The sequence below is a fragment of the Streptomyces caatingaensis genome, from assembly GCF_001187435.1.
GTDB classification, from domain to species: domain Bacteria; phylum Actinomycetota; class Actinomycetes; order Streptomycetales; family Streptomycetaceae; genus Streptomyces; species Streptomyces caatingaensis.
In genome coordinates this window covers 622,292-678,936 of record NZ_LFXA01000018.1, presented here as the reverse complement: position 1 = coordinate 678,936, position 56,645 = coordinate 622,292, and the positions used below count along the sequence as shown (strand labels likewise).

At 74.1% G+C, this 56,645-nt stretch carries 47 protein-coding genes, 1 tRNA gene and 1 pseudogene (2 of these 49 running past the window's edge); 27 read left to right on the top strand and 22 right to left on the bottom strand.

Going from position 1 to position 56,645, the window contains the following annotated elements:
- Window positions 1–441: the 5' end (the start) of an endonuclease NucS domain-containing protein gene (locus AC230_RS29755; protein WP_049719417.1), read on the bottom strand. It extends 450 nt beyond the left edge of the window; only the first 441 of its 891 coding nucleotides appear in the window; the start codon lies at window positions 439–441; the stop codon falls past the left edge of the window.
- A gap of 209 nt (window positions 442–650) precedes the next feature.
- Between AC230_RS29755 and AC230_RS29750 the strand changes: the two genes are divergently transcribed.
- A tRNA-Arg gene (locus AC230_RS29750) sits at window positions 651–723 on the top strand.
- A gap of 139 nt (window positions 724–862) precedes the next feature.
- A pseudogene (locus tag AC230_RS29745) lies at window positions 863–1,407 on the top strand (phosphorothioated DNA-binding restriction endonuclease family protein); the annotation flags it as partial.
- A gap of 24 nt (window positions 1,408–1,431) precedes the next feature.
- Here the strand turns inward: AC230_RS29745 and AC230_RS29740 are convergent.
- A complete protein-coding gene (locus AC230_RS29740; RefSeq protein ID WP_049719416.1) occupies window positions 1,432–3,051 on the bottom strand; it encodes a serine/threonine-protein kinase in 1,620 nt (539 codons plus the stop codon).
- Between the two features lie 200 nt (window positions 3,052–3,251).
- Between AC230_RS29740 and AC230_RS29735 the strand changes: the two genes are divergently transcribed.
- The 3 genes from AC230_RS29735 to AC230_RS30485 all read left to right on the top strand — a co-directional run bounded on the left by AC230_RS29735 (window position 3,252) and on the right by AC230_RS30485 (window position 5,967).
- Entirely contained in the window at window positions 3,252–4,118 is an 867-nt protein-coding gene (locus tag AC230_RS29735; protein ID WP_049719415.1) for a metallophosphoesterase family protein, read from the top strand.
- A gap of 40 nt (window positions 4,119–4,158) precedes the next feature.
- Entirely contained in the window at window positions 4,159–4,884 is a 726-nt protein-coding gene (locus tag AC230_RS29730) for a 4'-phosphopantetheinyl transferase family protein (protein ID WP_049719414.1), read from the top strand.
- A gap of 333 nt (window positions 4,885–5,217) precedes the next feature.
- Window positions 5,218–5,967 (top strand): helix-turn-helix transcriptional regulator, encoded by a 750-nt coding sequence (locus tag AC230_RS30485; protein ID WP_157868687.1) that lies wholly within the window; start codon window positions 5,218–5,220, stop codon window positions 5,965–5,967.
- Window positions 5,968–6,081: 114 nt separating this feature from the next.
- On the opposite strand, the gene AC230_RS29720 is transcribed toward AC230_RS30485, so the two are convergent.
- Window positions 6,082–6,321 carry a chaplin gene (locus tag AC230_RS29720; protein ID WP_049719413.1) on the bottom strand — a complete coding sequence of 80 codons (240 nt, stop codon included), beginning with the start codon at window positions 6,319–6,321 and terminating at the stop codon, window positions 6,082–6,084.
- A 220-nt stretch (window positions 6,322–6,541) separates the two neighbouring features.
- On the opposite strand from AC230_RS29720, the gene AC230_RS29715 reads away from it, so the two are divergent.
- Entirely contained in the window at window positions 6,542–7,774 is a 1,233-nt protein-coding gene (locus AC230_RS29715; RefSeq protein WP_049719412.1) for a styrene monooxygenase/indole monooxygenase family protein, read from the top strand.
- 11 nt (window positions 7,775–7,785) lie between these two features.
- Here the strand turns inward: AC230_RS29715 and AC230_RS29710 are convergent, their stop codons facing one another.
- Complete coding sequence (locus AC230_RS29710) at window positions 7,786–8,667, bottom strand: LysR family transcriptional regulator (RefSeq protein ID WP_049719411.1); 882 nt, start codon at window positions 8,665–8,667, stop codon at window positions 7,786–7,788.
- Window positions 8,668–8,764: 97 nt separating this feature from the next.
- Here AC230_RS29710 and AC230_RS29705 point away from each other — a divergent pair, with 97 nt between their 5' ends.
- The 5 genes from AC230_RS29705 to AC230_RS29685 all read left to right on the top strand — a co-directional run bounded on the left by AC230_RS29705 (window position 8,765) and on the right by AC230_RS29685 (window position 13,155).
- Window positions 8,765–9,469 (top strand): succinate dehydrogenase cytochrome b subunit, encoded by a 705-nt coding sequence (locus tag AC230_RS29705; protein ID WP_049719410.1) that lies wholly within the window; start codon window positions 8,765–8,767, stop codon window positions 9,467–9,469.
- A 2-nt stretch (window positions 9,470–9,471) separates the two neighbouring features.
- Window positions 9,472–11,418 carry a fumarate reductase/succinate dehydrogenase flavoprotein subunit gene (locus AC230_RS29700; RefSeq protein ID WP_049719409.1) on the top strand — a complete coding sequence of 649 codons (1,947 nt, stop codon included), beginning with the start codon at window positions 9,472–9,474 and terminating at the stop codon, window positions 11,416–11,418.
- The gene (locus AC230_RS29695) at window positions 11,415–12,158 is read left to right on the top strand and encodes a succinate dehydrogenase/fumarate reductase iron-sulfur subunit (RefSeq protein WP_049719408.1); all 744 of its coding nucleotides are present in this window, start codon (window positions 11,415–11,417) and stop codon (window positions 12,156–12,158) included. Before AC230_RS29700 ends, AC230_RS29695 begins: the two co-directional genes overlap by 4 nt.
- An 89-nt stretch (window positions 12,159–12,247) precedes the next feature.
- A complete protein-coding gene (locus AC230_RS29690; protein ID WP_107082269.1) occupies window positions 12,248–12,688 on the top strand; it encodes a DUF1648 domain-containing protein in 441 nt (146 codons plus the stop codon).
- Complete coding sequence (locus AC230_RS29685) at window positions 12,685–13,155, top strand: hypothetical protein (protein ID WP_049719406.1); 471 nt, start codon at window positions 12,685–12,687, stop codon at window positions 13,153–13,155. Before AC230_RS29690 ends, AC230_RS29685 begins: the two co-directional genes overlap by 4 nt.
- 149 nt (window positions 13,156–13,304) lie before the next feature.
- Here AC230_RS29685 and AC230_RS29680 read toward each other — a convergent pair whose 3' ends face one another.
- The 5 genes from AC230_RS29680 to AC230_RS29660 form a co-directional block, all read right to left on the bottom strand.
- The gene (locus tag AC230_RS29680) at window positions 13,305–13,880 is read right to left on the bottom strand and encodes a nucleosidase (RefSeq protein WP_241833403.1); all 576 of its coding nucleotides are present in this window, start codon (window positions 13,878–13,880) and stop codon (window positions 13,305–13,307) included.
- 156 nt (window positions 13,881–14,036) lie between these two features.
- Window positions 14,037–14,819, bottom strand: coding sequence for an alpha/beta fold hydrolase (locus tag AC230_RS29675; RefSeq protein WP_049719405.1), 783 nt, complete (start codon window positions 14,817–14,819; stop codon window positions 14,037–14,039).
- Window positions 14,820–14,863: 44 nt separating this feature from the next.
- A complete protein-coding gene (locus AC230_RS29670; RefSeq protein WP_049719404.1) occupies window positions 14,864–15,190 on the bottom strand; it encodes a hypothetical protein in 327 nt (108 codons plus the stop codon).
- A complete protein-coding gene (locus AC230_RS29665; protein ID WP_049719403.1) occupies window positions 15,088–17,034 on the bottom strand; it encodes an FUSC family protein in 1,947 nt (648 codons plus the stop codon). The genes AC230_RS29670 and AC230_RS29665 overlap by 103 nt, the downstream gene beginning before the upstream one ends.
- A 136-nt stretch (window positions 17,035–17,170) precedes the next feature.
- Window positions 17,171–18,841 (bottom strand): sigma-70 family RNA polymerase sigma factor, encoded by a 1,671-nt coding sequence (locus tag AC230_RS29660; RefSeq protein ID WP_049719402.1) that lies wholly within the window; start codon window positions 18,839–18,841, stop codon window positions 17,171–17,173.
- Between the two features lie 193 nt (window positions 18,842–19,034).
- Here AC230_RS29660 and AC230_RS29655 point away from each other — a divergent pair, with 193 nt between their 5' ends.
- Window positions 19,035–21,125: an FUSC family protein gene (locus tag AC230_RS29655; protein ID WP_049719401.1), complete on the top strand. Its 2,091-nt coding sequence runs from the start codon at window positions 19,035–19,037 to the stop codon at window positions 21,123–21,125.
- A 45-nt stretch (window positions 21,126–21,170) separates the two neighbouring features.
- On the opposite strand, the gene AC230_RS29650 is transcribed toward AC230_RS29655, so the two are convergent.
- Window positions 21,171–21,770: a TetR/AcrR family transcriptional regulator gene (locus AC230_RS29650; protein WP_049719400.1), complete on the bottom strand. Its 600-nt coding sequence runs from the start codon at window positions 21,768–21,770 to the stop codon at window positions 21,171–21,173.
- Window positions 21,771–21,871: 101 nt separating this feature from the next.
- Here AC230_RS29650 and AC230_RS29645 point away from each other — a divergent pair, with 101 nt between their 5' ends.
- Both AC230_RS29645 and AC230_RS29640 read left to right on the top strand, forming a co-directional pair.
- Window positions 21,872–22,387: a PH domain-containing protein gene (locus tag AC230_RS29645; protein ID WP_049719399.1), complete on the top strand. Its 516-nt coding sequence runs from the start codon at window positions 21,872–21,874 to the stop codon at window positions 22,385–22,387.
- Window positions 22,384–23,874: a PH domain-containing protein gene (locus tag AC230_RS29640; RefSeq protein WP_049719398.1), complete on the top strand. Its 1,491-nt coding sequence runs from the start codon at window positions 22,384–22,386 to the stop codon at window positions 23,872–23,874. Before AC230_RS29645 ends, AC230_RS29640 begins: the two co-directional genes overlap by 4 nt.
- A 38-nt stretch (window positions 23,875–23,912) precedes the next feature.
- Here AC230_RS29640 and AC230_RS29635 read toward each other — a convergent pair whose 3' ends face one another.
- Complete coding sequence (locus AC230_RS29635; RefSeq protein ID WP_049719397.1) at window positions 23,913–25,409, bottom strand: CoA-acylating methylmalonate-semialdehyde dehydrogenase; 1,497 nt, start codon at window positions 25,407–25,409, stop codon at window positions 23,913–23,915.
- A gap of 354 nt (window positions 25,410–25,763) precedes the next feature.
- Between AC230_RS29635 and AC230_RS29630 the strand changes: the two genes are divergently transcribed.
- Entirely contained in the window at window positions 25,764–25,970 is a 207-nt protein-coding gene (locus AC230_RS29630) for a helix-turn-helix transcriptional regulator (protein WP_049719396.1), read from the top strand.
- Between the two features lie 494 nt (window positions 25,971–26,464).
- Here AC230_RS29630 and AC230_RS29625 read toward each other — a convergent pair whose 3' ends face one another.
- Window positions 26,465–27,754, bottom strand: a complete 1,290-nt coding sequence (locus AC230_RS29625) for a citrate synthase (protein WP_049719395.1) — start codon at window positions 27,752–27,754, stop codon at window positions 26,465–26,467.
- A 168-nt stretch (window positions 27,755–27,922) separates the two neighbouring features.
- On the bottom strand, window positions 27,923–30,145 hold the full coding sequence (gene recD2, locus AC230_RS29620; protein ID WP_049719394.1) for an SF1B family DNA helicase RecD2: 2,223 nt from the start codon (window positions 30,143–30,145) through the stop codon (window positions 27,923–27,925).
- Window positions 30,146–30,402: 257 nt separating this feature from the next.
- Here recD2 and AC230_RS29615 point away from each other — a divergent pair, with 257 nt between their 5' ends.
- On the top strand, window positions 30,403–31,176 hold the full coding sequence (locus AC230_RS29615) for a sugar phosphate isomerase/epimerase family protein (protein ID WP_049719393.1): 774 nt from the start codon (window positions 30,403–30,405) through the stop codon (window positions 31,174–31,176).
- Window positions 31,177–31,193: 17 nt separating this feature from the next.
- Here AC230_RS29615 and AC230_RS29610 read toward each other — a convergent pair whose 3' ends face one another.
- Entirely contained in the window at window positions 31,194–31,817 is a 624-nt protein-coding gene (locus tag AC230_RS29610; RefSeq protein ID WP_049719569.1) for a LysE family translocator, read from the bottom strand.
- Window positions 31,818–31,918: 101 nt separating this feature from the next.
- Between AC230_RS29610 and AC230_RS29605 the strand changes: the two genes are divergently transcribed.
- A complete protein-coding gene (locus AC230_RS29605) occupies window positions 31,919–32,824 on the top strand; it encodes a LysR family transcriptional regulator (protein WP_049719392.1) in 906 nt (301 codons plus the stop codon).
- Window positions 32,825–33,146: 322 nt separating this feature from the next.
- Window positions 33,147–33,779, top strand: coding sequence for a hypothetical protein (locus AC230_RS29600; RefSeq protein ID WP_078871668.1), 633 nt, complete (start codon window positions 33,147–33,149; stop codon window positions 33,777–33,779).
- A 17-nt stretch (window positions 33,780–33,796) separates the two neighbouring features.
- On the opposite strand, the gene AC230_RS29595 is transcribed toward AC230_RS29600, so the two are convergent.
- On the bottom strand, window positions 33,797–35,245 hold the full coding sequence (locus tag AC230_RS29595) for a S28 family serine protease (RefSeq protein ID WP_049719391.1): 1,449 nt from the start codon (window positions 35,243–35,245) through the stop codon (window positions 33,797–33,799).
- A 217-nt stretch (window positions 35,246–35,462) separates the two neighbouring features.
- Between AC230_RS29595 and AC230_RS29590 the strand changes: the two genes are divergently transcribed.
- Window positions 35,463–36,089 carry a hypothetical protein gene (locus AC230_RS29590; protein WP_049719390.1) on the top strand — a complete coding sequence of 209 codons (627 nt, stop codon included), beginning with the start codon at window positions 35,463–35,465 and terminating at the stop codon, window positions 36,087–36,089.
- A 40-nt stretch (window positions 36,090–36,129) separates the two neighbouring features.
- Here the strand turns inward: AC230_RS29590 and AC230_RS29585 are convergent, their stop codons facing one another.
- The 3 genes from AC230_RS29585 to speB form a co-directional block, all read right to left on the bottom strand.
- Entirely contained in the window at window positions 36,130–39,792 is a 3,663-nt protein-coding gene (locus AC230_RS29585) for an ABC transporter ATP-binding protein (RefSeq protein WP_241833402.1), read from the bottom strand.
- A 157-nt stretch (window positions 39,793–39,949) separates the two neighbouring features.
- Window positions 39,950–42,094: a potassium-transporting ATPase subunit KdpB gene (gene kdpB, locus AC230_RS29580; RefSeq protein ID WP_422125653.1), complete on the bottom strand. Its 2,145-nt coding sequence runs from the start codon at window positions 42,092–42,094 to the stop codon at window positions 39,950–39,952.
- Between the two features lie 132 nt (window positions 42,095–42,226).
- Window positions 42,227–43,201: an agmatinase gene (gene speB / locus AC230_RS29575; RefSeq protein ID WP_049719388.1), complete on the bottom strand. Its 975-nt coding sequence runs from the start codon at window positions 43,199–43,201 to the stop codon at window positions 42,227–42,229.
- 194 nt (window positions 43,202–43,395) lie between these two features.
- Here speB and AC230_RS29570 point away from each other — a divergent pair, with 194 nt between their 5' ends.
- Window positions 43,396–44,193, top strand: a complete 798-nt coding sequence (locus AC230_RS29570; RefSeq protein WP_049719387.1) for a phosphatase — start codon at window positions 43,396–43,398, stop codon at window positions 44,191–44,193.
- Window positions 44,194–44,217: 24 nt separating this feature from the next.
- Here AC230_RS29570 and AC230_RS29565 read toward each other — a convergent pair whose 3' ends face one another.
- From AC230_RS29565 to AC230_RS29550, 4 genes are all read right to left on the bottom strand, one after another.
- Window positions 44,218–44,421, bottom strand: a complete 204-nt coding sequence (locus AC230_RS29565; protein WP_157868686.1) for a hypothetical protein — start codon at window positions 44,419–44,421, stop codon at window positions 44,218–44,220.
- A gap of 62 nt (window positions 44,422–44,483) precedes the next feature.
- Window positions 44,484–45,362: an acyl-CoA thioesterase II gene (gene tesB / locus AC230_RS29560; RefSeq protein WP_049719566.1), complete on the bottom strand. Its 879-nt coding sequence runs from the start codon at window positions 45,360–45,362 to the stop codon at window positions 44,484–44,486.
- A 25-nt stretch (window positions 45,363–45,387) separates the two neighbouring features.
- Window positions 45,388–46,545 (bottom strand): acyl-CoA dehydrogenase family protein, encoded by a 1,158-nt coding sequence (locus AC230_RS29555; protein ID WP_049719385.1) that lies wholly within the window; start codon window positions 46,543–46,545, stop codon window positions 45,388–45,390.
- A gap of 205 nt (window positions 46,546–46,750) precedes the next feature.
- Entirely contained in the window at window positions 46,751–47,347 is a 597-nt protein-coding gene (locus tag AC230_RS29550; protein WP_049719565.1) for an SACE_7040 family transcriptional regulator, read from the bottom strand.
- Window positions 47,348–47,605: 258 nt separating this feature from the next.
- On the opposite strand from AC230_RS29550, the gene AC230_RS29545 reads away from it, so the two are divergent.
- The 7 genes from AC230_RS29545 to glmS form a co-directional block, all read left to right on the top strand.
- Entirely contained in the window at window positions 47,606–49,237 is a 1,632-nt protein-coding gene (locus AC230_RS29545) for a carboxyl transferase domain-containing protein (RefSeq protein WP_049719384.1), read from the top strand.
- 14 nt (window positions 49,238–49,251) lie between these two features.
- Window positions 49,252–51,363: an acetyl/propionyl/methylcrotonyl-CoA carboxylase subunit alpha gene (locus AC230_RS29540; protein WP_049719383.1), complete on the top strand. Its 2,112-nt coding sequence runs from the start codon at window positions 49,252–49,254 to the stop codon at window positions 51,361–51,363.
- Window positions 51,360–52,304, top strand: coding sequence for a hydroxymethylglutaryl-CoA lyase (locus AC230_RS29535; protein ID WP_049719382.1), 945 nt, complete (start codon window positions 51,360–51,362; stop codon window positions 52,302–52,304). The genes AC230_RS29540 and AC230_RS29535 overlap by 4 nt, the downstream gene beginning before the upstream one ends.
- A 9-nt stretch (window positions 52,305–52,313) precedes the next feature.
- Complete coding sequence (locus AC230_RS29530) at window positions 52,314–53,474, top strand: acyl-CoA dehydrogenase family protein (protein ID WP_049719564.1); 1,161 nt, start codon at window positions 52,314–52,316, stop codon at window positions 53,472–53,474.
- A 66-nt stretch (window positions 53,475–53,540) separates the two neighbouring features.
- Window positions 53,541–54,443: a DUF4429 domain-containing protein gene (locus AC230_RS29525; protein WP_049719381.1), complete on the top strand. Its 903-nt coding sequence runs from the start codon at window positions 53,541–53,543 to the stop codon at window positions 54,441–54,443.
- Between the two features lie 85 nt (window positions 54,444–54,528).
- Window positions 54,529–54,804 carry a hypothetical protein gene (locus tag AC230_RS29520; RefSeq protein ID WP_049719380.1) on the top strand — a complete coding sequence of 92 codons (276 nt, stop codon included), beginning with the start codon at window positions 54,529–54,531 and terminating at the stop codon, window positions 54,802–54,804.
- An 88-nt stretch (window positions 54,805–54,892) separates the two neighbouring features.
- Window positions 54,893–56,645: the 5' portion of a glutamine--fructose-6-phosphate transaminase (isomerizing) gene (glmS, locus tag AC230_RS29515; RefSeq protein WP_049719379.1), read on the top strand. 68 nt of this gene lie beyond the right edge of the window; 1,753 of the gene's 1,821 nt are visible here — the first part of the coding sequence; the start codon lies at window positions 54,893–54,895; the stop codon falls past the right edge of the window.

Here is a 56,645-nt window from a genome sequence, read left to right as displayed (position 1 = left end):
GTCGATGCTGCGCCGGTGCTCGCGCACGGCGTGGGCGTCGTAGCGGGTGAAGTCGCCGGCGATGCAGATCAGCCGGGGTGCGCTCCACAGGACCTGGGACGCGACCGCAGCCCCGAGCCGGTCGCGGACCAGGTTCCGGAAGGCGTCCTTGTGCGCCATGAGCCACGCCATGTAGTACAGGCCCTGGTTGATCACACCCGCGTCGGTGCCGCGCTTGTACTCGACGATGACCGGTGCGTTGTTCTCGTCGAGCCCCAGCGAGTCGATCCGCCCGCCGTCAACGCAGTCGATGACGTACTCGCTCGCCAGGAACCGCACCCCTAGCATCGTCTGCATGTGCGCCTCGATGAGGTCCTGTACATCCGCCTCGACCTCAGCAAGATGCGGCGTGACCTCAGTCACACCGCTCTTCGTCGTGTGGAACAGCTTCAGCCCCGACACCTTCCCCTCCTCGGTTGCAGGACCTGCAACGCCCGGGGAGGGGAAGATTGTTTCCGCCCGCTCCTTAGAAGTGTGAAGGATGTGTGAGAAGCTGCGTCCTGTATCCGGGGGGACGCCCGTACCCCCGGAGCCACGGGGGATCTACGATTCCCCCATGCGTCCCCCGCGACCCGGGGGACAGCGCTAGGAAGCTGCGTTTACGCAGGTCAGCCCCCGTAGCTCAGTGGATAGAGCACGTGCCTTCTAAGCGCTTGGCCGCAGGTTCGAGTCCTGCCGGGGGCGCTCCGCTTTCTTCACGCCTCTCCCCGTCCGGGGAGGGGCGTTTTTCGCTGGTCGAGGGGGTGCCAAGGGTGGGGTTCGTCGAGGTCCCGGAGGTGGGCGGCGGCTCGGGGACGATCGGGTCGCACGGGGGACGGACTGGGTGACGCGCGTCGGGGCGTTGCGGCAGTGGGCGAAGGGCGGGGAACGGGCGCCGCACAAGCCGCTGTTGTTGCTGTACGCGCTGGGGCGGTTCCAGCGGGACGGGGGCGGGGGGCTGCCGTACTCCGAGGTCGAGGCGGATCCGAAGCGGCTGTCGGCGGATTTCGGGCCGAACCGGAGGACCACGCCCGCCTATCCGTTCCACCACCTCGTCGGCAACGGGGTGTGGGAGGTGCGCACCGACGCCGGCCCCGGCGGTCCGGGGGCGGCCGTCGGGGCGTTGCGCGGCAGCGGGGCGGTCGGGCGGCTCGCGCCGGGGCTGCGGGAGGCCCTGCGCAGGGAGCCCGAGCTGCTCGGGCGGCCGGCGCGGGTGCGCTGACCGCGGACCGCCGGATCGTGGTCTCGGGGCGGTTCGCGGGGCGTGGTGAGGCCGCCCGGCGGCAGGTGCTGGATCTGCGGGGGCGGGCGCTGCTCGGGCCGCGGGCGGGGGAGGCCGTGGTGGCCGGGGAGCACATCGGGTGGCATGCGCGGCAGGTGTTCCGGGGGGGAGTGAGCGCCCCCGGGCCGCCCCTAGCCCTGGAGTTTCAGGTAGCGCAGGACCTCGTCGAAGAGTTTCTCGCCCTGGGTGCGGGCCTTGCCCTTCTCGGGCATCACGACCTCCATCAACCACGCCCTGTTCCTGGACTTGTTGACGATGACGCGGGTGTGGCGGAAGGCCTTCGGGTCGTCGGTGCCGGCGAAGGGTTTGCGGTGGACGGTGGTGACGTCGGCGGTGTCGAGGCCCTGGAAGGACTTGGCGTCGGTGACGGTCACGGCCGGGTCGTCGACGCCGGAGACCGAGCCCTTCTCCAGGCGGGCCTTCAGCCTGCGGGCCTCCTCGTGGGCGGAGCCGACGGTGACGTGCTTCTCCTTGTCCTCCTCCTTGCGGGTCAGGGAGACGGTGTAGACGCCGCCCGGGTCCTTGAAGGAGACGACGCGGCCGTCGGGGTCGATGCTCTTGACGTAGTCCTCGGGGACGGTGATGGACGCGCGGACGACCTCCGGTTCGTCGCGGACCTTCCAGTGGAGCGGGGTCGCCGGGCCGTAGCCGAAGGGGTTGACGACGAGGAGGGAGACGGCGGCGGCCACGACGACGAGGCCGACGCCGAGGCTCCACTGCGCCTTGCGGTTGCGGTGCAGGACCGGGGGGAGCCAGCGGTTGCCCTGGGGGGCGGGGGCGGCCGGCGGGGGCGTGCGGAGGGTGAGGGACTCCAGGGTCGCGCGGATCTCGGACGGGGCCGGGCGGGCCGCCGGGTCCTTGCTCAGGAGCCGGGTCAGGAGGTTCGTGAACGGCTCGGGGCCGCGCGTCGGACGCGGGGGTTCCGCGGAGAGGATCGCCTGCATCGTCGCCTGGGCGTTGGTGCGGCGGAACGGGGACATGCCCTCGACGGCCGCGTAGAGGACGACGCCCAGCGACCAGAGGTCGGAGGCGGGGCCGGGGTGCTGGCCCAGCGCCCGCTCCGGGGCCACGTACTCCGGCGAGCCGACGAAGCCGCCCGTCTCCGTCAGGCCCTGCTCGCCCTCGATGCGCGCGATGCCGAAGTCGGTGAGGACGACCCGGTCCTCCGTGCCGAGCAGGATGTTGTCCGGCTTGACGTCCCGGTGCAGCACGCCCGCCGCGTGCGCCGCGGTGAGCGCGCCCAGCACCGCGAGGCCGATCCGGGCCGCCTCGCGGACGTCCAGGGTCCCCCCGTCGAGGACGTCGGCCAGCGACCGGCCGCGCACCAGCTCCATGACGATCCAGGGCCGGCCGTCCTCGAACACCACGTCGTGGACGGCCACGACGGACGGGTGGGCGACCCGGGCCGCCGCCCGCGCCTCCTGCCGCATCCGCTGGTGGACGTTGTGCCGCACGGACTCCGGCAGATGCTCCGGGACGCGCGGCTCCTTGACGGCGACCTCCCGGTCGACGACCTCGTCGTGCGCCTTCCAGACCGTGCCCATCCCGCCGTGGCCCAGCCGGGAGTCCAGCCGGTAGCGCCCGCCCACCCGGCGGCCCGCGCCGGGCTCCGCGCCCGGGGCCCCGTCCCCGGCGGCCGTCATGAAGGACGCGTCCTGCGTCCCCCCGCCCGCCCCGCGGGCCGCCGGCCACTCCGGCGCCGCCGGCCGCAGTCCGTAGCTCGTGGGCTCCCGTCCCCCGTTGTTCGTCATGCTCCCATCATCGCCTGACAGGCCGCCAGGAGCCGTCGGGGGTTCCGCAGGGGCGCACCGCCGTATTAGCGTGGGCAACCGGGCGCGGGACACGGACCCGAACGCGGCTCCGGCGGGAACGAGTTGGATTCCGCCGGGATTCCGCCGGGTTGTCCGTGGCGAGCGCGACGCACGAGAGAGAGACGGGACAGGACGTTCACGTGCCCCAAGGGAAGCCCCAGCCACGGCTGCTCGCCGTCAGCGACCTGCACATCGCCTACGCCGAGAACCGCGAGGTCACCGAGCGCCTGCGCCCCTCCTCCGACGGCGACTGGCTGATCGTCGCCGGTGACGTCGCCGAGCAGTACGCCGACGTCGAGTGGGCCCTGCGGCTGCTCGCCGGCCGCTTCGCGAAGGTGATCTGGGCGCCCGGGAACCACGAGTTGTGGACGCCGCCCAAGGACCCCTGCGACCTGCGGGGCGAGAAGCGCTACCTGCGCCTGGTGGAGCTGTGCCGGGAGCTGGGCGTCGCGACGCCCGAGGACCCCTACCCCGTCTGGGAGGGCGAGGGCGGGCCGGTGGCCGTCGCCCCGCTGTTCGTCCTCTACGACTACTCGTTCCGGGTGCCCGGCGCGGACACCAAGGAGGAGTCCCTGCGCCGCGCCTACGAGTCCGGCGTCGTCTGCACCGACGAGCACTTCCTCCACCCCGACCCGTACCCCACCCGCGAGGACTGGTGCCGGGCCCGCGTCGAGTACACCGAGCGCCGCCTCGCCGAACTCCCGCCGGAGCTGCGGCCCGTGCTCGTCAACCACTGGCCGCTGCTGCGCGAGCCCACCCGCGTCCTGCGCTACCCCGACTTCGCCCAGTGGTGCGGCACCACGCTCACCGCCGACTGGCACGTGCGCTTCCGCGCCGCCGCGGCCGTCTACGGCCACCTCCACATCCCCCGCGTCACCTGGCACGACGGGGTGCGCTTCGAGGAGGTCTCGGTGGGCTACCCGCGCGAGTGGCGCAAGCGGCCGCCGCGCGAGCCGCTGCGCCAGATCCTCCCCCGGCCGGTGGACCGCCCCGGCGACGTGTGGTGACCAGCGACCTGTGGGACTGGGGACAAGGAACGAACGACGCATGATCGAGGAACTGCTGCCCTCCGGCGCCGTCGCCGAGGACACCTTCACCGACGCCACCGACGACCCCGCGAGCGTCCTCTTCCCCGAGGAGGCGGCGCGCATCGCCCGGGCCGTGCCGCGCCGGCAGCGCGAGTACGCCACCGTGCGCGTGTGCGCGCGCAAAGCGCTGGGCCGGCTCGGGTACGCGCCCGTCCCCCTGCTCTCCAGCAAGCGCGGGGCGCCGCGGTGGCCGGACGGCGTGGTCGGGTCCATGACGCACTGTCAGGGCTACCGGGCCGCCGTCGTGGCGCGCGCGGACGACCTGGCGTCCATCGGCATAGACGCCGAGCCCAACGGTCCGCTGCCGGACGGGGTGCTGGACACCGTCGCGCTGGACGCCGAGAAGGAGTGGATCGCCGCGCTCTCGGCCGCCCACCCCGCGGTGCACTGGGACCGGCTGCTGTTCAGCGCCAAGGAGAGCGTGTTCAAGACCTGGTACCCGCTGACCGGTCTGGAGCTGGACTTCGACGAGGCGGAGCTGTCCGTCGACCCGGTCGCGGGGACCTTCACGGCCCGGCTGCTGGTGCCCGGCCCGGTCGTCGGCGGCCGCCGGCTCGGCGGCTTCGCCGGCCGCTGGACGGTGGGCAACGGCCTGGTGGTGACGGCGATAGCGCTGCCGCTCGGGCCCGCGCCGGACGAGGAGCGGGACGAAGCGGCGTACGCCCACAGCCCGTCCGGGGCCTGACCGGACGGCCGGCGGTGGCGGCCGGCCGCGCAGCGGAACGATTCACCACCATCCCGTGAACTGTTCCGTGATCCGGCCGTCCCCTCCTAAGCTGGGCCGCACTGTGGTTCGAGACTGTGGTTCGAGCAGCTACACAAGCACGGGGGGTGCTGCGTGTCTCACCTTCGGACACGTGACGAATTATCGACCCGGCCGTTCCCGCCGGAACCGGCCACCGGGGTCACCGGGCAGGGCCCGGCGCGGGTTGCCGCCCGCGGCTCCGTCCGCGACCGCGTACGCGGGCCCAGGAGCGAGCCCCTGAGCGGACCCGTGGGCGGATCCATGGGCGGCCCCATGAGCGGGACCGCCGGCGGATCCGGCGGCGGGACCGTCGCCGCCGACCCGTACGCGAAAGGTTTCGCCGCCCAGGAGGCCGCCCCGGGCGGGGGGTTCACCGGCATCGACCCGGACGGCCCCGCCTTCCTCGCCTCGCTCGGCGGCCTCGTCGGCAAGTCCGGGGCCGCGGTGGACGTCGTCCTGCCGGGGCGCCCGGCCGAGGCGCGGCAGATGTGTGCGGCCCTGCTGCGGCTCCTGCGCGCGGACCGGATCGCCGAGCTGCGGCTGCTGCGCACCACCGCCGCCCCGGCGGGCGGGACGGCGCGCGATCTGGCGCCCGACCCCGAGTGCACCGCGCGGTTACGGGTGACCGACACCCCGATACCCGAGGTCGTCATCGTCAACGGCCGGTCCGCGCTGGTGCGTTCGGGCGGCCCGAGCGGCCGGCGGGCCTCGCTGGTGCACGCCCCCGACGTGGTCGGGACGCTCCAGGCGCTGTTCTCGGGGGTGTGGCGGACGGCCGTGCCCGCCGACGGGCCGCGCGGCGACCCCGCCTTCGAGCTCTCCGAGGGCGCCTACCGGGTGCTGCGGCAGATGTGCACCGGCGACACCGACACGGCCGCCGCCCGCGAACTGTCCATCTCCGTACGGACCTACCGGCGCCACGCGGCCGAGATCCTCCGCGTCCTGGGCGTCACCTCGCGCTTCCAGGCCGGGGTGCGGGCGATGGAGCTGGGGCTGCTGAGCAGCTGCGGCCCCCTCCGCTGACCCGGCCGGTGCCCTCGGCGCACCGGGCGCGGGGGACACGGAGGGCACACAGCACTGCGGGGCCGCCCGGGAGGGACGGCCCCGCAGTGGCTTCCGGCCTCGGAAGCGAACGGGTCACTTGCTGATGCAGACGTTTCCGCTCGCCGCGTTCAGCAGGCCGACGATGTCGATGGTGTTGCCGCAGAGGTTGATCGGGAGGTGGACCGGGATCTGGATCACGTTCCCGGAGACGACACCCGGGGAGCCGACCGCGGCCCCCTTCGCGTCGGCGTCGGCGAGAGCGGTGCCAGTGACGCCGGCAAGAGTGGCGCCCACGGTGGCGGTGAGGACGGCTGCCTTGGCGATTCGTGACATGGGGGGTGACACCTTTGTTCGGTCTGACAGGGTCGAACTCACGGCCGTAGGAGGCCGGAGCCCGGATCAACGCCCGATGCCCCATAAGGTTTCCGTCCGTGCGGCGGACGGGTGACGGAGCACGGTCACCGGGCCCGCCGGGGCATCCGGATGCCGTCTGTACAGCCGCCGCGCCGCACCGCTACAAGGGACGTGGGACCGATCGGTGCGGGAGGCAACGATGCGCATGATCGCGATCGTCGGCGCGGGCCAGGCGGGTCTGCACCTGGCCCTCGGGCTCCGCCGGGCCGCGCCCGGGGAGTACGACGTGCTGCTGGTCTCCGACCGCCGCCCGGAGGAGATCCGCTCCGGCCGGGTGCTCTCCATGCAGCAGATGTTCGGCCCGGCCCGCGCCCTGGAGCGGGCCGCCGGGCTGAACCTGTGGGACGCCGACGCCCCCTCGATCGAGGGCATGCGGCTGACCACCGCCGACCCGCCGGGGACGGCCGCCCGGACCATCGCCGCCGACCTGGAGGAACCGGCCCAGTCGGTGGACCTGCGGCTGAAGACGGCCCGCTGGCTGGAGCTGTTCGAGGAGGAGGGCGGCCGGACCGAGTACCGCGCGGTGACGGCGGACGGCCTGCCGGCGCTGGCCGCGGCCCACGACCTGACGCTGATCGCCTCCGGGCGCGGCGACCTCGGCACGGTCTTCGGCCGCGACGAGCGGCACAGCCCCCTCACCGCCCCGCAGCGCGCCCTCGCCGTCGTCTGCCTGCACGGCGTGGCGCCGCACCCCGAACGGCCCCGGCACATGCGGATGACCGGCTGCCCCGGGGTGGGCGAGCTGATGCTCGTGCCCGGTCTGACCCTCTCCGGGCCCTGCACGATGCTGCTCTGGGAGGCCGTCCCAGGCGGCCCCTTCGACCGGTGGCGCGACCGGCCCGGCCCGGCGGCGGCCCTGGAGCGCTCGCTGGAGCTGATGCGCGACTGGGCGCCGTGGGAGTACGAGCGGTGCGCGGCGGCCGTGCCGACGGACGACGGGGCCGTACTGACCGGGGCCTTCGCCCCCGTCGTGCGCCACCCGGTCGCCGAGGTGGCGCCGGATTCGTACGTCCTGGGCATGGCGGACGCCGTCGTCCTCAACGACCCGCTCACGGGGCAGGGCTCCAACAACGCGGCGCACTGCGCCGACCGCTACCTGCGGGCCGTGCTCGCGCGCGGGGACGGGCCGTTCGACCGGGCGTGGATGCACGAGGCGTTCGCGCACTGGTGGGAGCGGGCGCGGCACTCGGTGGCCTTCACCAACACCGTGCTGCGGCCGTTGCCGCCGCACGTCCGGGCGGTGCTCGACGCGGCGGCCCGCCGGCCCGACCTCGCGCACCGCTACGTCAACGGCTTCGCCGAGCCCGGCAGTTACCGGGAGTGGCTGCTGGACGCGGACAGGGCGGCGGCGTGCCTGGCCGCGCTGGGGTAGGGGCGCGGCCCTCACTCACCCCCCAAGTGCTCCAGCAGCACCCCCCACAACTCCCGCGCCGCCCGCGGCGGGGGCGCGTCCTTGCGGTGCGCCACCGCGATCGAGCGCCGCATGCGGTCGCCCTCGAACGGCGTCACCCGCAGGCCGGAGCGGGCCGCGACCATTCCCGGCACGACGGCCACGCCGAGTCCCGCCCGGACGAAGCCGAGGACCGCGTCCATCTCCCCGCCCTCGACGGTGAAGGACAGCTCGAAGCCGGCCGCGCGGCAGGCGGCGATCGTCATCTCACGGAGGTCGTAGCCGCGGCGGAACATGACCATCGGGAGGCCGCGGAGGTCCTCGACGCGCATCCGGCGGCGGCGCGTCGGCACCGCGGGGGACGAGACGACGACCAGGTCCTCCCTGAGCAGCTCGGTGGTGGTCAGGGCCGGCGCGCCCACGCCCAGCGGCGTGATGATCAGGGCGAGGTCCAGGTCCCCGGCCGCCAGACTGCGGACGAGGTCCTGGGAGCCGCCCTCGTCGACGAAGAGCTCGATCCCGGGGAACCGGGCGTGGTACGCGCGCAGCACGTCCGGCACGAGGCTCGCGCACAGACTCGGCGGCGCCCCCAGCCGCACCCGCCCCCGGCGCAGCTGGGCCACCTCCTGCACCTCGCGCCGCGCGGTCTCCGTGTCGGCGAGGATCCGCCGGGCCAGCGGGAGCAGCGCCTCCCCGGCGTCGGTCAGCGTGATGTTGCCGCGCGCCCGGTGGAAGAGGTCGGCGCCCAGCTCGCGTTCGAGGGCGCGGATCTGCTGGGAGAGCGAGGGCTGGGCGACGTGCAGCGCCTCGGCGGCGCGGGTGAAGTGCCGCAGGCCGGCGACGGTCGCGAAGTAGCGGAGCTGCTGTAGTTGCACTCCGTCCAGGGTACGCAGCGGCGATAGGCGCACGCTATGGAAACCAGCGGCTTCATGTCTTGGACGCATCGAACCGCCCCGTCCTAGCGTCGTCCGCATGGCACTGGCGACCCGGACGGAGCGCTCCCCGTCCCTCATCGGCTTCGTGTGGCACTCGACCGTCGGCAAGAAGGCGGTCATGGCGGTCACCGGTCTGGTCATGCTGGCGTACCTGGTCGCCCACATGCTGGGCAATCTGAAGATCTTCTTCGGGGCCGGGGAGTTCAACGCGTACGCGCACTGGCTGCGCACGCTCGGCGGACCGGTCCTGCACCACGAGTGGTTCCTGTGGATCGTGCGCGCCGTCCTCGCCGCCTCCGTCGTGCTGCACGGCGTCGCCGCGTACCAGCTCAGCCGCCGCGACCTGGCCGCGCGCCCCGCCCGGTACGAGCGCCGGCGCGCCCGTACGAGCTATGCGACGCGCACCATGCGGTGGGGCGGGGTCGTCCTCGGGCTGTTCCTCGTCTGGCACCTCCTCGACCTCACCACCCTCACCGTGAACCCCAACGCGCAGCAGGGGCACCCGTACGAGAACCTCGTCGCGTCCTTCGGCCGCTGGTACGTGAACGTCGTCTACATCGTCGCGATGCTCGCCCTCGGGCTGCACATCCGCCACGGCTTCTGGAGCGCCGCGCAGACGCTGGGCGCCAACTCCCCGCGCCGCGACCGGGCGTTCAAGGCCACCGCCGACGGGCTCGCCGCGCTGCTGACCCTCGGCTTCGTCGCCGTCCCGATCGGCGTCATGACAGGAATCGTGAGCTGACCATGACCGAGTACACGCGTTACCGGACCGGCGACCCGGTCGCCGACACCAAGGCCCCCGACGGCCCGATCGCCGAGCGCTGGGACCGCCGCCGCTTCGAGGCGAAGCTCGTCAACCCCGCCAACCGCCGCAAGCACACGGTCATCGTCGTGGGCACGGGCCTGGCCGGCGGCTCGGCCGGGGCCACGCTCGCCGAACAGGGCTACCGCGTCGTCCAGTTCTGCTACCAGGACTCACCGCGCCGCGCGCACTCCATCGCCGCGCAGGGCGGCATCAACGCCGCGAAGAACTACCGCAACGACGGCGACTCGATCCAGCGGCTCTTCTACGACACCGTCAAGGGCGGCGACTTCCGCGCCCGCGAGTCCAACGTGCACCGGCTCGCCCAGGTCTCCGTCGAGATCATCGACCAGTGCGTGGCGCAGGGCGTGCCGTTCGCCCGCGAGTACGGCGGCCTGCTGGACACCCGGTCGTTCGGCGGCGTCCAGGTCTCGCGGACGTTCTACGCGCGCGGCCAGACGGGACAGCAGCTGCTGCTCGGCGCGTACCAGGCGCTGTCGCGGCAGATCGCCGCCGGCACCGTCGAGATGCACCCGCGCACCGAGATGCTCGACCTGATCGTCGTCGACGGGCGGGCGCGCGGGATCGTCGCCCGCGACCTGGTCACGGGCGCCGTCGGCACCTACTTCGCCGACGCCGTGGTCCTGGCGAGCGGTGGCTACGGCAACGTCTTCCACCTGTCGACGAACGCCAAGAACTCCAACGCCACGGCCGTCTGGCGGGCCCACCGGCGCGGCGCGTACTTCGCCAACCCCTGTTTCACCCAGATCCACCCCACCTGCATCCCGCGCTCCGGCGACCACCAGTCGAAGCTGACGCTGATGAGCGAGTCGCTGCGGAACGACGGCCGCATCTGGGTGCCGAAGGCGAAGGGCGACACCCGTGCGCCGGCGGACATCCCGGAGGACGAGCGGGACTACTACCTGGAGCGGATCTATCCGTCCTTCGGCAACCTCGTCCCCCGCGACATCGCCTCGCGCGCCGCGAAGAACGTCTGCGACGAGGGACGCGGCGTCGGCCCCGGCGGCCAGGGCGTCTACCTCGACTTCGCGGACGCGATCCGGCGGATGGGGCGCGCGGCCGTCGAGGCCAAGTACGGCAACCTCTTCGAGATGTACGAGCGGATCACCGCAGAGGACCCGTACGAGGTGCCGATGCGGATCTATCCGGCGATCCACTACACGATGGGCGGGCTGTGGGTCGACTACGACCTCCAGACGACGATTCCGGGCCTGTTCGCGATCGGCGAGGCCAACTTCTCCGACCACGGCGCCAACCGGCTGGGCGCCTCCGCCCTGATGCAGGGCCTGGCCGACGGCTACTTCGTCCTCCCCTCCACCATCAACGACTACCTCGCCCGGCACCCGCACGACGAGGTCCCGGCCGGCCACCCCGCCGTCGCCGAGGCCGTCGCCGAGGTCACCGGCCGGCTGGAGCGCCTCCTCGCCGTCGACGGCGACCGCACGCCGGACTCCTTCCACCGCGAACTCGGCGAACTCCTGTGGGACGAATGCGGGATGGCGCGCTCGGACGCCGGGCTGCGCAAGGCCCTCGGCCGCATCCCCGAGCTGCGCGCGGAGTTCTGGCGCCGGGTGAAGGTGCCGGGCTCCGGCGAGGAGCTCAACCAGTCCCTGGAGAAGGCCAACCGCATCGTCGACTACCTCGAACTCGCCGAGCTGATGTGCCTCGACGCCCTGCACCGCACCGAGTCCTGCGGCGGCCACTTCCGCGAGGAGAGCCAGACGCCGGACGGCGAGGCCGCGCGCAGGGACGAGGAGTTCGCGTACGCGGCGGCCTGGGAGTTCACGGGGACGGGCACCGCGCCCGTCCTCCACAAGGAAGACCTGCGCTTCGAGTACGTCCACCCCACACAGCGGAGCTACGCGTGAAACTCACCCTGCGCATCTGGCGCCAGCGCGACGCGGATTCGGCCGGCGCCATGACCACCTACGAGGTGGACGGCATCAGCGAGGACATGTCGTTCCTGGAGATGCTGGACCACCTGAACGAGGAGCTCATCCTCGCCGGTGACGAACCCGTCGCCTTCGACCACGACTGCCGGGAGGGGATCTGCGGCGCGTGCGGCATGGTCATCAACGGGCAGGCGCACGGCCCCGAGCGGACGACGACCTGTCAGTTGCACATGCGGCACTTCCGGGACGGCGACGTGATCGACGTCGAGCCGTGGCGGGCCGCGGCGTTCCCGGTGGTGAAGGACCTGGTCGTCGACCGGTCGGCGTTCGACCGGATCATCGGTGCGGGGGGCTACGTCTCCGTCCCCACCGGGGCGGCGCCCGAGGCGCACGCGACGCCCGTGCCCAAGGAGGCGGCGGACCTGGCCTTCGAGCACGCGGAGTGCATCGGGTGCGGGGCGTGTGTGGCGGCGTGCCCCAACGGGTCGGCGATGCTGTTCACTTCGGCCAAGGTGGTGCACCTGAACGTGCTGCCGCAGGGGGCGCCGGAGCGGGAGTCCCGGGTGCTGGGGATGGTGTCGGCGATGGACGAGCAGGGTTTCGGCGGGTGCACGAACACGGGTGAGTGCGCGGTGGCCTGCCCGAAGGGGATCCCGCTGTCGGCGATAGGGACGATGAACCGGGAGTACCTGCGGGCCTCGGTGAAACGGCGGTGACGCCCCGCCCTGTGGCGCAGATCCTTGGCCGGTACCCCCGTCTGCTCTAGATTGACGCGACCAGATCAATAGGGGGTGGGGGTACGCGCATGCGTACAGCAGACAGAACCGAGTTGAGCCCCGCACGTCTCGCCGCTCTGACCGTCGTGCCCTTCTTCGCCGGGCTGGCCGTCACCGTCGTCGTGTACTTCGTCGTCCGGGACGACCTCCCGAGCCGGGTGCCGACCCACTTCGGCACGGGCGGCGCGGACGGCTACGGGTCCCCGGGGCGGGCGACGGCGGGCAACCTGGTGGTGTACGCGATCGAGGGGGTGCTGTTCCTGATCGCGTCGCTGGCCCGCGAGGAGCAGCGGACCGTACGGCCCACGCTCGTCGCGGCGTGGGCGGTCTCCGTGACCACGACGTACTTCCTGTGCGCCCTGCTGCTCGCCGGCGACGGGTCCGTACCGGCCTACCAGTACGCCGCCGCCCCGGCCGCCGGGGGCGCGGTCGTGCTCGGCAGCCGGCTCCTGTCGAGGAGGAAGGCGTGAGTGCGATCAAGTCGGTGTGGCGGCGCTGCCAGTTCTGCGGGTGGATGCTCGCGGTCGGCGCCGTCCTCGCGCTCGCGCTGACCGCCGACGCCGCGCTGGACGCGGAGCACCGGCAGGTCGCCCTGTGGCTGCTGCTCGGCGCGGCGGCGTTCCTGGCCACGGGCGCGGTCCGGGTGACCGTCTCCCCGCGCGGTGTGACGGTCGCCTCGGTGCTGGCCCCGTTCCTCCGCCGGAACTTCGCCTTCCGCAGCATCCGTTACGCGTCCGCGCGCTGGACGAAGCCGGCGGAGATCGGGGGCTGGGGCTACCGCTGGAGGCCGGGGCTGCGCGCCGTGTCGCTGCGCGAAGGGCAGGCGCTGTGGCTGGAGTTCACCAGCGGGGCGCAGTTCGTGGTGACGGTGGACGACGCCGGGACGGGTGCGGACCTCATCGGGCACTACCTGCGGACGGCCCGCCCGGTGCACTGAGCGCGCGGCGGAGCCGGTGCCCCGGCTGCCGCCGGTTCGCCTCCGAGACCGTGCCCGTCCCGGAGACCGTGCCCGTCCCGGAGACCCTGCCCGTCCCGGAAACCCTGCCCGTCCCGGAGACCCTGCCCGTCCCGGGGCCTCCGCCCGTCTCAGAGGCCCTGGTCGCGCACCCACTCCGCCAGCACCTTCGCGCAGCCGTCCACCGACTCCTGCCAGGTCTGCCCGGCGCCGGCCCCGGCCTCGTCGCTGACGTGCTTGATCAGGCGGATCGGGACGTCCGCGCGGCGGGCGACCGACACGAGGGCGTAGCCCTCCATGTCCACCAGCTGCGCGTGCGCGGCCAGCCGGGCCCGGGCCGCCTCGTCGGCGACGAAGAGGTCGCCCGTGGCGAGCGTCGGGCCGGCGCCGTCGCGCACGACCAGCGCGTCGCCGTACGAACGGCCGGTGAGGGCCTTCAGCACGGGGGTGTCGATGTCGTGCTGGATGACCTGGGCGACCTCGTGCGTGCCCGTCCAGCCGGGGGCCAGGGCGCCCGCCGTGCCGAGGTTGAGGATCGCGGAGGGACGGTCGCCGCGCGCCAGGACCGTCGCCAGCGACGCCGCCGCGTTGACCTTGCCTATGCCGGTGAGGAGGACGGGCAGGCCGGTGTCGAGGTGGGCGGCCTCCTCCTCGACGGCCAGGACGAGCAGCGGGCGGTCGGGGGTGATGGTTCCGGTGAGACGCATGCGGTCCATCATCGCAGGGGCGCGATCACGCCCCGAGCGGCCTGGTCACGGACGCCGGGCGGACGACCGGCCGGCCTCGTCGGTCCACGGTCGAAGTCCGTCCGCTCCCGCCCCTCGGCCCGGGAGGCACGCGCGGACGGTGTGCCGCACCGTCGCTCAACGCACCCGGTCGAGAAAGCCGTTGATCAGCTCCAGCCACTCCCCCGGCCGCTCCGCGAACGGCAGGTGCCCGCTCTCCAGCCCGGCCCACCGCGCGCCCGGGATGCCGTCCGCCAGCTCCCGGTGCAGGTGCGGCGTGACGAGCGTGTCGTACGCGGTGGAGATCACCAGCGTGGGCACCCGGATCCCGGCCAGGTCGGCCGTGACGTCCACCCGCTCGCACAGGTCCACGTGGTCGTCCGTCCCCGGCGGTACGGTCGCCGCCGTCTCGCGGAGGGCCGCGTCGAAGGCGTCCTGTGGCAGCGCGTCCAGCGCCGGCGCCCCCGTCCCGAGCAGGGAGACGAACGCGGCGAGCCTCGCGTGCCCGTCGTCCTCGGCGAGCAGGTCGCGCCACAGCCGCGCCGCGAGGCGGAAGCGCGGGTTGGGGCGGGCGAAGCCGGCGGTGAGGACGAGGCCGGTGACGCGCTCGGGGTGCCGGGCGGCGATCCGTACGGCGACGGCCGCGCCCAGGGAGTAGCCGCTGACGGCGAACGTCCCGAGGCCCTCCTCGTCGGCGGCGGCCACGAGTCCGTCCGCCAGTCCGTCCAGGGTGAGGGGCGCGGTGGCGCGCGGGGTGCGGCCGGTGCCGGGGTAGTCGGGGCCGACGACGGTGCGGCGGGCGGCCAGACCGTCCAGGAGGGGGCCGTAGTTGGCGTCGGTGCCGCCGCCCGCGCCGTGCGCGAGCAGGAGGCCGGGGCCGGTGCCGCGGACGACCCGGCCGAAGGAAGCGGAAGAAGTCATGACCGGACGCTAAAGCCTGACACCGGTGTCAGGGTCAAGCGGCGTCAGCCCGCGCCGCGCGCCCGCACGGCGTCCCGCGCCACCGCCGTCAGCCACGCCTCCGCGTCGGCGATGAGCAGGAGGTCGGCGGTGGAGGTGCGTTCGGCGACGCGGAGGGGGCCGGAGGCGTGCGCGGGGTTGGGGTCGGCGAGGGGGCCGGGCGCCCGGGGACGGTCGAGGGCCCTGGCGGAGCGGACGCACTCGCCGGCCACCCGCTCGGCGAGCGCGGTCAGTTCGGCGGCCGCGTCCGGCGGGGGCGGGTCGTGGGCGTCGGCCCGGTGGCGGCCGAGGAGGAGGGTGCCGCCGGTGACGACGGCGTACCCGGCGAGCATGTACGCGCCCCAGGGCGGGTCGGTGGAGCGGTGCCGCCGCGCGGCGCCTCGCCGCTGTACTCCAGGTGCGTCGCCTGGGCGAGGAGCATGGCGCGGCGGGCGGGGAGCAGCACGTCCGCCGCACCGTCGTGGCCGGTGTGGCACAGCCGTCCGGCGACGGCCCGGCAGCCGGCGGCGGAGCGGACGAGGAACTCGCCGATGTCGTCGCGGAGTTGCCCGTACGCGCCGCGCGGCCAGGCGAGCAGCGCGGCGGCGGCGCCGATGAGGCCGCCGACGACGACGTTGACGAAGCGGAGGGCGGGCAGGTCCCAGCCGGGGTAGGCGACCTGTCCGAAGAGGACCATGAAGGTGAGGGTCATGACCGCCTGCGTCCACATCGGCCCGGCGACGGGCGCGAAGCCGAAGCCGAGCAGGAAGACGACGGGCGTCAGCAGGGCGTAGACGAGCGGGCGTTGGCCGACGGCCTCCAGCAGGCCGACGGAGACCAGGGCGCCGAGGGCGGTGCCGGCGAAGGCGGGCAGCAGGGCGGCGCGGGTGTCGGCGGCGGAGGTGCGCATCAGGCTGAGGGTGGCGAGCAGCACCCAGAAGCCGTGCGGCAGGCTCAGCGCGCCCGCGACCAGGCGGGCGCAGGCGAGGGCGACGGCGATGCGCAGGGCGTTGCGCAGGAGGACGGAGCGCGGGGTGAGGTGGACGGACAGCCGGCGCCACCACCAGACGGCGGAGGGGACGGTGGCGTAGGCGAACGGGCCGGCGGTGCGGCGCCACCGGGCGTCGAGGCGGTCGCCGAGGGCGATGCGGGCGGCCTGCCGGGCGACGAGGACGCCCTCGGCGACGGCGCGGACGGCGGCGTCCTGGCGCAGCCGCTCGGGGGCGGGTGCCCCGGTGAGGCGCCGCGCGCGGTCGGTGTCGAACGCGACGAGGGCGTCGGCGAGTTCGTCGTCGGCGCGGGTGAGGGCCGGGGAGCCGGAGCGGAGGGCCTCGGCGGTGTGCCGGAGGCCGGCGGCGGAGACGCGGAGGAGGCGGGCGGCGTCCGCGTCGGGTTCGTGGGCGTCGACGGCGACGCCGTCGAGCCGGGTGCGGACGTGGCCGACGGCGGCGCGGGTGTGGTTGAGGCCGCGGTCGCGCAGGGAGACGGAGGCGGGGCGGGAGTCGGGCGGGACGCGGGAGAGGAGGGTGGCCTCCAGGGCGTGGTCGGTGGCCAGTCCGGCCTCGCGGACGGCGGCCGGGGCGTCGTCGCCCGGGCCGCCCGCGCCGCCCTCGCCGTCGAGGAGGCGCGCGGTGGCGGCGCAGTACTCCGCCGTCGCGGCCGTCGCGTCGGCGAGGAAGGTGCGGTAGGGGACGGGGGGCGGGTCGCGCCACAGCAGGAGGTCCGCGGTGCCGGTCAGCAGGAAGCCGAGGGTGAGGCCGGCCAGCCGGTCGCCGAGCTGGCCGGGGACGTAGGGCGGGAAGCAGGGCAGCACGTAGTAGAGCTGGAGCGCGGCGGCCACGGCGGCGGGGCGGGGGCCGCCGGCGCCCAGGAAGGAGACGGCGAAGCCGACGGCGAACAGGCCGAGGGCGGCGGTCCAGTCGTGGGCGGCGAGGAGGGTGCCGGCGGTGACGGCGAGGAGGCCGGCGGGGAGGGTGAGGAGCAGGACGCGGACCCGCGAGCGCGGCGGGCCGGGAAGCGTGCAGAACAGGACGAGCGGCAGGGCGCCGAAGACGGCGAACATCGCCATGGTCTGCCGGTGCAGGGCGTAGTTCAGGACGGAGAAGCCGGGGCATCCGGCCAGGACCACCCACACGGCACGGCGCGCGGCCTGCGGCCCGCCGGGCTGCCGCAGCAGCCACGCGACGGGCCGGATCACGGGGTGCCGGCGGGGCGGTGACGGCTCACACCGTCACCCTGAACGCTCCCGTTCACCCCCGCAACCCGGGCGGCCGGCCGGTTCGGCCGGCCGGGCCGGGGCCGGGGCGCGGCGGCGTTCGCGCGGGATCGTTTCCTCAGCGGGCTCCGAAGACCTGGGTCCAGCGGGGGCCGCCCGGGGCCTGGTTGACGCCGACGCCGATCTCCTCGAAGGAGCAGTTGAGGATGTTGGCGCGGTGGCCGGAGCTGTGCATCCAGCTGTCCATGACGGCGGCGGGGGTCCGCTGTCCGTAGGCGATGTTCTCGCCGTACGTCGTCCACCGGTAGCCGGCGGCCGTGATGCGGTCGCCGGGGCCCTTGCCGTCGGGGTTGGTGTGGTCGAAGAAGCCGCGGGCCGCCATGTCGTCGGAGTGCCCCCGGGCGGCGCGCGCGAGCTGCGCGTTGGTGGTGAGGGGTGAGCAACCGGCCTTGGCGCGCTCGGCGTTGACGAGGTCGGCGACCTGCTGCTCCAGCGAGCCGCCGGCCCCGTCGGGGCGGGGGGCGGTCCGCACGGTGGGGCGGGCGGTCGGTCGGGCGGGCGAGGGGGTGGGGCCGGCCGTGGCGGGGGCGGGGCGCGAACGCTCCGCCCTGACGGTGTCCTGCGCGGCCGGGGTGCGGGTCCTCTCCCCCTTGTCCCCGTCCTTGTCCTTGCCCTTCTCCTTCCCCTTCCCCTTGTCCTCCCCGCCCGGGGAGGCGGAGGGGGTGCTGCCCGGCGAGGCGGAGAGGGTCGCCGTGCGGTCGCCCAGCGGCATCACCCGGCCCGCCTCGCTCGCCGCCCGGGTGCTCGGCTCGGTCACCGCGCGGTCGTCGCCGAAGAGGTCCGATCCGCCGATCACGGCCGCGCCGGCCACGACGGCGAGGACGGCGGCGCCGGCCGCCACCCGCTTGCCCTTCGCGGGCCGGCGGCGCGCCCCCCGGCGGCCGCCGGTGCGGACGGGCGCGGGCGCGGGCCGCGCGGTGGCGGCCGCGGACTCCGTGCGCAGCACCGCCCCGCGGCCCCACCAGCCGAGGAGCGCGCCGGTGACGGGGACGAGGCCGAGGCCGACGAGGAGGCCCTCGGCGGGGACGAGCTGTGACCACGCGCCGCCGCAGGCCGCGCAGGTCCGCGCGTGGCGGGCGACGCGCTTGCGCCACAGGGCGGAGGGGACGCCGTCCCAGGGGGCGACGAGGGCGGTGAGTTCGGGGCAGCGCGGGGAGGCGGCGAGGGCGCGGACGACCCCGCGGGCGGTGTCGAGCCGCTCCTTGATGCGCTGGACGCGGACGGCGGTGTGCTGCGGGGTGAGGCCGAGCGCGGTGGCGACCTCGGCGCGGGTCAGCTCGCCGGCGGCCTCCAGCCACCACAGCGAGAGGACCTCGCGCTCCCCGTCGTCGAGCCAGCGGGTCGCCTCGGCGACCTCGCGGCGCTGGCCCTCCAGGCCGAGCCGGACGATGGTCACGGCGACGAAGTCGGAAGCGGGGTCGGGCACTTCGGCCGGCCGGGCGCCGTCCGGGGTCTCGGGGAGCCGCTCGCGCCAGTGCGCGCGTATCTGGTTGGTGGTGATGGCGACCAGCCAGGAGCGGAAGCCCGCGGGGTCGCGGAGGCCGTCCAGGCCGTTGACGACGCGGAGCATCGTCTCCTGGACGACGTCGTCCACGTCCGCGTGCCCGCCCAGGGCCCGGCCGACGATGTTGTAGACGAGCGGCAGGCAGGCGGCGACGAGCTCGTCCTGCGCCGCCGTGTCCCCGGCCCGCGCCGCCTCGATCCGGGCGGCGTCGATCTCGGTCCTCACGCCTTGTGCACCTCTCTTCGTTCGGCTGCCGGCCTCGGTGGGCCGGCACCTAGGAGATGGAAGGGCATGGGGCCGGATAACAGAAATTCAGAAAATTTGGGGCCGGGCGGGGCGGGGGTACGCTCCGGCCCCGCCCCTCCCCCACCGGAACCGGACCGTCCGGATTGCCGGGCGGGACCGTAAGCTCGGACGCATGCCCTGGTTGAGCGCGCTCAAGGAGACCGCCCGCGCCGGGCTGACCGTCGAGCGGGCCAGGCTCGAACCCCTCGTCACCCTCCGCGCCGCCGCCGGCGTCGCCCTCGTCGTGGCGCTGCTCCTCGCCTTCGGCTCGCCCGCCCTCGCCGTGTCGTCCGCCTTCGGCGCGTTCGCCGCGGGGCTCGCGACCTTCCAGCAGAGCTGGCGGCCGCGGCCGGTGCTGGCCCTGGGGGTGGCCGCCGGACTGGGCGTCAGCACCTTCCTCGGCTACCTCGCCGCCTACAGCCACGTCCTGTTCGTCCTGCTGCTGGCCGTGTGGACGCTGCTGTCCGGCATGGCGTGGGCGGTCGGCCCGGTCTCCGGGCTGGTGGCCACGCAGACCGTGGCGGTCATGCTGGTCACGGTCACCCTGCCGACCTCCGTCGCGGGCGCGGCCGAGCACGCCGCCCTGATCTCCGTCGGCGGCGTCGTCCAGGCGCTGCTCATCGTCCTGTTCCCCATCAGACCCTGGGGCCGGCAGCGGGACGCGCTCGCCGACGCGCTGGCCGCCGAGGCCGACTACGCGCGCCGGCTGCGCCACGACCCGGTGGCCCGCTTCGACCCGCAGCCGCTGATGGAGGCCCGCAGCGCGGCCGAGCTCACGCCGCGCCAGGCCCGCAACCGCCCGCGCGAACTGGGCGGTCCGCGCGGGCTCGCCGAGCGGCTGCGGCCCGTGCTGGCGGCGCTGGCCGACCCCGTGGTCGGGGCGCCCCCCGAGGGGCCCGAGCGCGACCGGGTCCGCGACCTGCTGGGCGCGGCGGCGGCCGTGCTGGACGCCGTCGCGCGGGCCGTCCGCTGGGGCCGCCCGGTGCGGCTGCCGCCCGAGGCGCTGGCCGTCCTCCAGGTGCCCGAGGAGGGCCCGATGCTCACCGGGGCGGCGCGCCGCTCCGCGTACCGGCTGATCGCGCTGCTGGGCGACGTGGTCGAGGAGGGCGACGAACCGCCGGGCACCGCCCGCCGTTCCGGCGAGCGCCGGCCCCTGCTGCGGCCCACCGTCCCCCGGCTGATCCCGGTCGCCCTGCGGGCGGTCCGCCGCGAGGCCACCTGGTCGTCGCCCGTGGCCCGGCACGCCGTACGGGTCGCGGCGGTCGCGTCCGTGGGCTACGTGCTGGGCGCCGCGCTGCCGCTCGGCCACGGCTACTGGGCACCCATGGCCTCGGTGATGATCATGCGGCCGGACTTCGCGCGGACCTTCTCGCGCGGGGTGGCCCGGTTCGCCGGCACGGTCGTCGGGGTGCTCCTGGCCGCGGCCCTCGCGACGCTGCTGCACCCGGGGGTGTACGTGTCGGCGGCGCTCGCGGTGGCCTGCGTCGGGCTGCTGTACCTGCTCATGGGCACCGGCTACGTCGTGGCCTCGGCGTGCATCGGCGCGTACGTCGTCTTCCTGCTCGGCATGGTCGGCGAGGGCTGGTCGCAGACCGTGCAGGCCCGGGTGGCGCTCACGCTGCTGGGCGGGCTGCTGGCGATGGCCGCCTACGCGCTGTTCCCGGTGTGGGAGACCCGGCGGCTGCGCGACCGGCTCGCCGACTGGCTGGCCGCCAACGGCGCGTACTGCCTGGCCGTCCTCGACGCGTACGCGCGTCCCGGCGGGCACCGCGCGCGCCGGGTGCGCGACGCCCTGCTCGACTCCCGGGCGGCACGCACCGGGTGGGAGGAGACGGCGGAACGCGCCCTCAAGGAGCCCGTGCGGCACCGGGGCCTCTCCCGTACCGCGGAGCGCGCGGCGGACGCGGCGCTGGCCACCATGGGCCGGGTGACGATGCTCATGGAGGCGCACATTCCGGAGCGTGACGCCCCACCCTCCCCCTACGCCGGGGAGTTCGCCGGGGCGCTGCGCGCCGCCCTGCCCGCCGCGGTGGCCGCGGTGCGGGAGCGGCGGGCCCTGGACTGGGCGGGCCCGCGCGCCGTGCTGACCGCCTGGTGCGCGGCCGAGGGCGACCGGGGCGTCGCGATACGCGGCGCGGAGCTGCTGGTGGACGCGCTCGACGAGCTGGCGGCGGCGCTGTCGCCGGGGCCGGGCGGACGCAACCGTGCGGCGCGGCGGGCGTGAGGCCCCCGCGGGCCGGGCGGCTCCGGGATGCCGTCCCGGTCCGTCTCAGGCCACGAAGAGCCGGTCCAGATGGCGGTCGAGAAGCTCCAGCGCCTCCTCCGGCGTGATCACCTCCAGCAGCGCGGAGCTGGTCAGCCCGTCCGTGAGCGCGATGAGCAGCATCGCCTCGGTGTCGGGGTCGAGCCCGGGCACCGTCTCGCCGCTCTCGGCGGCCTGCCGGAACTGGCCGGCGAGGAAGCCGCGCAGCGCGGGCTGCCCCTCCTGCGCGTGGCGGCGCAGCCGCTCGTCGCCCAGGGCGCGGATGAAGTAGGCGATCCCGACGAGGAGTCCGGTGCGGCTCTCGTCGTCCAGCGGCAGCATCCCGGCCGCGCACTCGCGCAGGACGGTGCGCGGGGCGGGGTCCTCGGTGATCGCGGCGATGCGGCGGCGGATGCGCTCCTCGCCCAGGCCGCTGATGTGCTCCAGGGCGAAGACGATCAGCTCGTCCTTGGTGGCGAAGTAGTGCTGGAGCTGCCCGAGCGAGACGCCGGCCTCGGCGGCCACGTCCCGCATGCTCGCGCCCTCCAGCCCCCTGGTGCTGGCGATGCGCCACAGCGCCTCGGCGATGCGGCGGCGTCTCTCCTCGTGGTCGACGCGCTTGGGCATGGGGCGTCCACCTCTCCGTTTTCCAAGTCGAGCGTATTGCCATACCCTACCGAGCACAGGAACCAATACGATCGACTTGGAAAGATCGGGGGCACCACGCGATGACCGGTACCCGGATACGACTGCGGCCGCCGCGCCACCGCGTCGATCCCCGCGCCCGCCGCTGGTGGGCCCTCCAGGCGCTGCTCACCGTCTCCGGCCCGCTGCTGCTCACGGCCGCCGCCCTGCTGGTCCTCTCCGCGCTGTTCTTCCCCGGCGCCCTGCCCTGGCTCGGCCCCCTGGTGGCGGCCGTGCTGGTCGCGCCCGCGCTCTTCTACCAACTGGCCATGCCCGCCTGGCGCTTCCGCGTCCACGCCTGGGAGGTCGGCGCATCGGCCGTCTACACCGCGAGCGGCTGGTTCTTCCAGCGGCGCCGCATCGCGCCGCTGTCGCGGGTGCAGACGGTGGACACCGGGATCGGCCCGCTCCAGCGGCGCTACGGGCTCGCCACCGTCACCGTCACCACCGCCTCCACGGCCGGCGCCGTGAAGATCGCCGGACTGGCGGAGGAGGACGCCCGGGCCATGGCCGAGCGCGTCGCCGAGGCCGTGCGCGCCGTACGGGAGGACGCCGCGTGAACGCCCCCCGGCACGCGGGCGGCTGGCGCCGCCTCGACCCGCGCACCCCGCTCGCCCACTGCGCCTGGCTCGGCGCCCCGCTCGGCTCGCTCGCGCTCACCGCGCTGGCCACCGGCGGGCGCCTCGGCACCCGCGCCTGGATCACCCTCGCGGTCATCGGCGCCGTCTTCGCCGCCATCACCGGTGCGGGGGCGCTGAGTTGGCGCCTCACCCGGTACCGCGTCACGGCCGACGCCGTCGAGGTGCGCTCCGGCCTGCTCACCCGGCGGGTCCGCGCCGTCCCCCTGCACCGGATCCGCAACGTCGACCTCACCGCCAGCCCCGTCCAGCGCCTCCTCGGCCTGGTCGTCCTGCGGGCCGGCACCGGCGGGCACAGCGGCGAGCTGAAGCTCGAGGCCCTCGGCCGGGCGGGCGCCGAGCGCCTCCGCGGCGAACTCCTCGCCCGCGCCGGGTCCGTGGACGCCACCGAGCCCGTCCTCTCCACCGCCGACCCGCGCCGGCTGCGCTACGCGCCGCTCACCTTCTGGGTGTTCGGCGGCGTCCTCGCCGCCGGCGGGGCGGTGTGGCGGGTGCTGGACGGCATCGGCGTCCAGCCCTGGCGGATCGGCGTCGTGCGGCGGGCCTTCGACGCGTTCGGACGGAGCGCCCTCTGGCTCACCGTCCCCGCCGGACTGCTGGCCGTCACGGCCCTCGGCGTCGTGGGCGCGGTCGCCCTCTACGCCGAGAACTGGTGGGGCTACCGCCTGGAGTGGACGGACGACGCGACCCTCCGCGTCCGCCACGGCCTGTTCACCACCCGCTCCGTGTCGATCGAACGATCCCGGCTGCGCGGCGTCGTCCTGCGCGAGCCGCTGCTGCTGCGCTCCGGCGGCGGCGCGGCGGTACGGGCCGTCGCGAGCGGCCTCGGCGACCGCGAGGAGAACCGCAAGCGCAGCACGCTCCTGCCCCCGGCCCCGCGCTCCGAGGCGGTACGCGTCTGCGCCGGCGTCCTGGGCGAGCCCGTCGGGACGGACGGGCTCCTGCCCCACCCCCGCGTGGCGCGCCGCCGCCGCTTCGTCCGCCTCCTGACGTGGGCGGTCGCCCCGGTGGCGGTGGCCCTGGGGGTGCTGGGGGCGCTGCTGGCCCCCGTCCTCCTGTGGTGCGCCGCGGCCTGGCTCCTCCTCGCCGTCCCCCTCGCCCGCCTCCTCGCCGGGGCCGCGTACCGCGCCCTCGGCCACGCGGTGCGCGGCCGCTGGCTGCTCGTCCGCTCGGGCGCCCTGAGCGGCGAAACGGTCGTCCTCGACCGGGCGTCCGTACTGGCCTGGACGTTCACGGACACCCCGTTCTCCCGGCGCGCCGGCGTCGTCACCGCCACCCCCGCCGTCGCGGGCGGCGAGGACGCCTACCCCATACGGGACATGGCGGCCGATTCCGCCGTCGCCTTCGCCGACGCGGCGACCCCCGGCTGGCTGCGGGAGTTCACGGAACCGGTGCCGTCCGGCGGTTGAGCGCGGTGGGGGCGGCGGCGCCCCCACCCGCCGGCCGCCTAGCGGTGGCTCGGGAAGCCCAGGTCCACGCCGCCGTCGGCCGGGTCCGGCCAGCGTGTCGTGACGACCTTGCCGCGCGTGTAGAAGCGGACGCCGTCGTTGCCGTAGACGTGGTGGTCGCCGAAGAGGGAGTCCTTCCAGCCGCCGAAGGAGTGGTGGGCGACGGGCACGGGGATGGGCACGTTCACGCCCACCATGCCCGCCTGCACCTCCAGTTGGAAGCGGCGGGCCGCGCCGCCGTCGCGTGTGAAGACGGCCGCGCCGTTGCCCCAGGGCGAGGCGTTGATGAGCGCGACGCCCTCCTCGTAGGTCTCCGCGCGGAGCACGCACAGCACCGGGCCGAAGATCTCGTCGCGGTAGGCGTCCGCGGTCACCGGCACCTTGTCGAGCAGGGACAGCCCGATCCAGTGGCCGTTCTCGTAGCCCTCGACCGTGAACCCCGTCCCGTCGAGCACGACGTCGGCCCCCTGCGCCGCGGCCCCCGCCACGTAGGAGGCGACCCGGTCGCGGTGCTCGGCGGTGATCAGCGGGCCCATCTCGGACGCCGCGTCGTCGCCGGGCCCGATCCTGACCTTCTCCGCCCGGTCCCGGATCCGCGCGACGAGGTCGTCGCCGATGCCGCCGACGGCGACGACCGCCGACACGGCCATGCAGCGCTCGCCCGCCGACCCGTACGCCGCCGACACCGCCGCGTCGGCCGCCGCGTCGAGGTCCGCGTCGGGCAGGACGAGCATGTGGTTCTTGGCGCCGCCGAGCGCCTGGACGCGCTTGCCGTGCGCGGAGGCGGTCCCGTGCACGTACCGGGCGACGGGCGTCGAGCCCACGAAGGAGACGGCCGCGACGTCCGGATGCTCCAGCAGCCGGTCCACGGCCGCCTTGTCGCCGTGGACGACGTTGAGGACCCCGTCCGGGAGCCCCGCCTCCGCGGCCAGCTCCGCGAGCAGCACCGAGGCGGACGGATCCTTCTCGCTCGGCTTCAGCACAAACGTGTTGCCGCACGCGACGGCCAGCGGGAACATCCACAGCGGCACCATCGCCGGGAAGTTGAACGGCGTGATGCCCGCCACGACGCCCAGCGGCTGCCGGATCGCGGCCACGTCCACCCGGTGGGAGACCTGGGTGGACAGCTCGCCCTTGAGCTTCTCCGGGATGCCGCAGGCGAGTTCGACGATCTCCAGGCCGCGCGCGACCTCCCCGAGGGCGTCGGCGCGCACCTTGCCGTGCTCGGCGGTGATCAGCCGGGCGATCTCCTCGCGGTGCGCGTCCAGCAGCGCGCGGTAGGCGAAGAGGACGCCCGTACGCGTGGCGAGCGAGGACGTGCCCCAGGAGGCGAAGGCGTCCTTGGCGGCTGCCACGGCCGCGTCCACCTCGGCCGGCGAGGCCAGGGCGACGCGGGTGGTGACCTCGCCGGTCGCGGGGTCGGTGACGGGCGCGTGGGCGCCGGAGGCACCCTCGGCGGTACGGCCGCCGATCCAGTGGCTGACGGTCTTGGTCATCGGCTCAGCACCTCTCGCGTCGGGAAGCGGCGGGCACATCCCACCACGCGGGGGCGGGGCGCGCCCCCGGCACACTGTCGGCCGTCGGGGCCGCCGCATGGACACTTCCCCGCCCCGCGCCCGAACCCCCCTCCCCGGCCCGCCGCCCCCGCCCGCCGTCGAACACCACGTCGCCCCCCCGTCACAACCGTCACCACTCCGTCCGCCTTCCGCGACAGCCGTCCCACAAGCCCGCGCCGCCGCCCGTCGCCCGCCGACCGTCACGTCAGGCTCACCGACCACGAACGAAGGCAGCGCCGCGGTCCCCCCGACGGAGCCCCCTCCGCCCCGCGGCGCCGCGGAGAGGTGCGAGAGATGACCGACCGCCGGCTCTGGTCCTACAAGGAGATCGCCGCACACCTCGGAGTGCAGACCGACACCGTGCGCTCGTACCGCAAGCACGGCCTGATGCCGGCTCCGGATCTCAACGAGGGCGGCAGACCGTACTGGTTCGCCGACACGATCCGGCTGTGGGTCGCCTCCCGGCCGGGCAACCGGGCCCGCCGCGGCCGGGGCGACTGACAGCGGGCGAGGACCCTGATTTACGCAGGGTCCTTGCCTATTTATGTCCGCGTTTGCCGGCGAGAACGAGAGACCTAGATCACAGCGATTCGGGGGTAACCATTCCGGGGGTGGATTGGTCTAACCAGGCAGTGCTGGATCGTCTTGGGGGACGGGCCGGCCACGCGTGGCCGGGGCACGTACCCGGGGAGCTTTGAGCGGCCCTCCCGTCCGTACGTTGTCCCGGCAGATCGCGTGCGGAGCACTGGGCGCACGGCGCACACAGGCTCCCGGACGGATCCCGTGGGGGGAATCCGTTCCGGGAACGAGAAGCGCCCCGCTCCGACCCGTGGGGGGATCGGATGCGGGGCGCTTTTCATAGATGCCGTCTACATGCGTTTGGCTGTCGCCCGCATGCGCTGTCGCGGAACCCGGGCGGGGAAACGCCACCGGATGCCGGGGACGGGAAACGCGGGGCCGCCGTGGCGGCCCCGCGCAGCGGTGATTCCCTCGCGTCAGCGGTTCTCGACGGGCACGAAGTCCCGCTCGACGACGCCGGTGTAGATCTGCCGCGGGCGCCCGATGCGGGAACCCGGCTCCTTGATCATCTCGTGCCACTGGGCGATCCAGCCGGGCAGCCGGCCGAGCGCGAAGAGCACGGTGAACATCTCGGTGGGGAAGCCCATCGCCCGGTAGATGAGACCGGTGTAGAAGTCCACGTTCGGGTAGAGGTTGCGCGAGACGAAGTAGTCGTCGGAGAGCGCGTGGTCCTCCAGCTTGAGCGCGATGTCCAGCAGCTCGTCGGACTTGCCGAGGGCCGACAGGACGTCGTGCGCCGCCGCCTTGATGATCTTCGCGCGGGGGTCGAAGCTCTTGTAGACCCGGTGCCCGAAGCCCATCAGGCGGACGCCGTCCTCCTTGTTCTTCACCTTGCGGATGAAGGCGTCGACGTCGCCGCCGGAGGCCGCGATGCTCTCCAGCATCTCCAGGACGGCCTGGTTGGCGCCGCCGTGCAGCGGGCCCCACAGGGCGTTGATGCCCGCGGAGATCGAGGCGAACAGGTTGGCCTGCGAGGAGCCCACCAGGCGCACGGTCGAGGTCGAGCAGTTCTGCTCGTGGTCCGCGTGCAGGATCAGCAGCTTGTCCAGGGCGCTGACCACCACGGGGTCCAGGTCGTAGTCCGCGGCCGGCACCGAGAAGGTCATCCGCAGGAAGTTCTCGACGTAGCCGAGGTCGTTACGCGGGTAGACCACCGGGTGACCGACGGACTTCTTGTACGCGTAGGCCGCGATCGTGGGCAGCTTGGCGAGCAGCCGGATCGTGGACAGGTCGCGCTGCTTGGCGTCGAACGGGTTGTGGCTGTCCTGGTAGAAGGTGGACAGGGCGCTGACCACCGAGGACAGCATCGCCATCGGGTGGGCGTCGCGCGGGAAGCCGTCGTAGAACCGCTTGACGTCCTCGTGCAGCAGGGTGTGGCGGGTGATCTCGTCCTGGAAGCGGGCGAGCTCGTCGGCGGTGGGCAGCTCGCCGTTGATCAGCAGGAACGCGGTCTCGAGGAAGGTGCTGCGCTCGGCGAGCTGCTCGATCGGGTAACCGCGGTACCGCAGGATGCCCTGCTCGCCGTCCAGGTAGGTGATGGCGGATTTGTAGGCGGCCGTGTTGCCGTATCCCGAGTCCAGGGTCACCAGACCGGTCTGGGCACGCAGCTTCCCGATGTCGAAGCCCTTGTCGCCGATGGTGCTGTCGACCACCGGGTAGGTGTACTCGCCGTCCCCGTAACGCACTACTACAGAGTTGTCGCTCACGTCATCCCTCACCGACGTTGTGCCTCTTCTTTGAGGTGCCCTGACTACCCCTACCTTCCCCCATTTGGACGTGGTACGTGCACTCGGGGTCGGCCATAGGGCCCATGGACGGCACTGAGTGCCGTCCGGCTGGCCATCCTGCCCCCTTCGCCCCGATTGGTAAACCGGTCAGAGACGAACACCACCTCCGGCCCCGAGCCGGTGATCGAGCGCCGTGCACCGCCGGCCCGCCCCGACCGTCCGCACCGCCTGCCCCAGGGCCCGCCGCGAGCCCACCAGCACCACGAGCCGCTTTGCCCGGGTTACGGCCGTATAGAGAAGATTGCGCTGGAGCATGGTCCAGGCCCCGGTGGTCACCGGGATCACCACCGCCGGATACTCGCTGCCCTGCGACCGATGGATCGTCACCGCGTAGGCGTGGGCGAGCTCGTCGAGCTCGTCGAAGTCGTAACCGACCTCCTCGTCCTCGTCGGTGCGCACCGTCAGGCGCTGCTCGACCTCGTCCAGGGCGGTGACGACGCCGACCGTGCCGTTGAAGACGCCGTTCACGCCCTTGTCGTAGTTGTTGCGGATCTGGGTGACCTTGTCCCCGACGCGGAAGACGCGGCCGCCGAAGCGGCGCTCGGGCAGGTCGGGGCGGGCGGGCGTGATCGCCTGCTGGAGCAGGCCGTTGAGGGTGCCGGCGCCGGCCGGGCCGCGGTGCATCGGGGCGAGCACCTGGACGTCCCGCCGGGCGTCGAGGCCGAACCGCGCGGGGATCCGCCGGGCCGCCACGTCCACCGTGAGCCGACCCGCCTCCTCGGTGTCCTCCTCGACGAAGAGGAAGAAGTCGGACAGCCCCGACGTGAGCGGTGGCAGGCCGGAGTTGATCCGGTGCGCGTTGGTCACCACGCCCGACTGCTGCGCCTGCCGGAAGATGCGCGTGAGGCGGACGGCGGGGACGGGGCTGCCGGGGGCCAGCAGGTCGCGCAGCACCTCGCCGGCGCCGACGGAGGGGAGCTGGTCCACATCCCCGACGAGGAGCAGATGGGCGCCCGGCGGGACGGCCTTGGCGAGCTTGTTGGCCAGCAGGAGGTCGAGCATGGACGCCTCGTCGACGACCACCAGGTCGGCGTCCAGCGGGCGTTCGCGGTCGTACGCGGCGTCGCCGCCGGGCTTGAGCTCCAGCAGGCGGTGCACAGTGGACGCCTCGGCGCCGGTCAGCTCCGAGAGCCGCTTGGCGGCCCGGCCGGTGGGCGCCGCGAGCACCACCTTCGCGCGCTTGGCGCGGGCGAGTTCGACCACGGAGCGCACGGTGAACGACTTGCCGCAGCCGGGGCCGCCGGTGAGGACCGCGACCTTGCTGGTCAGCGCGAGGCGGACCGCCTCCCGCTGCTCCGGGGCGAGTTCGGCGCCGGTGCGGCCGGCGAGCCAGCCGAGGGCCTTCTCCCAGTCGACGTCCGCGAACGCCGCCAGCCGGTCCTCGTCGCAGCGCAGGAGCCTCGACAGCTGGCCGGCCAGGGAGAGTTCGGCGCGGTGGAAGGGGACGAGGTAGACGCCGGTGACCGGCCGGCCGTCCTCCGGGCCGGGGACGGTCTCGCGGACCACCCCCTCCTCGTCCGCCGCGAGGTCGCCCAGGCACTCGATCACCAGGCCGGTGTCCACCTGGAGGAGCTTGACCGCGTCCGCGATCAGCCGCTCCTCGGGCAGGAAGCAGTGGCCCTGGTCGGCCGACTGCGAAAGGGCGTACTGGAGACCGGCCTTGACGCGCTCGGGGCTGTCGTGCGGGATGCCGACGGACTGCGCGATCCGGTCGGCGGTGAGGAAGCCGATGCCCCAGACGTCGGCCGCCAGGCGGTACGGCTCGTTCTTCACGACGGAGATCGAGGCGTCGCCGTACTGCTTGTAGATGCGGACGGCGATGGAGGTGGAGACCTCGACGGTCTGGAGGAAGAGCATCACCTCCTTGATCGCCTTCTGCTCCTCCCAGGCGGCCGTGATCTTCTTGGTGCGCTTGGGGCCGAGACCGGGGACCTCGATCAGGCGCTCGGGGGCCGTCTCGATGATGTCGAGCGTCTCCAGCCCGAAGTGCCGGGTGATGCGGTCGGCGAAGACCGGGCCGATGCCCTTGACCAGGCCGGAGCCGAGATAGCGGCGTATGCCCTGGATGGTGGCGGGGAGGACGGTGGTGTAGTTCTCCACCGTGAACTGTTTGCCGTACTGCGGGTGGGAGCCCCAGCGGCCCTCCATCCGCAGGGACTCGCCGACCTGGGCGCCGAGCAGCGAGCCCACGACCGTGAGGAGGTCGCCCGCGCCGCGGCCCGTGTCGACGCGGGCCACGGTGTAGCCGTTCTCCTCGTTGGCGTAGGTGATGCGCTCGAGCACCCCTTCGACCACCGCCAGTTGCACCATGGCTCCGACGGTACAGCCGGCCACCGACAGCCCCGGCGGCCCGGGTGCCCGGAAGCGATTCGAGGGGCCCGGTCCGACGACCGGGCCCCTCGCTTCCCCCCTCCGGCTTCCCCTCCTCCCCCCGGATGCCTCCCCCGGGAAGCCGGATGCCACATACGACCCCTGGCGGCGCCGCGGGGTTGCAGCCTGCGCGAAGCGTTACCAATCCTTTACCCAAGGTGCCGGTCCGGGGGGAGGCGCCGGGCAAACAGAAGGGGATGAAGCTCGCGTTCTCCACCCTCGGCGTGCCCGGCCTCCCCCTGCCGGACGTGGTCCGGCTCGCCCGCTCCGACGGCTGGGACGGGGTCGAGCTCCGCGTGCACCCCGAGGAGCCGCTGCACCTCGGCTCCCCGGCGGCCGAACGCCGCGCCGCCGCGCGGCTGTTCGCGTCCGCCGGCGTCTCCGTCCTCGGCGTCGCCGGCTACGCGCGGGCCGCCGCGGACGGGCCGGACGGGCCGGTGCTCGCCGAACTGGGCGCGCTCGCGCGGCTGGCGGCGGACGTGGGCGCCCCGCACGTCCGGGTCTTCCCCGGCGGCGGTTCCGGCACCACCGCCGCGCGCCGCCTCGCGGCCGTCGCCCCGCTCGCCCAATCCCTGGGCGTCCGGCTCCTGTTGGAGACCCACGACGCCCGCCCCCGGGGACGGGACGTCCTGCGGATCCTGGCACTCGTCGGGCACCGCGCCGTCGGGGCGCTCTGGGACGTCCTGCACACGTGGCGCGCCGGCGAGGCGCCCGCCGAGAGCCTCGCGGCGCTGGCACCGCACCTCGGATACGTCCAGGTGAAGGACGTCGCCTCCCGGGAGGACGTGACGCCGGTGCGGCTGGGGGCGGGGGCGCTGCCGCTGGCGGAGTGCGTGCGGACGGCGGGGCGCCGCAGCGAGTGGCTCTGCTGGGAGTACGAGCGGCGGTGGTTCGCGGAGGCGGAGGAGTTCGGGGCGGTCTCGGGGGCGGGGCTGGCGTGTCTGCGGCGCCTGACCGCGGGCGAGGGCTGACGGGCCCGGGGGCTCCGTCAGTCGACCGCCACCCGCACGGCCAGCCCGCCCAGCACCGCCCCCATCAGCCACCGCTGGCCCCGCATCCACCCCGGCCGCCGCCGCAGGAAGGAGGACACGGCCCCCGCCGTGAGCACGATCAGCCCGTGGACGGTGACGGCGACGACGATCTGCGTCAGGCCGAGCAGCAGGCTCTGCACCGGCACCGCCCCCCGCTCCGGATCGACGAACTGCGGCAGCACGGAGACGTACAGCACGGCGATCTTCGGGTTGAGGACGTTGGTGACGAACCCCATCACGAGGAGCCGCCGCCGCGGGTCCGGCGGCAGCGGCCGCGGGTCGAAGGCGGAGGCGCCGCCCGGCCGCAGCGCCTGCCAGGCCAGCCACGCCAGATAGGCGGCCCCGGCCAGTTTCAGGACCGTGTAGAGCACGGGGACGACGGCGAAGAGCGCGGCGATGCCGGCGACGGCGGCCAGCAGGTGGACGAGGAAGCCGGCGCCGACGCCCAGCAGGGAGACGAGCCCGACGCGACGGCCCTGGGCCACCGAACGGGACACCAGGTACATCATGTTGGGGCCGGGGACGAGCACCATCCCCAGCGCCACCAGCGCCATGCCGGCCACCGCGTGCAGACTCACCATGCCGATCATGATGATCCGGCCGACCGTTCAGCACCAGTTCACGCTTCTGCATGATGGGGTGAAGCAGTCCGACAAGGACGACCCGGAAGGAGCATCCGAACGTGCTGGACCTGCCCCGGCTGAGGGCCCTGCACGCCGTGGCCGTGCACGGCTCCGTCAGCGCCGCCGCCCTCGCCCTCGGCTACACGCCCTCCGCCGTCTCGCAGGCGATCGCCAAACTGGAGCGGGAGACGCGCACCACGCTGCTGGAGCGCCGCGGCCGGGGCGTGGTGCTCACGGACGCCGCGGTCCGCCTGAGCGCGACCGCGCGGGAGCTGCTCGTCCTCGTCGAGCGCGCCGAGACGGAGCTGGAGGAGCGGCGCGGCCTGCCCACCGGCCGGCTGACCGTCGGCGCGTTCCCCACCGCGGCGCGCGACCTGCTGCCCGGCGTCCTGGCCCGCCTGGCCCGCGAACACCCCACGGTGGACGCCCGGTTGACGGAGGTGGACCCGCACCTGTCCGTCGGCCTGGTCGCGCAGGGCGTCGTCGACCTCGCCGTCGCGCACGACTGGGACATCAACCCGCTGCCCGCCCCGGAGGGCATGGAGCGCGCCGCCCTGGGCCAGGACCCGTGCGACGTGCTCGTCCCCGCCGGGCACCCGCTGACCGGCCGCGCCGCCCCGCTGAGCACGGCGGACCTGGCGCACGAGCGGTGGATCTGCCAGCCGCCGGGGACCGTCTGCCACGACTGGCTGGTCCGGGCGCTGCGCGCCACCGGGCACGAGCCGGACCTCGTCCACCAGGTCACCGAGTACCAGACCCAGCTCGCGCTGGTCGCCGCCGGGCTGGGCGTCGCCCTCGTCCCGCGACTGGGCCGCGGTCCGCTGCCGTCCGGCGTGGTGGCGCTGGGGCTCGAACCCGTCCCGGTGCGGCGGCTGTTCGCGTACTGGCGCGCCGGCGCCGCCCGCCGCCCGGCGATCACCGAGACCGTCCGGCTGCTGCGCGAGGCCGTCCCGGACACCCCGTAGGACCCGGCCCCGGGCCAGGAACCCGGCCGCCGTCCGCTCCGTCCAAGCGCCGTGCCGCCGGCGAGTCCCCGTGGTGCGGTGCCGGCTCCGCCGGATACCGCGTTGCCGGCCTCCCTCTCCGCCGCCCGCGGCCGGCGGCACGCCGCCGTCCGGTGTGCCCCTTCCGGAGCACCGGCGGCGGCTCCTCGCGGGAGGCCGCCGCACAGGGCGTACGGAGCGGGCGGCGCGCCCCCGGGCACATCCCGCGCTGCTGGCGCACCCCGGTCACGGTCCGGTAACTCTGAACGCGCATCGGGGGTTTGCGGGACGCGAGGGGGACTCCATGCGCCGACCGGCGCTGAACGCCGCGCTGTGCGCGCTCGCCGTGCTCTCGGGGCCGCTCGCGCTGACCGCGTGCCATCCGGCCGGCCGGGCGGGCGCGGACGGCGGCGCCGCGGCGGGCCCGCGCGAGGAGGCCGCCCCGGTGCGTGCCCCGCGCCGGGCGGCGTACCTCGCCCCGGGCACCTGCGCCGGCCCCGGCCCCTCCTTCCCGGAGACGGACTGCGGGAGCGGACGGGCCCGCGCGCGGGTCCTCGCGCGCTGGAACGGGCCGCGGGAGACGGGTCCCCGCTGCCCGGAGCCCACGGACTTCGTCCTGCACCTGTCGGAGGTCGACACCGGCACCTCCGAGGAGGACAGCGCCCCGGAGGGCTACGCCTGCATGCGGAACCTGCGTCCCCCGCACCCGGGCGACCCGGGCGGGGGCGGCGGTCCGCTGACGGTCACCGGCGACTGCGTCCGGACCACGGCACCGGGGGTGGTGAAGGAGACGGCGTGCGACGGCTCTCAACCGCACGCGCCGGAGTACGAGGTGACGGCCGAGGTGGCCGCCCGGACGGACTGCCCGGACGGCACCGACCTCTACGTGGACGTCGGCGGCGGGACGCCCGTGGGGTGCGCCCGCCGCCTGGAGTGAGCCGTCCCGCCCGGGAGTTACGGGCGCAGGAACTGCCGCTCGGTCTTCACGTGGTCGAGCTTCGCGTCGAACGGGGCGAGCGGCCGGGCCGCCTTCTCGTCCTTCTCCACGGCCTTCGGCGCCACGCCCGCCCACTTCAGGACCTCGGCCGTGGCCTTGGCCCGCTCGTCGGCGACGAGCTGCGCGATGGTGGAGCCGTGGTTGCCGCCCGGGGCGTAGAAGCGGAAGTCGTGCCGCTTGCCGGCGTCGCGGCCGAGGCGGAACGGCTCACCGCTCCACGGGTCGTTCTGCCCGTAGACGAAGAGCATCCGCGTGCTGTCGTTGCGCACCCAGCGGTCGACGTCCGCCATCGAGCCCCCGTGCCACTTCATCGTGATGTCCCGGGGCACGTACGAGCGCGGCTGGTTGATGCCGGGGTACTTCAGCAGGCCCTTGAGGTGCGGGTACTTGACGGTGGGCGCGCCCAGCTCGGTGCCCGCCTGGTAGTAGTACGGGGTGAAGCGCTCCAGGCCCTGGTCGGTGTACCCGTCGAAGCCGGAGATGTCGTCGATGAACTTGTAGAGCTCGTCCGTGGACGCCTTGGTGGCGGGCACGGAGGCGCAGTCGCTCTGCAGGTGGTACTGCCAGAACGACCAGACCAGGTCGAGGACGACGTTCTCGTACGCCTTGTCGGCGCTGCCGACCACCTTGAACGTCCTGCCGTTCTCCTTGGCCCACTTCTCGTAGCGGGCGACGATCTCGCCGCGGCGGACGAGCGCCTCGCGCTGCACCGAGTTCAGCTGGGTGCGGCAGGCCTTGTCGCCGACGGTGGCGAAGAAGCGGTCGTACGCCGAGTCCTCGTCGTTGTTCACGTCGTTGGGCGCGACGTAGGCGACGGTGCCGTTCATGTCGTCCGGGTAGAAGCGGCGGAAGTAGGTGGCCGTCATACCGCCCTTGCTGCCGCCGGTGGCCAGCCAGTTCTTGCCGTAGACGGGCTTGAGGGCCCGGTAGAGGCGGTGCTGGTCACTAGCCGCCTGCCAGATGTCCAGCTTCGACCAGTCGGCCGGCTGGGGGCGCGACGGGGTGAAGAACCGGTACTCCATCGACACCTGGTTGCCGTCGACGATGCGCGTGGGCTCGCTGCGGCTGGGGTTGGTGTTGACGTTGTAGCCGGAGGTGAAGAAGACGGTGGGACGGTCGGTGCTCTTGTGCAGCAGCGTGAACCGCTGCTCGAACGTGCCCTTGCCGGGCCGGCGGTGGTCGACCGGCTGCCGGTACGTCATGACGAGGTAGCGGTAGCCCGCGTACGGCTTCTCCTCGACGAGCCGCATGCCCGGGATCCTCAGGATGCGGTCCTTGATGTCGCCGTCGCCGGTGTCCTTGCCGTCCTTGCCGGAAGCGTACGCCGCTCCGGCCGTCGTGCCGCCGACGCCGATCGCTCCTATGAGCACCACCAGCGCCAGCAGCCATCTGAGAGCCTTGCGCATACGCCCTCCCCTGGGTTCGCAAAGGTCGCCGCGAACCTACCGGGGGTGACATGTCCTGCGCCAGACCCATTTTCCGCGGCCCGCGGCAGCGCCGGCCGCCGCGCGCGTGCCGGCGCCTGCGCCGGGACCGACTGCCGCACCGGGCACCGGAATTGAGTACCCGCACCTGAGTACCCGCACTCAGGCGCGGAGGCGGCCGGTCCGGAAGGCTGGACGCATGACGACGCCGACGCCGCTGCCGCCGCCCTTCCCGCCCGCTCCTCCCCTCCCCCCGGCCCCGGCCCGGCGGGCCCGTCCCGTCGTCCTCGTCGCCCTCCTCGTCCTCCTCCTCGCCGGCGGGGGCGCCACCGCCTGGTGGCTGTCCCGTGACACGGACGGCGCGCCCCTCGCCGGGCGGCCACGGGTGACCGACGAACGGGCCGGTCTGTCCTACGCGATACCGGACGGCTGGAAGTCGAACGGCTCCAAGCGCCTGATCGACGCCTTCAGTTCGGCCATCGGCTCACCGCGCGGCACCGTCCTGGCCGGGCCCTCCCGGCCCGTGCCCGAGCCCCGCCTGCGGACCGTCACCGAGCGGGCCGCCCGCTCCAACGCCGAGTTCTTCTACCCGGACCGCGCCGTGCGCCTCGAGGAGTCCCGGCCCGAGGAGGTGGGCGGCCGTCCCGCGCACACCGTCGCCCTGGCCGTCGACGCCGAGGGCGGCCGGGTGGCACACCTGCGCATGACCGTCGTCGCCTCGGACGACCGGCGGGCGGCGTTCCTCCTCGGCATCGCCACGTCCGGCGCGCCGGACGACGTCCGCGAAGTCGACGCGGTCCTGCGCAGCGCCTCGCTCGGGGACTGAGCCCCGGAGGAGACGGAGCAAGGGCGGGACGGGGCGGAGGTCACCCCCGGGACACCGGCGCCGGGTCGCCGGCGAACGTGCGCCACAGCTCCGCGTACCGTCCCCCCAGCGCCAGCAACTCCCCGTGCGTGCCGTCCTCCACGACCCGCCCCCGGTCCATGACCACGACCCGGTCCGCCCGCGCGGCGGTCGTCAGGCGGTGGGCGACGACCAGTGTCGTGCGCCGCCCGGCGAGCCGCTCCGTCGCCTCGTTGACGAGCGCCTCGGTCGCCAGGTCGAGCGCGGCCGTCGCCTCGTCGAGGAGGAGCACGTCCGGATCGACGAGCTCCGCCCGCGCGAGGGCGATCAACTGCCGCTGCCCGGCGGACAGGTTGCGCCCGCGCTCGGCCACCGGATGCAGGTACCCCCCGTCCAGCGTGGCGATCATCTCGTGCGCGCCGACCGCCCGCGCCGCCGCCTCGACCTCCGCGTCGGAGGCGTCCGGCCGCCCGTAGGCGATGGAATCGCGCACCGTCCCGGGGAAGAGGTACGGCTCCTGCGGGACGACGCCCAGCCGGTGCCGGTAGCCGACGGGGTCGAGGTCGCGCAGGTCGTGGCCGTCCACCCGCACCGTCCCGGACGTCGGGTCGTAGAACCGGGCGACCATCTTCACCAGCGTCGACTTGCCGGCGCCCGTCTCGCCGACGAAGGCGACCGTCTGCCCGGCCGGGATCGTCAGGCGGATGCCGTCGAGGGCCGCCTTCTTCTCCTCGCCGTAGTGGAAGTGCACGTCCTCGAAGGCGACTTCGCCGCGCAGCGCGCGCACCGGCCGCGGCTCGGCCGCGACCGGCGTCGAGGTCCGCTCGCGCAGCAGCCCCTGGATGCGGCCGAGCGAGACGGTCGCCTGCTGGTAGCCGTCGAAGACCTGGGAGAGCTGCTGCACGGGGGCGAAGAAGAGGTCGATGTAGAGCAGGTACGCGACGAGCGCGCCGGTGGTGAGCGTGCCGTCGTCCACCCGCCCCGCGCCGACGATCAGCACCGCGGCCGCCGCGACGGACGACAGGAGCTGGACGAACGGGAAGTACACGGAGATCAGCCACTGGCCGCGCACCCGCGCCCGCCGGTAGTCGTCGCTGCGCTCGGCGAACCGCCCGGCGCCCGCCTCCTCGCGGCGGAACGCCTGCACGATCCGCAGGCCGGCGACGCTCTCCTGGAGGTCGGCGTTGACCAGTCCGACGCGTTCGCGGGCGAGTTCGTACGCCTTGACGCTCTGCCGGCGGAAGAAGAACGTCCCGGCGACGAGCAGCGGGAGCGTCGCGAAGACGACCAGGGCGAGCCGGACGTCGATGACCAGCAGGGCGACGAGTATGCCGAAGAAGGTGAGGACGGAGACGACGGCGGTGACCAGACCGGTCTGGAGGAACGAGGAGAGCGCGTCCACGTCCGTCGTCATCCGGGTCATGATCTTGCCGGTCAGTTCGCGCTCGTAGTAGTCGAGGCCGAGCCGCTGGAGCTGGGCGAAGATCTTCACGCGCAGCGCGTAGAGGACGCGTTCGCCGGTGCGGCCGGTCACCCGGGTCTCCGCCGCCTGGGCGGCCCACTGGGCGAGGACGACGAGGAGGGCGAGGCCGGAGGCGGCCCAGACCGCGCCGAGGGCGGCCCGCTCGACGCCCTGGTCGATGCCGTGCCGGATCAGCACGGGCAGCAGCAGCCCGGCGACCGCGTCGAGCGCGACGAGCAGCAGGGCCAGCGCGAGGGGTGCCCCGAAGCCGCGCAGCAACTGCCGCAGCCCGTACGCCTGCTCGGGGCGGGCGGCGCGCTCCTCGTCGACGTCGGGGGTGTCGGTGGCCGGCGGCAGGGCCCTGACCTTGGCGAGCAGCTCGGGGGTGGCCGGCATGCCGGGCAGGTCCGCGTCCGCGTCCCCCTCCTCGCGGCGCACCCACAGGGAGGGGGTGACGCCGTCGACGGGGCGCGGGCGGCGGACGCGGGGGTCCGGGCCGGTCGCGGGGGCGGGCACGGCGGGCGCCGCGGGCGTGTAGCCCGGGGAGACGGAGGAGCCCAGCTCCTCGGGGTCGGTCAGCAGCCGCCGGTAGACCGCGCAGCGCTCCTGGAGTTCGGCCGCCGTGCCGACGTCCACCAGGCGGCCGGCGTCGAGGACCGCGATGCGGTCGGCGAGGGCCAGGGTGGAGGCGCGGTGGGCGATGAGGAGCGTGGTGCAGCCGGCCATGACGCCGCGCAGCGCCTCGTGGATCTCGTGCTCGACGCGGGCGTCGACCGCCGAGGTCGCGTCGTCGAGGAGGAGCAGGCGGGGGTCGGTGAGGATGGCGCGGGCCAAGGCGATGCGCTGGCGCTGGCCGCCGGAGAGGGTCAGGCCCTGCTCGCCGACCTTGGTCGCGTAGCCCTCGGGGAGGGCCGTGATGAACCCGTCGGCCTGCGCGGCGCGGGCGGCGGCGCGGACCTGCTCGTCGGTCGCGTCGGGGACACCGTAGGCGATGTTGTCGCGGATGCTGTCGGAGAACAGGAAGCTGTCCTCGGGCACGAGCCCGATCGCGGCCCGCAGCGAGGCGTGGGTGAGGTCGCGCACGTCGTGGCCGCCGATGCGGACCGCGCCGCCGGTCACGTCGTAGAAGCGCGGCAGCAGCAGGGACAGCGTCGACTTGCCGCTGCCGGAGGCGCCGACGACGGCGACGGTCTCGCCGGGCTCGACGCGCAGCGACAGGCCGTCGAGGACGGGCCGTCCGGGGTCGTAGCCGAAGGAGACGTCGTCGAACTCGACGGTGGCGGGCGCGTCGGCGGGCAGCTCGTGGGCGTCCGGGCGCTCGTCGATCACCGGCTCGGTGTCGATGAGTTCGCAGACGCGCTCGACGCCGGCCCTGGCCTGCTGGCCGACCGTGAGGACCATGGTGAGCATCCGTACGGGGCCGACGAGTTGGGCGAGGTACGTGGAGAAGGCGACGAACGTGCCCAGGGTGATCTGCCCGCGGGTCGCCATCCAGCCGCCGAGGGCGAGCATCGCGACCTGGCCGAGCGCGGGGACGGCCTGGAGGGCGGGCGTGTAGCGGGCGTTGAGGCGCACGGTGCGCAGCCGCCCGGCGAACAGCCGCCGTCCGGCCTCCCGCAGCTTGGCCGTCTCCTGGGCCTCCTGGCCGAAGCCCTTGACCACGCGGACGCCGGTGACCGCGCCGTCGACGACGCCCGCGACGGCGGCGGCCTGGCCCTGGGCCCACCAGGTGGCCGGGTGGAGGCGGACGCGGCTGCGCGAGGCGAGGAACCAGATCGCGGGCGCGACGGCCAGGGCCACGACGGTGAGCAGCGGCGAGAGGACGGCCATCACGACGAGCGAGATGAGGAACAGCAGGACGTTGCCGATCATCATCGGCAGCATGAACAGCAGCCCCTGGATGAGCTGGAGGTCACTGGTGGCCCGGCCGACGACCTGGCCGGTGGAGAGCTCGTCCTGCCGCTTGCCGTCCAGGCGGGCGATGGACGCGTACATCTCGGTCCGCATGTCGTGCTGGACGTCGAGCGCGAGGCGTCCGCCGTAGTAGCGGCGGACGTAGGTGAGGCCGTAGACGACGACCGCGGCGACGATCAGGAGGGTGGCCCAGGGGGCGAGGGGGCGTTCGTGGGAGCCGATGACGTCGTCGATGATCAGCTTGGGTATGAGCGGGACGAGCGCCATGACGGCCATGCCGGCCAGCGAGGAGCCCAGTGCCAGGAGCACGGTGCCCCGGTACCGCCAGCAGTATCCGGCGAGCCTGCGGGCCCACCCCTGTCCAGCCGTTTCCTTCGCCACCCCGGTCCTCCCGCCGTTCACGTGCTACCGGAAGGACCGAACGCCGCGGGGGGCGGATTTCATCCCGCCGGCCGGCGGGCCGCCCTCAGAACCCGGGCACGTACTGGATCAGCAGGTCGATCAGCTTGATCCCGGCGAACGGCGCCACGAGCCCGCCGACCCCGTACACCCCGAGGTTGCGGCGCAGCAGGGCGTGCGCGGACGAGGGGGCGTAGCGGACGCCGCGCAGGGCGAGGGGGATGAGGACGACGATGACCAGGGCGTTGAAGACGATCGCGGAGGCGATGGCGGAGGTCGGGCTGTGCAGGCCCATGACGTTGAGCTTCTCCAGGCCCTCGTAGCCGGCCACGCCGCCGAACATGGCGGGGACGATGGCGAAGTACTTGGCGACGTCGTTGCAGATGGAGAACGTGGTGAGGGCGCCACGGGTGATCAGCAGCTGCTTGCCGACCTCGATGATCTCGATGAGCTTGGTGGGGCTGGAGTCGAGGTCGACCATGTTGCCGGCCTCCTTGGCGGCGGAGGTGCCGGTGTTCATGGCCACGCCCACGTCCGCCTGGGCCAGGGCCGGCGCGTCGTTGGTGCCGTCGCCGGTCATGGCGACGAGGTTGCCGCCGGCCTGCTCCTCGCGGATGCGGGCGAGCTTCTGCTCGGGGGTGGCCTCGGCCAGGTAGTCGTCCACGCCGGCCTCGGCGGCGATGGCCTTGGCGGTGAGCGGGTTGTCGCCGGTGACCATGACCGTGCGGATGCCCATCGCCCGCAGTTCGGCGAAGCGTTCGGCGATGCCGGGCTTGACGACGTCCTTGAGGTGGACGGCGCCCAGCACCCGGGTGCCGTCGTGGTCCTCGACGGCGACGAGGAGCGGGGTGCCGCCGCCGGCCGCGACGGAGTCGGCGATCCAGCGGGCGTCGCGCGGGATCGTGCCGCCGCGCCGGTCCACCCAGTGCAGGACGGCGCTCGCGGCGCCCTTGCGGATGCGGCAGAAGTCGTCCCCGTGGGCGAAGTCGGCGCCGCTCATCCGGGTCTGAGCGGAGAACGGCACGAACCGGCCGTGCGCGAAGTCGGCGTCGTCGCGGTGGATCCCCTGCCGGCGCGACAGGGCGACGATCGAGCGGCCCTCCGGCGTCGGGTCGGCGAGCGAGGCCAACTGGGCAGCGTCGGCGAGGAGTTCACGGGGGACGCCCTTGACGGGGACGAAGGAGACCGCCTGCCGGTTGCCGAGGGTGATGGTCCCGGTCTTGTCGAGGAGCAGGGTGTTGACGTCGCCGGCCGCCTCGACGGCGCGGCCGGAGAGGGCGATGACGTTGCGCTGGACGAGCCGGTCCATGCCGGCGATGCCGATGGCGGAGAGCAGGGCGCCGATGGTGGTCGGGATCAGGGTCACCAGCAGGGCGACGAGGACGGTGATGGACTGCTCGGCGCCCGCCCAGCGGGCCATGGGCTGGAGGCTGACGACGGCCAGGACGAAGACGACCGTCAGCGAGGCCAGCAGGATGTTGAGCGCCAGCTCGTTGGGGGTCTTCTGCCGGCTGGTGCCCTCGACGAGGGAGATCATCCGGTCGAGGAAGGTGTGGCCGGGGCGCGAGGTGATCCGCACGACGATCCGGTCGGAGAGGACGGTCGTCCCCCCGGTCACCCCGGAACGGTCGCCCCCGGCCGCGCGGATCACCGGGGCGGACTCGCCCGTGATCGCCGACTCGTCGATGCTCGCGACGCCCTCGACGATCTCGCCGTCGCCCGGGACCGTCCCGCCCGCCTCGACCACCACGACGTCCTGCGGCCGCAGGTCGGCGGCGGGGACGCGCTGCTCCTCCCAGTCGTACGGGGAGAGGCCCACCCGCCACACGCGCAGCCGGCGGGCGACCGTCGTGCTCCGGGTGCGGCGCAGCGTCTCGGCCTGCGCCTTGCCGCGGCCCTCGGCGACGGCCTCGGCGAGGTTGGCGAAGACGACGGTGAGCCAGAGCCAGGCGCTGATCAGCCAGGCGAAGACGGACGGGTCGAGGAGGGCGGAGGCCGTGGTGAGGACGGAGCCGACCTCGACGACGAACATCACCGGGTTGCGGACCATCAGCCGCGGGTCCAGCTTGCGGACGGCGTCCGGGAAGGCGGTCAGCAGCTGCCGGGGCTCGACGGCCCCGGCGGCCACGCGGCGGTGCCGGCGCGCGCCCCGCGGCCCCCCGGGGGCCGGGGGCGGCGGGGACTCCTGCTGGGGGACGGTCTGCAGCGTCAACGGGGTGGCCTTCGGAAGTCGGCTGGATGAACGGTCACCCAGCCAACTGGCGCGGCCCACCCCGTGACGGCTTCCTTACGGACCCTTGTCGCGCGCGGAGCCCGGACTGACGCGGCCCTTACGCGGCGGCGTTCACGCCTCGCGGGACGCGGCGATCTGCCGCGACATGATCGTCGTCAGCTCGTACGCGGTGTGCGAGGCGGCGACGGAGGTGATCTCCGCGTGGTCGTAGGCGGGGGCCACCTCGACCAGGTCGGCGGAGACGAGGTGGCAGGAGGACAGCCCGCGGATGATCTCCAGCAGCTCGCGGGAGGTGAGGCCGCCGGCCTCCGGGGTGCCGGTGCCGGGGGCGTGCGCGGGGTCCAGGACGTCGATGTCGATGGAGATGTACAGCGGCCGGTCGCCGATGCGCTGGCGGAGCTGGTCGGCGACCTCGTCCACGCCGCGGCGCATGACGTCGGCGGAGGTGACGATGCCGAAGCCCATCTTGGCGTCGTCGTCCAGGTCCTTCTTGCCGTACAGCGGGCCGCGGGTGCCCACGTGGGAGAGGGCGGAGGTGTCGAGGATGCCCTCCTCGACGGCCCGGCGGAAGGGGGTGCCGTGGGTGTACTCGGCGCCGAAGTAGGTGTCCCAGGTGTCCAGGTGGGCGTCGAAGTGGAGCAGGGCCACGGGGCCGTGCTTCCTGGCCACCGAGCGCAGCAGCGGCAGCGCGATGGTGTGGTCGCCGCCGAGGGTCATCATGCGGGCGCCGGTGCCGAGGAGGTCGTCGGCCGCTGCCTCGATGGTCTCGACGGCCTCGTCGATGTTGAACGGGTTCGCGGCGATGTCACCGGCGTCCGCGACCTGCGCGAGGGCGAACGGCGAGGCGTCCTGGGCCGGGTTGTAGGGGCGCAGCAGGCGGGAGGCCTCGCGGATGGCGTTGCCGCCGAAGCGGGCACCGGGCCGGTAGGAGACGCCGGTGTCGAACGGTACGCCGACCACGGCGACGTCGGCGGTGCCGACCTCGTCGAGCCGCGGCAGCCGGGCGAAGGTCGCGGGACCGGCGTAACGCGGTATGCGGGACGAGTCGACGGGGCCGCGCGGGTCGCGGGGGGCGTCGGTGGTCATGCGGAAGCCTCTCGTTCGCTGCCTTGATCGGCCGCCTGGGCGGCTGCCCGGGACATAGGGGGCGCTCCCGAGGGTAGGCGGGGCCCCCGGCCGCGGACATGGACGGAACTGTGAGGACGGCCTCCTCTTATGGACGCCGCGTCCATGGCGGCCACGGCGTCCCGTCCCGCCGCGGGCCGGGGCACAATGACCGCATGCCGACGCCCGCGCCCGTCCCCAGCCGAGACCGGCTCATCGACCACCTCGTCCGGACCCGCATCGCGGGCGTCGTCGCGACGCCCCGGGCCAACAGCCTCGACCACTACCGCAAACTCGCCCACGGCGACCGGCTGCACTGGCTGGGCGTCGAACTGGGCGACCGCTGGCGGGACGAGCAGGACGTCCTGGCGGTGATGGCCGAGCGCTGCGGCGTCAGCGACGACCCGGAGCTGCGCACCGGACCGGACACCATCGACCCCGAACTGACCGTCGCGGCGCTGGAGCGCATGGCGGTCTCCCTGCGCAAGGCGGCCGAGACCCGCCGGCGCGTCCTCCTCGCCACCGGCCACCCCGGCGGCCTCCTGGAGGTGCACCGCACGACGGCCGCCGCCCTGCGGGCGGCGGGCTGCGAGATCGTCGCCGTGCCGGGCGGGCTGCGCACCGAGGAGGGCACGGTCCACCAGATCGCCGGCGTGGCGGTGTACGAGCGGGGGGCCACGCTGTGGCACACCCACTCCCCCGGGCCCATGGCCGCCGTCCTCGACGCCCTGGCCCGCGCGGGCCGCCCGCTGCCCGACCTGGTCGTCGCCGACCACGGCTGGGCGGGATGCGCGGCGCAGCGCGGGATCGACGCGGTCGGCTACGCGGACTGCAACGATCCGGCGCTGTTCCTGGCGGAGGCGGAGGGGTTGCTGCGGGTGGCGGTCCCGCTCGACGACCACGTCGTCGATCCTCGGGCGTACGAGCCGATGACGGCGTACTTGCTGGGTGCGGCGGGGCTGTCGGGGGCTTGAGCCCCTGGCCCGCGGCGAACTCCCCTACGCCTTGCGCCCGTTCCACCCCCGCACGCACAGCCATGTGCCCCCGTACAGCACCGCCGCCTCCACCGCCCGCAGCCCCAGCCGCGATATGAGCCACTCCGCCCCGGTGAGTTCGACCACGCGCTGGTGCCAGAAGAACAGCAGCACCACGCCCAGGACGAGCACGACCGCCCCGCTCACCATCAACAACGCCCGCGACACGACAGGGCCCCTCCCCCACTCGACTACGGGCACAGAGCGTACAAGGGGCCACCGACAGTCCCTCACCCCCGCGGACGCGGAACCCGCACCAGCCCCTCCTGGGTCACGGAAACCGCCAGGCTGCCCTCCACGGTGAAGATCCGTCCCCGCGCCAGCCCCCGGCCGCCCTGGGAGGTCGGGCTCTCCTGGTCGTAGAGCAGCCACTCGTCCGCGCGGAACGGCCGGTGGAACCACATCGCGTGGTCGAGGCTGGCGCCCACCACGTCGCCCACCGCCCAGCCGCCCCGCCCGTGCGCGAGCAGCACGGAGTCGAGGAGCGTCATGTCGGAGACGTAGGTGGCCAGGCAGACGTGCAGCAGCGGATCGTCCGCCAGCTTGCCGTTCGTACGGAACCACACCTGGGAGCGGGGCTCCCGCGCCTCCCCGACGCTGGCGAACGGCGGCTCGTCCGCGTACCGCAGGTCGACGGCGGCCCGCGCCTCCAGCAGCTTGTCCAGCACCTCCGGCCCGCCGAGGAGGCCGGCGTAGCGGGGCAGCATCTCGGCGGCGGTCGGCAGGGCCGAAGGGTCGGGCGCGGCCGGCATCGGCTCCTGGTGCTCCAGCCCCTCCTCGTGGACCTGGAAGGACGCCGAGAGGTGGAAGATCGGCCGGCCGTGCTGGACGGCGACCACCCGGCGGGTGGTGAAGGACCGCCCGTCGCGGATCCGGTCCACGGTGTAGACGATGGGCCGGCCGGGGTCACCGGGCCGCAGGAAATAGGCGTGCAAGGAGTTCGGAGGACGATCCTCCGGTACAGTCCTCCCGGCCGCGACCAGCGCCTGGGCGGCGACCTGGCCGCCGAAGACGCGCGGGATCACGGCGTCCCGGCTGGTGCCGCGGAAGATGTCCTCCTCGATCCGTTCGAGGTCGAGCAGGGCCAGGAGCTCCTCGAGCGGAGTCATGGGTTCGTTCACGTGCGCGCCGTCCTCACAGTCCCATCGACTTGGCGACGATCGAGCGCATGACCTCGCTCGTCCCGCCGTAGATCCGGCTCACCCGGGTGTCCGCGTACAGCCGCGCGACGGGGTACTCCATCATGTACCCGTAACCCCCGTGCAGCTGGAGGCACTTGTCGATCACGACCGCGGCGCGCTCGGTGGTGAAGAGCTTCACCGAGGCCGCGTCGGCGGGCGTCAGCTCCCCCGCGTCGTACGCCTCCAGCGCCCGGTCCACGACGGCCTGCAGGGCGTCGACCTCGGAACGGCAGTCCGCCAGCACGAACTTGGTGTTCTGGAACGCGGCCACCGGCCGCCCGAACACCGTCCGCCCGCGCACGTACTCCAGCGCGAACTCCAGCGCGGCGGCGGACTGCGCGTACGCCCCGACGGCGATGCCCAGCCGCTCCCGCGCCAGGTTGTGGGTGAGGTAGGAGAAGGCCCTGCCCTCCTCGCCGAGGAGGTCCCCGACGGGCACCCGGACGTCGGTGAAGGAGAGTTCGGCGGTGTCCGAGGTCTTGAGCCCGAGCTTCTCCAGCGTGCGGCCGACCGCGTAGCCCTCGGAGGCGGTGTCCACGACGAGGATCGAGATGCCGGCGCGCCGGTCCTCCGGCGACGGAGGGGCCGTGCGGGCGCAGACGAGCACGCGGTCGGCCTGGACGCCGCCGGTGATGAAGGTCTTGGCGCCGTTGAGGACGTAGTGCGTGCCGTCGGCGGAGAGCTTCGCGGTCGTCCGCATCCCGGCCAGGTCGGAGCCGGTGCCGGGCTCGGTCATGGCGATGGCGGTCATCATCTCCCCGGTGACGGACGGGGGCAGCCAGCGCCGCTTCTGCTCCTCGGTGGCGTACGCCAGGAGGTAGGGGAGGCAGAGCGCGGTGTGCGCGCCGGCCCCGCCGAAGCTGACGCCCGCCCGGGCGCACTCCTCGGAGATCACCGCCTGGAACCTGAAGCTCCGCTCGCCCGCGCCGCCGTACTCCTCCGGCACCTCGATGCCGAGGACGCCCAGTTCGCCCAGCTTCCGGTAGAACGCCCGGGGGACGCGGCCGGCCGCGCGCCAGTCGTCGTGGAAGGGGACGACCTCCGCGGCGATGAACTCCCGCAGGGTGGCGCGGAACGCCTCGTGGTCCTCGCCGAACACCGTCCGCCGCACGACTACCCCCTGATTGGGCGCGGTTCCCGCTCTCCCGGCGGCCGAGCACCTGCCGACCAAGCGCTTGCTCAGCGAAAGTTACCGGGCGGTCTCGAACCCTGTCCAGATCCGTCCGCGGCCCGCCGGGGCCGCTCCCGCACCGGAACGATGCCGTCCGGAGCGGGAGTTGGACGCCGTCCGCGCCCCCGCCTCGCCCCGCGCCCCCTCAGTCCGACAGCGCCCCCAGCGCTCCGTGCGCCAGCCGCCGCAGCAGCGCGGCGGTGGCCTCGCGGCCGGGGAGCGCGCCCGGACGGCCCAGGTGCGGAGTGGAGTTGAGCAGGCCGAAGACCGCGTGGACGGCGGCCCGGGCGGTGTCCTCCGTCGCCCCGGGGTGCAGCTTGCGCACCACCTCCACCCACAGCTCCACGTACTGCCGCTGGAGGGAGCGCACCAGCTTGCGGTCGCTGTCGCGCAGCTGCCCCAGCTCACGGTCGTGGAGGGTGATCAACGCCCGGTCGTCCAGGGCGAAGTCGATGTGCCCGTCGATCAGGGAGCCGAGCACCTCGGCCGGCCCGACGCCCGCCACCTCGGCCGCGGCCCGCCGCTCGCGGCCGCCCGCGAGGAGCCGGCCGCTGATGCCGACGAGCAGCTCGGCGAGCATCGCGTCCTTCCCCGCGAAGTGCCGGTACAGACCGGGGCCGCTGATGCCGACCGCCGCCCCTATCTCGTCGACCCCGACGCCGTGGAAGCCGCGCTCGGCGAAGAGCCGGGCGGCCGCCTTGAGGATCTGCTCGCGGCGGGTGGGGGCGGCGGCAGCGATCATGGCCCGCGCGCGGGCGGCCGTGTCGTGCGCGGCGCCGCTCCCGGGGCCCAGGGGCTCGGCGTCCATGGGCTCCCGGTTCACGGGCTCGGGGTTCACGGGGTGCTCGGGGTTCACGGAAGAAATTGTAGACAGGGCGCGTTAGCGGGCGTTAACCTGAAAGGACCCTGTTAACGCTCATTAACAGCGCCAGTACCAGCAGCCAGAACCAGCAGCCAGAACCAGCAAGCACGTGAGACCGGGCAAGGGAGCTCGAAGTCCATGCAGCAGGCACCGGTGCTGACCGGCACCGCAGATCCGGCGTCCGCCGCCTGGCGGGCCAACGAGGCCGCCCATCGCGAGCTCGCGGCAGAGCTGCGCGAGAAGCTCGCGACCGCGCGGCTGGGCGGGGGCGGGCGCGCCCGCGCCCGGCACACCGCCCGCGGCAAGCTGCTGCCGCGCGACCGGGTGGACACCCTGCTGGATCCTGGGTCGCCGTTCCTGGAGATCGCCCCGCTGGCCGCCGACGGGATGTACGACGGCGCGGCCCCCGCCGCCGGAGTGATCGCCGGCATCGGCCGGGTCTCCGGCCGCGAGACGGTGATCGTCGCCAACGACGCCACGGTCAAGGGCGGCACCTACTACCCGATGACGGTCAAGAAGCACCTGCGGGCCCAGGAGATCGCCCTGGAGAACCGCCTCCCCTGCCTCTACCTGGTGGACTCCGGCGGCGCCTTCCTCCCCCTGCAGGACGAGGTCTTCCCGGACCGCGAGCACTTCGGCCGGATCTTCTACAACCAGGCCCGGATGTCCGGCGCGGGCATCCCGCAGATCGCCGCCGTCCTCGGCTCGTGCACGGCCGGCGGCGCCTACGTCCCGGCGATGAGCGACGAGGCGGTCATCGTCCGCGGCCAGGGCACGATCTTCCTCGGCGGCCCGCCGCTGGTGAAGGCCGCCACCGGCGAGGTCGTCACGGCGGAGGAGCTGGGCGGCGGCGAGGTCCACTCCAAGGTGTCCGGCGTCACCGACCACCTCGCCGAGGACGACGCGCACGCCCTGCGCATCGTCCGCACGATCGTCTCCACCCTCGGCGACCGCGGGCCGCTGCCCTGGCGGGTGGAGCCCGCCGAGGAGCCCCAGGCCGATCCCGCCGGGCTCTACGGCGCGGTCCCGGTCGACTCCCGCACCCCCTACGACGTCCGCGAGGTCATCGCCCGGGTGGTGGACGGCTCGCGGTTCGCGGAGTTCAAGGCCGAGTTCGGGCAGACGCTGGTGACCGGCTTCGCCCGGATCCACGGCCACCCCGTCGGCATCGTCGCCAACAACGGCATCCTCTTCTCCGAATCCGCCCAGAAGGGCGCCCACTTCATCGAGCTGTGCGACCAGCGCGGCATCCCCCTGGTCTTCCTGCAGAACATCTCGGGCTTCATGGTCGGCCGGCAGTACGAGGCGGGCGGCATCGCCAAGCACGGCGCCAAGATGGTGACGGCCGTGGCCTGCACCCGCGTCCCCAAGCTGACGGTCGTCATCGGCGGCTCCTACGGCGCGGGCAACTACTCGATGTGCGGCCGGGCCTACTCCCCCCGCTTCCTGTGGATGTGGCCCAACGCCAAGATCTCCGTCATGGGCGGCGAGCAGGCCGCCTCCGTCCTCGCGACCGTCAAGCGCGACCAGTTGGAGGCGCACGGCGAGCAGTGGGGGGCGGACGAGGAGGAGGCGTTCAAGGCGCCCGTCCGCGAGCAGTACGAGCGCCAGGGCAACGCCTACTACGCCACCGCCCGGCTGTGGGACGACGGCGTCATCGACCCGCTGGAGACCCGCCAGGTGCTCGGTCTGGCCCTGACCGCCTGCGCCAACGCCCCCCTGCCCCCACGCGACCCGGCCGCGCCCGGCTTCGGCGTCTTCCGGATGTGAGAGGAGACGTGACCATGTTCGAGAGCGTCCTGGTCGCCAACCGCGGTGAGATCGCCGTCCGGGTCGTCCGCACCCTGCGCGGGCTCGGCGTCCGCTCGGTCGCCGTCTTCAGCGACGCCGACGCCGGCGCCCGGCACGTGCGCGAGGCCGACACGGCCGTCCGCCTCGGTCCCGCCTCCGCCACCGAGAGCTATCTGTCCGTGGAGCGGCTGCTCGACGCCGCCGCCCGCACCGGTGCGCGGGCGGTCCACCCCGGCTACGGCTTCCTCGCGGAGAACGCCGCGTTCGCCCGCGCCTGCGAGGCCGCCGGGCTGGTCTTCATCGGCCCGCCCGCCTCCGCGATCGAGCTCATGGGCGACAAGATCCGGGCCAAGGAGACGGTGCGGGCCGCGGGCGTGCCCGTCGTCCCCGGCTCCACCGGCAGCGGCCTGTCCGACGCCGAACTGGCCGCCGCGGCACGGGAGATCGGCATGCCCGTGCTGCTGAAGCCGTCCGCCGGCGGCGGCGGCAAGGGCATGCGGCTCGTCCGCGACGAGGCGCTGCTCGGCGAGGAGATCGCCGCCGCCCGGCGCGAGGCGCGCGGCTCCTTCGGCGACGACACCCTCCTGGTGGAGCGCTGGATCGACCGCCCGCGCCACATCGAGATCCAGGTCCTCGCCGACGGCCACGGCAACGTCGTCCACCTCGGCGAGCGCGAGTGCTCCCTCCAGCGGCGCCACCAGAAGATCGTCGAGGAGGCGCCGAGCGTCCTGCTGGACGAGGCCACCCGGGCCGCGATGGGCGCGGCCGCCGTCCAGGCGGCCCGCTCCTGCGGCTACACCGGCGCCGGCACCGTGGAGTTCATCGTCCCCGGCGGCGACCCCTCCTCCTACTACTTCATGGAGATGAACACCCGCCTCCAGGTCGAGCACCCCGTCACCGAGCTGGTCACCGGCCTGGACCTGGTGGAGTGGCAGCTCCGGGTCGCCGCCGGAGAGCGGCTCGCCCTCGCCCAGGAGGAGATCGCCCTCACCGGCCACGCACTGGAGGCCCGGCTCTGCGCGGAGGTCCCGGCACGCGGCTTCCTGCCCTCGGCGGGCACCGTCGTGGCCCTCCACGAGCCGGAGGGCCCCGGCGTCCGGGTCGACTCGGGCCTCGGCACCGGCACGGAGATCGGCACCTCCTACGACCCGATGCTCGCCAAGATCATCGCCCATGGCCCGGACCGCGCCACGGCCCTGCGCCGCCTGCGGGCCGCCCTGGCCTCGACGGCCGTCCTCGGCCTGGAGACCAACACCGGCTTCCTGCGCCGCCTGCTGGACCACCCGGCGGTGGTCTCCGGCGAGCTGGACACGGGCCTGGTCGACCGCGAGGCCGCGTCGCTCGTCCCGGACGAGGTCCCCTTCGAGGTCTACGCCGCGGCGGCCCTCCTCCGCCACGCGTCCCTGGAGCCCCCGTCCTCCCCCGGCTCCTGGACCGACCCCTTCTCCCACCCGACGGGCTGGCGCCTCGGCGGCGAGCCGGCGTGGACGCCGTACACCCTCCGCGTCCCGGGCCACGACCCCGTCACGATCCGCGTGCGCGGCCGCGCGGCGGACGCGGAGATCCTTCCGGAGCGGGGCTCCGCGGTCCCCCGGACGCCGGAGGGCTCCGGGGGCGGCACCCCGGGGGCGCGGAGCGGCGACGGCAGCGCCCCCGCCGCCGCGGAGCCGGCATCCCACGGCACCCCCCACCGCGCCCGCCTCCTCACCACCACCCCCGGCCGCCCCACCCTCCGACTCGACGGCCGCACCTTCCACTTCACCACCGACCCGGAGGGCATCTGGCTCGCCCTGGACGGCGACGCCTGGCGCGTCACCGACCACGACGCCGTCGCCGCCCGCTCCGCCGGGGCCGCCGCGCACGCGGGGGCCCTCACGGCACCCATGCCCGGCACGGTCACCGTCGTGAAGGCCGCCGTCGGCGACACCGTCACCGCCGGCCAGAGCCTCCTCGTCGTGGAGGCCATGAAGATGGAACACGTCATCTCCGCCCCGCACGACGGCACGGTGACCGAGCTCGGCGTCACCCCGGGCAGCACGGTCGCCATGGACCAGGTGCTGGCCGTCGTCGCCCCCGACGGCACGGATCCCGTGGAGGAGTCATGACCCTGCCCGCCGGTCTCCCCATGCCCGTCCCCGACCCGGACCTCCCACGCCGCGTCCGCGTCCACGAAGTCGGCCCGCGCGACGGCCTGCAGAACGAGAAGGGCGTCGTCCCCACCGAGGTGAAGGCGGAGTTCATCCGCCGCCTCGCCGCCGCCGGCCTGGACACCATCGAGGCGACCAGCTTCGTCCACCCGAAGTGGGTTCCCCAACTCGCCGACGCCGAGGCCCTGTTCCCCCTCGTCCGGGACGTCGGCGCCCGCCTGCCCGTACTCGTCCCCAACGAGCGCGGCCTGGACCGCGCCCTCGCCCTCGGCGCCCGGGAGATCGCCGTCTTCGGCAGCGCCACCGAGTCGTTCGCCAAGGCCAACCTCAACCGCACGGTGGACGAGTCGCTGGCGATGTTCGAGCCGGTCGTGGCGAGGGCGAAGGCCGCCGGGGCGAGGGTCCGCGGCTATCTGTCGATGTGCTTCGGCGACCCCTGGGAAGGCGCCGTGCCCGTCGGGCGCGTCGCCGCCACCGGCCGCCGCCTGTTCGACCTCGGCTGCGACGAGCTGAGCCTCGGCGACACCATCGGCGTCGCCACGCCGGGCCACGTCGGCGCGCTGCTCCGCGCGTTCGACGCCGAGGGCGTGCCCGCCGGCCGCCTCGCCGTGCACTTCCACGACACCTACGGCCAGGCGCTGTCCAACACCCTCGCGGCCCTGCGGCACGGCGTGACCACCGTCGACGCCTCCGCCGGCGGCCTCGGGGGCTGCCCCTACGCGAAGAGCGCCACCGGCAACCTCGCCACGGAGGATCTCGTGTGGATGCTCGACGGCCTCGGCATCACGACCGGGGTCGATCTCGGCCACCTCACCGCCACAAGCGTGTGGATGGCCGGCCACCTGGGGCGGCCCAGTCCGTCCCGCACCGTTCGCGCCATCTCCCACCAGGAGTCATGAGCCATGCCGCTGGACCACCGCCTCACCCCGGAACACGAGGAACTCCGCCGCACCGTCGAGGAGTTCGCCCACGACGTGGTCGCCCCGAAGATCGGGGAGTTCTACGAGCACCACGAGTTCCCCTACGAGATCGTCCGCGAGATGGGCCGCATGGGCCTGTTCGGCCTGCCCTTCCCCGAGGAGTACGGCGGGATGGGCGGGGACTACCTGGCCCTCGGCATCGCCCTGGAGGAGCTGGCCCGGGTCGACTCCTCGGTGGCGATCACCCTGGAGGCCGGCGTCTCCCTCGGCGCCATGCCCGTCCACCGCTTCGGCACGGAGGAGCAGAAGCGGACCTGGCTGCCGCGGCTGTGCTCCGGCGAGATCCTGGGCGCCTTCGGCCTCACCGAGCCCGAGTGCGGCTCGGACGCGGGCGGCACCCGCACCACCGCCCGCCTCGACGAGGCCACCGGCGAGTGGGTGATCAACGGCACCAAGTGCTTCATCACCAACTCGGGCACGGAGATCACGGGCCTGGTGACGGTCACCGCGGTCACCGGCCGCACGGAGGACGGCAAGCCGCTGATCTCCTCGATCATCGTCCCCTCCGGCACCCCCGGCTTCACCGTCGCGCCCCCGTACTCCAAGGTCGGCTGGAACGCCTCGGACACCCGCGAGCTGTCCTTCTCCGACGTCCGCGTCCCCGCGGCGAACCTGCTGGGCGAACAGGGCCGTGGCTACGCCCAGTTCCTGCGCATCCTCGACGAGGGCCGCATCGCCATCTCGGCCCTGGCCACCGGCCTCGCCCAGGGCTGCGTGGACGAGTCGCTGGCGTACGCGCGGACGCGGCGGGCCTTCGGCCGGCCGATCGGCACCAACCAGGCGATCCAGTTCAAGATCGCCGACATGGAGATGCGGGCCCACACGGCCCGGCTGGCCTGGCGCGACGCGGCCTCGCGGCTGGTGCACGGCGAGCCCTTCAAGAAGGAGGCCGCCCTGGCCAAGCTCTACTCCTCCGAGATCGCCGTCGACAACGCCCGGGACGCCACCCAGATCCACGGCGGCTACGGCTTCATGAACGAGTACCCGGTGGCCCGGATGTGGCGCGACGCCAAGATCCTGGAGATCGGGGAGGGCACCAGCGAGGTCCAGCGCATGCTGATCGCCCGGGAGTTGGGCCTGGCGGGCTGAGGCGCGGCGGGCCGGGCGGGCGCCCGCGGCCCCCGCGCCCCGGCCCCGCCCTGCGAGAATTCCCCCATGGCAGAGATCTTCCAGTCGGACGGCACCTGGACGTTCGACGGCAGCGCGATACGGATCGTCCCGGGGCGCGAGCGCGGAGTGCACCTGGTCCGCCAGACCCTGGGCGAGCTGACCGTCCCCCTCGCCGCCGTCGCCGGCGTCTCCTTCGAGCCGGGCCGCAAGGGGGGCCGGCTGAGGCTCCGGCTGCGCGACGGCGCCGACCCGCTCTCGCAGGTGACCCGCGGCCGGCTGCCGGACGCCGCCGACCCGTACCAGCTGCGGACGGAGCCCGACCGCTCGGGCGTCGCCGAATACTTCGCGGAGGAGGTCCGCACGGCCCTGCTGCTGGAGCAGGTGCCCGAGGGCCCGGCGGACCGCTATCTGCTGCCCGGCCCCGCCGTCCCCGTCTCGGCCGGCGCGGGGGACGGCACCGCCTCCTTCGACGGCGAGCGCGTCCGCCTGGAGTGGAACTGGCTCACCGACGACGGAAAGGCCTCCGGCGGCCCCCGCGAGTTCCCCCTCCGCGACATCCGGGCCGTCGAATGGCTGCCCGGCGTCGGCCTGGAGAACGGCTACCTGCGCTTCGAGGTCCAGGGCTCGCCCGCCAAGGCCCGCCCCAAGTACGACCCGAACGCGATCGAGCTCTACGGCTTCAAGAAGGACGGCCTGATGGCCCTGGTGGGCGCCGCCGTCGTGGCCCGCCTGCCGCACCCGGCCGCCGACCGGCCCACCGCGCCGCCCCTGGCGAAGGTCGCCGAGGCCGACGCCCTCCCGCCCGCCGGGGATGCGGCCCCGGACCGGGGCGACGATCACGACACCCTGCTGCGCCGGCTGCGCGAGCTGGGTGAGCTGCACCACTCGGGGATCCTCACCGACGAGGAGTTCGCCGCCGCGAAGCAGGCGATTCTCCAGCGATTCTGACCAAATCGCCCCGCATCCCACCGGGGCTTGCCCGAATTCGGGCAGGATTCTTGCGAAAGGCGCCGCGGCCCTTCAGTATCGACGGGTGCTCGAACGCCGTACGTCCCATGACGACCTGGTTGACCACCTGGTGCGCAGCACGCCGCTCCAGCGCGGCGAGGCCGCCCGGGTGGTCCTGGACGTCCTGGCGTACTTCGACGAGACGGCCGAGGAGTTCGTCCGCCGCCGCCACCGCGAACTGCAGGCGGGCGGGCTGGCCAACGCGGAGATCTTCGCCAGGATCTCGGCGGAGCTGCCGTACCGCGCGGTGGCGCCACCCGAACTCTCGCTGCGCCAGCTGCGTCGCATCGTCTACGGCTGAGCGCCCGGCCACGTCGTACACCCCGGCGTAACGGCGGCTCCTGCCGTCGTCGGGCATCCATGATCTTCTGTACGGGAGGGACCGCACCATGTGTGGAATCGTCGGCTACATCGGCAAGCGTGATGTCGCCCCGCTGCTGCTGGAGGGCCTGCAGCGCCTGGAGTACCGCGGGTACGACTCCGCCGGTATCGCCCTGCACGCGAGCGGCAAGGCCGGGGGTCTGAAGACCGCCAAGGCCAAGGGCCGCGTCCGCGAGCTGGAGTCCCGCCTCCCCAAGCGCTTCAACGGCACCACCGGTATCGCCCACACCCGCTGGGCCACCCACGGCGCGCCCAACGACATCAACGCGCACCCGCACCTGGACGCCGCCGAGACGGTCGCGGTCGTCCACAACGGCATCATCGACAACGCCGCCGAGCTGCGCGCCCGGCTGACGGCCGAGGGCATCGCCTTCGTCTCGGACACCGACACCGAGGTCCTCGCCCACCTCATCGGCCGCTCCGCGGCCGCCACGCTGGAGGAGAAGGTCCGCGAGGCGCTCCGGCACATCGAGGGCACCTACGGCATCGCCGTGCTGCACGCCGACTTCCCGGACCGCATCGTCGTCGCCCGCAACGGCTCGCCGGTCGTGCTGGGCATCGGCGAGAAGGAGATGTTCGTCTCCTCCGACGTCGCCGCGCTGGTCAGCCACACCCGCCAGGTCGTCACCCTGGACGACGGCGAGATGGCCACCCTGAAGGCCGACGACTACCGCACGTACACCACCGAGGGCTCCACCACCTCGGCCCAGCCGACCACCGTCGAGTGGGAGGCCGAGTCGTACGACATGGGCGGCCACGACACGTACATGCACAAGGAGATCCACGAGCAGGCCGACGCCGTGGACCGCGCGCTGCGCGGCCGCATCGACGACCGCTTCTCCACCGTGCACCTGGGCGGCCTCAACCTGGACGCCCGCGACGCCCGCGCCGTGCGCCGGGTGAAGATCCTCGGCTGCGGCACCTCGTACCACGCGGGCCAGATCGGCGCCCAGATGATCGAGGAGCTGGCCCGGATCCCCGCCGACGCCGAGCCGGCCTCCGAGTTCCGCTACCGCAACCCGGTCGTGGACCCCGACACCCTCTACATCGCGGTGTCGCAGTCCGGCGAGACCTACGACGTGCTCGCCGCCGTCCAGGAGCTCAAGCGCAAGGGCGCCCGCGTCCTCGGCCTGGTGAACGTCGTCGGTTCGGCGATCGCCCGGGAGACCGACGGCGGCATCTACGTCCACGCCGGCCCCGAGGTCTGCGTCGTCTCCACCAAGTGCTTCACCAACATGGTCGTCGCCTTCGGCCTGTTCGCCCTGCACCTGGGCCGCACCCGTGACCTGTCCGTCGCGGACGGCAAGCGGATCATCGAGGGCCTGCGCAAGCTGCCCGCCCAGATCGAGGAGATCCTGGCGAACGAGGCGCAGATCGAGAAGCTGGCCGCGGAGTACGCGGACGCGAAGTCGATGATGTTCATCGGCCGCGTCCGGGGCTACCCGGTGGCCCGCGAGGCCTCGCTGAAGCTCAAGGAGGTCTCGTACATCCACGCCGAGGCCTACCCGGCCTCCGAGCTCAAGCACGGTCCGCTGGCCCTGATCGAGCCCGCGATGCCGACCGTGGCGATCGTGCCGGACGACGACCTGCTGGAGAAGAACCGCGCCGCGCTGGAGGAGATCAAGGCCCGCAGCGGCCGCATCCTCGCCGTCGCGCACCGGGAGCAGGAGAAGGCCGACCACACCATCGTCGTGCCGAAGAACGAGGACGAGCTGGACCCGATCCTGATGGGCATCCCGCTCCAGCTCTTCGCCTACTACA

What these genes read in the sequence shown, in the direction of transcription:
- AC230_RS29610 (WP_049719569.1), bottom strand. Translation starts at nt 31,817, where the DNA reads ATGGTGAGTCTGCACGCGGTGGCCGGCATGGCGCTGGTGGCGCTGGGG.
- AC230_RS29525 (WP_049719381.1), top strand. Translation starts at nt 53,541, where the DNA reads ATGGCAGAGATCTTCCAGTCGGACGGCACCTGGACGTTCGACGGCAGC.
- AC230_RS29655 (WP_049719401.1), top strand. Translation starts at nt 19,035, where the DNA reads ATGCCCTGGTTGAGCGCGCTCAAGGAGACCGCCCGCGCCGGGCTGACC.
- AC230_RS29540 (WP_049719383.1), top strand. Translation starts at nt 49,252, where the DNA reads ATGTTCGAGAGCGTCCTGGTCGCCAACCGCGGTGAGATCGCCGTCCGG.
- AC230_RS29600 (WP_078871668.1), top strand. Translation starts at nt 33,147, where the DNA reads ATGCGCCGACCGGCGCTGAACGCCGCGCTGTGCGCGCTCGCCGTGCTC.
- AC230_RS29595 (WP_049719391.1), bottom strand. Translation starts at nt 35,245, where the DNA reads ATGCGCAAGGCTCTCAGATGGCTGCTGGCGCTGGTGGTGCTCATAGGA.
- AC230_RS29590 (WP_049719390.1), top strand. Translation starts at nt 35,463, where the DNA reads ATGACGACGCCGACGCCGCTGCCGCCGCCCTTCCCGCCCGCTCCTCCC.
- recD2 (WP_049719394.1), bottom strand. Translation starts at nt 30,145, where the DNA reads ATGGTGCAACTGGCGGTGGTCGAAGGGGTGCTCGAGCGCATCACCTAC.
- AC230_RS29535 (WP_049719382.1), top strand. Translation starts at nt 51,360, where the DNA reads ATGACCCTGCCCGCCGGTCTCCCCATGCCCGTCCCCGACCCGGACCTC.
- AC230_RS29545 (WP_049719384.1), top strand. Translation starts at nt 47,606, where the DNA reads ATGCAGCAGGCACCGGTGCTGACCGGCACCGCAGATCCGGCGTCCGCC.
- AC230_RS30485 (WP_157868687.1), top strand. Translation starts at nt 5,218, where the DNA reads ATGAGCGGGACCGCCGGCGGATCCGGCGGCGGGACCGTCGCCGCCGAC.
- AC230_RS29690 (WP_107082269.1), top strand. Translation starts at nt 12,248, where the DNA reads ATGCGTACAGCAGACAGAACCGAGTTGAGCCCCGCACGTCTCGCCGCT.
- AC230_RS29550 (WP_049719565.1), bottom strand. Translation starts at nt 47,347, where the DNA reads ATGATCGCTGCCGCCGCCCCCACCCGCCGCGAGCAGATCCTCAAGGCG.
- AC230_RS29740 (WP_049719416.1), bottom strand. Translation starts at nt 3,051, where the DNA reads ATGACGAACAACGGGGGACGGGAGCCCACGAGCTACGGACTGCGGCCG.
- AC230_RS29730 (WP_049719414.1), top strand. Translation starts at nt 4,159, where the DNA reads ATGATCGAGGAACTGCTGCCCTCCGGCGCCGTCGCCGAGGACACCTTC.
- AC230_RS29650 (WP_049719400.1), bottom strand. Translation starts at nt 21,770, where the DNA reads ATGCCCAAGCGCGTCGACCACGAGGAGAGACGCCGCCGCATCGCCGAG.
- AC230_RS29615 (WP_049719393.1), top strand. Translation starts at nt 30,403, where the DNA reads ATGAAGCTCGCGTTCTCCACCCTCGGCGTGCCCGGCCTCCCCCTGCCG.
- AC230_RS29670 (WP_049719404.1), bottom strand. Translation starts at nt 15,190, where the DNA reads ATGCTCGCCGGGTACGCCGTCGTCACCGGCGGCACCCTCCTCCTCGGC.
- AC230_RS29645 (WP_049719399.1), top strand. Translation starts at nt 21,872, where the DNA reads ATGACCGGTACCCGGATACGACTGCGGCCGCCGCGCCACCGCGTCGAT.
- AC230_RS29630 (WP_049719396.1), top strand. Translation starts at nt 25,764, where the DNA reads ATGACCGACCGCCGGCTCTGGTCCTACAAGGAGATCGCCGCACACCTC.
- AC230_RS29700 (WP_049719409.1), top strand. Translation starts at nt 9,472, where the DNA reads ATGACCGAGTACACGCGTTACCGGACCGGCGACCCGGTCGCCGACACC.
- AC230_RS29675 (WP_049719405.1), bottom strand. Translation starts at nt 14,819, where the DNA reads ATGACTTCTTCCGCTTCCTTCGGCCGGGTCGTCCGCGGCACCGGCCCC.
- AC230_RS29705 (WP_049719410.1), top strand. Translation starts at nt 8,765, where the DNA reads ATGGCACTGGCGACCCGGACGGAGCGCTCCCCGTCCCTCATCGGCTTC.
- AC230_RS29715 (WP_049719412.1), top strand. Translation starts at nt 6,542, where the DNA reads ATGCGCATGATCGCGATCGTCGGCGCGGGCCAGGCGGGTCTGCACCTG.
- speB (WP_049719388.1), bottom strand. Translation starts at nt 43,201, where the DNA reads ATGACCACCGACGCCCCCCGCGACCCGCGCGGCCCCGTCGACTCGTCC.
- AC230_RS29720 (WP_049719413.1), bottom strand. Translation starts at nt 6,321, where the DNA reads ATGTCACGAATCGCCAAGGCAGCCGTCCTCACCGCCACCGTGGGCGCC.
- AC230_RS29570 (WP_049719387.1), top strand. Translation starts at nt 43,396, where the DNA reads ATGCCGACGCCCGCGCCCGTCCCCAGCCGAGACCGGCTCATCGACCAC.
- AC230_RS29680 (WP_241833403.1), bottom strand. Translation starts at nt 13,880, where the DNA reads ATGCGTCTCACCGGAACCATCACCCCCGACCGCCCGCTGCTCGTCCTG.
- AC230_RS29635 (WP_049719397.1), bottom strand. Translation starts at nt 25,409, where the DNA reads ATGACCAAGACCGTCAGCCACTGGATCGGCGGCCGTACCGCCGAGGGT.
- tesB (WP_049719566.1), bottom strand. Translation starts at nt 45,362, where the DNA reads ATGACTCCGCTCGAGGAGCTCCTGGCCCTGCTCGACCTCGAACGGATC.